Annotated in this window: 57 protein-coding genes, 2 riboswitches and 1 other annotated feature (2 of these 60 cut by a window edge); of the genes, 40 read left to right on the top strand and 17 right to left on the bottom strand. The window is 38.2% G+C overall.

Features of this window, described 5'->3' with window-relative positions; translation table 11 throughout:
- The 7 genes from FN960_RS12810 to minD form a co-directional block, all read left to right on the top strand.
- Positions 1–481 carry the 3' portion of a Maf family protein gene (locus FN960_RS12810; protein ID WP_143849128.1) on the top strand. Its footprint begins 95 nt before the window's first position, so the window shows 481 of its 576 coding nt (coding positions 96–576); the start codon falls outside the window, past its left edge; its stop codon occupies positions 479–481.
- Between the two features lie 61 nt (positions 482–542).
- Complete coding sequence (gene radC / locus FN960_RS12805; RefSeq protein WP_143849127.1) at positions 543–1,226, top strand: RadC family protein; 684 nt, start codon at positions 543–545, stop codon at positions 1,224–1,226.
- 154 nt (positions 1,227–1,380) lie between these two features.
- A complete protein-coding gene (locus FN960_RS12800; RefSeq protein ID WP_143849126.1) occupies positions 1,381–2,421 on the top strand; it encodes a rod shape-determining protein in 1,041 nt (346 codons plus the stop codon).
- A gap of 13 nt (positions 2,422–2,434) precedes the next feature.
- Complete coding sequence (gene mreC, locus FN960_RS12795) at positions 2,435–3,313, top strand: rod shape-determining protein MreC (RefSeq protein WP_143849125.1); 879 nt, start codon at positions 2,435–2,437, stop codon at positions 3,311–3,313.
- Positions 3,314–3,316: 3 nt separating this feature from the next.
- Entirely contained in the window at positions 3,317–3,841 is a 525-nt protein-coding gene (gene mreD, locus FN960_RS12790) for a rod shape-determining protein MreD (RefSeq protein ID WP_143849124.1), read from the top strand.
- 126 nt (positions 3,842–3,967) lie between these two features.
- Positions 3,968–4,660: a septum site-determining protein MinC gene (gene minC / locus FN960_RS12785; protein ID WP_143849123.1), complete on the top strand. Its 693-nt coding sequence runs from the start codon at positions 3,968–3,970 to the stop codon at positions 4,658–4,660.
- Between the two features lie 27 nt (positions 4,661–4,687).
- Positions 4,688–5,482: a septum site-determining protein MinD gene (gene minD / locus FN960_RS12780; protein ID WP_143849122.1), complete on the top strand. Its 795-nt coding sequence runs from the start codon at positions 4,688–4,690 to the stop codon at positions 5,480–5,482.
- A 271-nt stretch (positions 5,483–5,753) separates the two neighbouring features.
- On the opposite strand, the gene FN960_RS12775 is transcribed toward minD, so the two are convergent.
- Together FN960_RS12775 and FN960_RS12770 are read right to left on the bottom strand one after the other, a co-directional pair.
- A complete protein-coding gene (locus FN960_RS12775; protein ID WP_143849121.1) occupies positions 5,754–7,538 on the bottom strand; it encodes an ABC transporter ATP-binding protein in 1,785 nt (594 codons plus the stop codon).
- Positions 7,522–8,430, bottom strand: coding sequence for a helix-turn-helix domain-containing protein (locus FN960_RS12770; RefSeq protein ID WP_185971022.1), 909 nt, complete (start codon positions 8,428–8,430; stop codon positions 7,522–7,524). Before FN960_RS12770 ends, FN960_RS12775 begins: the two co-directional genes overlap by 17 nt.
- Before the next feature lie 371 nt (positions 8,431–8,801).
- On the opposite strand from FN960_RS12770, the gene FN960_RS12765 reads away from it, so the two are divergent.
- The 9 genes from FN960_RS12765 to FN960_RS12725 all read left to right on the top strand — a co-directional run bounded on the left by FN960_RS12765 (position 8,802) and on the right by FN960_RS12725 (position 18,703).
- Positions 8,802–8,936: a gallidermin family lantibiotic gene (locus FN960_RS12765; RefSeq protein WP_306461618.1), complete on the top strand. Its 135-nt coding sequence runs from the start codon at positions 8,802–8,804 to the stop codon at positions 8,934–8,936.
- Between the two features lie 122 nt (positions 8,937–9,058).
- On the top strand, positions 9,059–12,214 hold the full coding sequence (locus FN960_RS12760; RefSeq protein ID WP_143849119.1) for a lantibiotic dehydratase: 3,156 nt from the start codon (positions 9,059–9,061) through the stop codon (positions 12,212–12,214).
- Between the two features lie 13 nt (positions 12,215–12,227).
- Complete coding sequence (locus tag FN960_RS12755; RefSeq protein ID WP_143849118.1) at positions 12,228–13,574, top strand: lanthionine synthetase C family protein; 1,347 nt, start codon at positions 12,228–12,230, stop codon at positions 13,572–13,574.
- 10 nt (positions 13,575–13,584) lie between these two features.
- Complete coding sequence (locus FN960_RS12750) at positions 13,585–14,157, top strand: flavoprotein (protein ID WP_260681996.1); 573 nt, start codon at positions 13,585–13,587, stop codon at positions 14,155–14,157.
- 101 nt (positions 14,158–14,258) lie between these two features.
- Positions 14,259–14,984, top strand: coding sequence for an ABC transporter ATP-binding protein (locus tag FN960_RS12745; RefSeq protein WP_438799884.1), 726 nt, complete (start codon positions 14,259–14,261; stop codon positions 14,982–14,984).
- Entirely contained in the window at positions 14,984–15,808 is an 825-nt protein-coding gene (locus FN960_RS12740) for a DUF2705 family protein (RefSeq protein ID WP_143849116.1), read from the top strand. Before FN960_RS12745 ends, FN960_RS12740 begins: the two co-directional genes overlap by 1 nt.
- Positions 15,809–15,820: 12 nt before the next feature.
- Positions 15,821–16,588: an ABC transporter permease gene (locus FN960_RS12735; RefSeq protein ID WP_143849115.1), complete on the top strand. Its 768-nt coding sequence runs from the start codon at positions 15,821–15,823 to the stop codon at positions 16,586–16,588.
- Between the two features lie 20 nt (positions 16,589–16,608).
- A complete protein-coding gene (locus FN960_RS12730; RefSeq protein ID WP_143849114.1) occupies positions 16,609–17,283 on the top strand; it encodes a response regulator transcription factor in 675 nt (224 codons plus the stop codon).
- Positions 17,276–18,703, top strand: coding sequence for a HAMP domain-containing sensor histidine kinase (locus FN960_RS12725; protein ID WP_143849113.1), 1,428 nt, complete (start codon positions 17,276–17,278; stop codon positions 18,701–18,703). Before FN960_RS12730 ends, FN960_RS12725 begins: the two co-directional genes overlap by 8 nt.
- A gap of 145 nt (positions 18,704–18,848) precedes the next feature.
- Here the strand turns inward: FN960_RS12725 and FN960_RS12720 are convergent, their stop codons facing one another.
- The 7 genes from FN960_RS12720 to FN960_RS12690 all read right to left on the bottom strand — a co-directional run bounded on the left by FN960_RS12720 (position 18,849) and on the right by FN960_RS12690 (position 27,631).
- Entirely contained in the window at positions 18,849–19,520 is a 672-nt protein-coding gene (locus FN960_RS12720) for a 4'-phosphopantetheinyl transferase family protein (RefSeq protein WP_185971021.1), read from the bottom strand.
- 17 nt (positions 19,521–19,537) lie between these two features.
- Entirely contained in the window at positions 19,538–20,746 is a 1,209-nt protein-coding gene (locus FN960_RS12715) for a beta-ketoacyl-[acyl-carrier-protein] synthase family protein (protein WP_143849111.1), read from the bottom strand.
- Positions 20,747–20,773: 27 nt separating this feature from the next.
- The gene (locus FN960_RS12710) at positions 20,774–22,912 is read right to left on the bottom strand and encodes an ABC transporter permease (protein WP_143849110.1); all 2,139 of its coding nucleotides are present in this window, start codon (positions 22,910–22,912) and stop codon (positions 20,774–20,776) included.
- Complete coding sequence (locus tag FN960_RS12705; RefSeq protein ID WP_143849109.1) at positions 22,906–23,595, bottom strand: ABC transporter ATP-binding protein; 690 nt, start codon at positions 23,593–23,595, stop codon at positions 22,906–22,908. Before FN960_RS12705 ends, FN960_RS12710 begins: the two co-directional genes overlap by 7 nt.
- A complete protein-coding gene (locus tag FN960_RS12700; RefSeq protein WP_143849108.1) occupies positions 23,588–24,838 on the bottom strand; it encodes a class I SAM-dependent methyltransferase in 1,251 nt (416 codons plus the stop codon). The genes FN960_RS12705 and FN960_RS12700 overlap by 8 nt, the downstream gene beginning before the upstream one ends.
- Positions 24,839–24,907: 69 nt before the next feature.
- Positions 24,908–26,380 carry an aminotransferase class I/II-fold pyridoxal phosphate-dependent enzyme gene (locus FN960_RS12695; protein ID WP_143849107.1) on the bottom strand — a complete coding sequence of 491 codons (1,473 nt, stop codon included), beginning with the start codon at positions 26,378–26,380 and terminating at the stop codon, positions 24,908–24,910.
- Between the two features lie 15 nt (positions 26,381–26,395).
- Positions 26,396–27,631: a glycosyltransferase gene (locus tag FN960_RS12690; RefSeq protein WP_143849106.1), complete on the bottom strand. Its 1,236-nt coding sequence runs from the start codon at positions 27,629–27,631 to the stop codon at positions 26,396–26,398.
- Positions 27,632–28,022: 391 nt separating this feature from the next.
- Here FN960_RS12690 and FN960_RS12685 point away from each other — a divergent pair, with 391 nt between their 5' ends.
- A complete protein-coding gene (locus tag FN960_RS12685) occupies positions 28,023–28,541 on the top strand; it encodes a type 1 glutamine amidotransferase domain-containing protein (protein WP_143849105.1) in 519 nt (172 codons plus the stop codon).
- A 53-nt stretch (positions 28,542–28,594) separates the two neighbouring features.
- Here the strand turns inward: FN960_RS12685 and FN960_RS12680 are convergent, their stop codons facing one another.
- Positions 28,595–29,041, bottom strand: a complete 447-nt coding sequence (locus FN960_RS12680) for a cyclic pyranopterin monophosphate synthase MoaC (RefSeq protein ID WP_143849104.1) — start codon at positions 29,039–29,041, stop codon at positions 28,595–28,597.
- A 98-nt stretch (positions 29,042–29,139) separates the two neighbouring features.
- Here FN960_RS12680 and FN960_RS12675 point away from each other — a divergent pair, with 98 nt between their 5' ends.
- On the top strand, positions 29,140–29,637 hold the full coding sequence (locus FN960_RS12675; RefSeq protein ID WP_143849103.1) for a MogA/MoaB family molybdenum cofactor biosynthesis protein: 498 nt from the start codon (positions 29,140–29,142) through the stop codon (positions 29,635–29,637).
- Positions 29,638–29,702: 65 nt separating this feature from the next.
- Here FN960_RS12675 and FN960_RS12670 read toward each other — a convergent pair whose 3' ends face one another.
- On the bottom strand, positions 29,703–30,623 hold the full coding sequence (locus FN960_RS12670; RefSeq protein WP_143849102.1) for an aldo/keto reductase: 921 nt from the start codon (positions 30,621–30,623) through the stop codon (positions 29,703–29,705).
- 155 nt (positions 30,624–30,778) lie between these two features.
- Between FN960_RS12670 and FN960_RS12665 the strand changes: the two genes are divergently transcribed.
- The 17 genes from FN960_RS12665 to FN960_RS12585 all read left to right on the top strand — a co-directional run bounded on the left by FN960_RS12665 (position 30,779) and on the right by FN960_RS12585 (position 46,159).
- Positions 30,779–31,564 (top strand): M23 family metallopeptidase, encoded by a 786-nt coding sequence (locus FN960_RS12665; RefSeq protein WP_143849101.1) that lies wholly within the window; start codon positions 30,779–30,781, stop codon positions 31,562–31,564.
- Positions 31,557–32,438, top strand: coding sequence for a M50 family metallopeptidase (locus FN960_RS12660; protein ID WP_143849100.1), 882 nt, complete (start codon positions 31,557–31,559; stop codon positions 32,436–32,438). The genes FN960_RS12665 and FN960_RS12660 overlap by 8 nt, the downstream gene beginning before the upstream one ends.
- 30 nt (positions 32,439–32,468) lie before the next feature.
- Positions 32,469–33,944 (top strand): Rne/Rng family ribonuclease, encoded by a 1,476-nt coding sequence (locus tag FN960_RS12655; protein ID WP_143849099.1) that lies wholly within the window; start codon positions 32,469–32,471, stop codon positions 33,942–33,944.
- Positions 33,945–34,027: 83 nt separating this feature from the next.
- Positions 34,028–34,101: a sequence feature (ribosomal protein L21 leader region), on the top strand.
- 12 nt (positions 34,102–34,113) lie between these two features.
- Entirely contained in the window at positions 34,114–34,422 is a 309-nt protein-coding gene (gene rplU, locus FN960_RS12650) for a 50S ribosomal protein L21 (RefSeq protein ID WP_143849098.1), read from the top strand.
- A 9-nt stretch (positions 34,423–34,431) separates the two neighbouring features.
- The gene (locus FN960_RS12645; protein ID WP_143849097.1) at positions 34,432–34,767 is read left to right on the top strand and encodes a ribosomal-processing cysteine protease Prp; all 336 of its coding nucleotides are present in this window, start codon (positions 34,432–34,434) and stop codon (positions 34,765–34,767) included.
- 6 nt (positions 34,768–34,773) lie between these two features.
- Positions 34,774–35,055: a 50S ribosomal protein L27 gene (gene rpmA, locus FN960_RS12640; RefSeq protein ID WP_143849096.1), complete on the top strand. Its 282-nt coding sequence runs from the start codon at positions 34,774–34,776 to the stop codon at positions 35,053–35,055.
- A 326-nt stretch (positions 35,056–35,381) separates the two neighbouring features.
- On the top strand, positions 35,382–35,663 hold the full coding sequence (locus FN960_RS12635) for an AbrB/MazE/SpoVT family DNA-binding domain-containing protein (RefSeq protein WP_143849095.1): 282 nt from the start codon (positions 35,382–35,384) through the stop codon (positions 35,661–35,663).
- A gap of 94 nt (positions 35,664–35,757) precedes the next feature.
- On the top strand, positions 35,758–36,912 hold the full coding sequence (locus FN960_RS12630; protein WP_143849094.1) for an amidohydrolase: 1,155 nt from the start codon (positions 35,758–35,760) through the stop codon (positions 36,910–36,912).
- Between the two features lie 145 nt (positions 36,913–37,057).
- Complete coding sequence (locus tag FN960_RS12625; RefSeq protein WP_143849093.1) at positions 37,058–37,237, top strand: hypothetical protein; 180 nt, start codon at positions 37,058–37,060, stop codon at positions 37,235–37,237.
- A 67-nt stretch (positions 37,238–37,304) separates the two neighbouring features.
- Positions 37,305–37,949 carry a uracil-DNA glycosylase gene (locus FN960_RS12620; protein WP_143849092.1) on the top strand — a complete coding sequence of 215 codons (645 nt, stop codon included), beginning with the start codon at positions 37,305–37,307 and terminating at the stop codon, positions 37,947–37,949.
- A gap of 71 nt (positions 37,950–38,020) precedes the next feature.
- On the top strand, positions 38,021–39,379 hold the full coding sequence (locus FN960_RS12615) for a YjiH family protein (protein WP_143849091.1): 1,359 nt from the start codon (positions 38,021–38,023) through the stop codon (positions 39,377–39,379).
- 47 nt (positions 39,380–39,426) lie between these two features.
- The gene (locus FN960_RS12610) at positions 39,427–40,707 is read left to right on the top strand and encodes an aspartate aminotransferase family protein (RefSeq protein ID WP_143849179.1); all 1,281 of its coding nucleotides are present in this window, start codon (positions 39,427–39,429) and stop codon (positions 40,705–40,707) included.
- 270 nt (positions 40,708–40,977) lie between these two features.
- Complete coding sequence (locus FN960_RS12605) at positions 40,978–42,174, top strand: sensor histidine kinase (protein WP_143849090.1); 1,197 nt, start codon at positions 40,978–40,980, stop codon at positions 42,172–42,174.
- Positions 42,110–42,739, top strand: coding sequence for a response regulator (locus tag FN960_RS12600; protein WP_143849089.1), 630 nt, complete (start codon positions 42,110–42,112; stop codon positions 42,737–42,739). The genes FN960_RS12605 and FN960_RS12600 overlap by 65 nt, the downstream gene beginning before the upstream one ends.
- A 97-nt stretch (positions 42,740–42,836) precedes the next feature.
- The gene (locus tag FN960_RS12595) at positions 42,837–43,769 is read left to right on the top strand and encodes an ABC transporter ATP-binding protein (RefSeq protein ID WP_143849088.1); all 933 of its coding nucleotides are present in this window, start codon (positions 42,837–42,839) and stop codon (positions 43,767–43,769) included.
- A 15-nt stretch (positions 43,770–43,784) separates the two neighbouring features.
- On the top strand, positions 43,785–45,053 hold the full coding sequence (locus FN960_RS12590) for an ABC transporter permease (protein WP_143849087.1): 1,269 nt from the start codon (positions 43,785–43,787) through the stop codon (positions 45,051–45,053).
- Complete coding sequence (locus FN960_RS12585) at positions 45,050–46,159, top strand: ABC transporter permease (protein ID WP_143849086.1); 1,110 nt, start codon at positions 45,050–45,052, stop codon at positions 46,157–46,159. Before FN960_RS12590 ends, FN960_RS12585 begins: the two co-directional genes overlap by 4 nt.
- A 26-nt stretch (positions 46,160–46,185) precedes the next feature.
- Here FN960_RS12585 and FN960_RS12580 read toward each other — a convergent pair whose 3' ends face one another.
- Complete coding sequence (locus FN960_RS12580; RefSeq protein WP_143849085.1) at positions 46,186–47,322, bottom strand: NAD(P)/FAD-dependent oxidoreductase; 1,137 nt, start codon at positions 47,320–47,322, stop codon at positions 46,186–46,188.
- Between the two features lie 295 nt (positions 47,323–47,617).
- On the opposite strand from FN960_RS12580, the gene FN960_RS12575 reads away from it, so the two are divergent.
- Positions 47,618–48,091: a DinB family protein gene (locus FN960_RS12575; RefSeq protein WP_143849084.1), complete on the top strand. Its 474-nt coding sequence runs from the start codon at positions 47,618–47,620 to the stop codon at positions 48,089–48,091.
- Positions 48,092–48,486: 395 nt separating this feature from the next.
- On the opposite strand, the gene mtnA is transcribed toward FN960_RS12575, so the two are convergent.
- Genes mtnA through FN960_RS12550 form a run of 5 tightly spaced genes read right to left on the bottom strand, consistent with a single transcriptional unit; the run spans position 48,487 to position 54,391 of the window.
- The gene (mtnA, locus tag FN960_RS12570) at positions 48,487–49,554 is read right to left on the bottom strand and encodes an S-methyl-5-thioribose-1-phosphate isomerase (RefSeq protein ID WP_143849083.1); all 1,068 of its coding nucleotides are present in this window, start codon (positions 49,552–49,554) and stop codon (positions 48,487–48,489) included.
- Between the two features lie 11 nt (positions 49,555–49,565).
- Positions 49,566–50,780 (bottom strand): S-methyl-5-thioribose kinase, encoded by a 1,215-nt coding sequence (gene mtnK / locus FN960_RS12565; protein ID WP_143849082.1) that lies wholly within the window; start codon positions 50,778–50,780, stop codon positions 49,566–49,568.
- A gap of 14 nt (positions 50,781–50,794) precedes the next feature.
- Positions 50,795–51,781, bottom strand: a complete 987-nt coding sequence (locus FN960_RS12560) for an ABC transporter permease (protein ID WP_143849081.1) — start codon at positions 51,779–51,781, stop codon at positions 50,795–50,797.
- 1 nt (position 51,782) lies between these two features.
- A complete protein-coding gene (locus tag FN960_RS12555; RefSeq protein WP_143849080.1) occupies positions 51,783–53,279 on the bottom strand; it encodes a sugar ABC transporter ATP-binding protein in 1,497 nt (498 codons plus the stop codon).
- An 8-nt stretch (positions 53,280–53,287) separates the two neighbouring features.
- Positions 53,288–54,391 carry a sugar ABC transporter substrate-binding protein gene (locus FN960_RS12550; protein WP_143849079.1) on the bottom strand — a complete coding sequence of 368 codons (1,104 nt, stop codon included), beginning with the start codon at positions 54,389–54,391 and terminating at the stop codon, positions 53,288–53,290.
- A gap of 74 nt (positions 54,392–54,465) precedes the next feature.
- Positions 54,466–54,614: riboswitch (SAM riboswitch) on the bottom strand.
- Between the two features lie 181 nt (positions 54,615–54,795).
- A riboswitch (SAM riboswitch) is annotated at positions 54,796–54,907 on the top strand.
- 74 nt (positions 54,908–54,981) lie between these two features.
- Here FN960_RS12550 and FN960_RS12545 point away from each other — a divergent pair.
- The 4 genes in view from FN960_RS12545 to FN960_RS12530 are tightly spaced (at most 12 nt apart) and all read left to right on the top strand, a layout consistent with a single transcriptional unit that may run on beyond the window.
- The gene (locus tag FN960_RS12545; RefSeq protein WP_143849078.1) at positions 54,982–56,214 is read left to right on the top strand and encodes a 2,3-diketo-5-methylthiopentyl-1-phosphate enolase; all 1,233 of its coding nucleotides are present in this window, start codon (positions 54,982–54,984) and stop codon (positions 56,212–56,214) included.
- Complete coding sequence (locus FN960_RS12540) at positions 56,211–56,891, top strand: 2-hydroxy-3-keto-5-methylthiopentenyl-1-phosphate phosphatase (RefSeq protein WP_143849077.1); 681 nt, start codon at positions 56,211–56,213, stop codon at positions 56,889–56,891. Before FN960_RS12545 ends, FN960_RS12540 begins: the two co-directional genes overlap by 4 nt.
- Entirely contained in the window at positions 56,891–57,517 is a 627-nt protein-coding gene (locus FN960_RS12535) for a methylthioribulose 1-phosphate dehydratase (RefSeq protein ID WP_143849076.1), read from the top strand. Before FN960_RS12540 ends, FN960_RS12535 begins: the two co-directional genes overlap by 1 nt.
- Positions 57,518–57,529: 12 nt before the next feature.
- On the top strand, positions 57,530–57,671 hold the beginning of the coding sequence (locus FN960_RS12530) for a 1,2-dihydroxy-3-keto-5-methylthiopentene dioxygenase (RefSeq protein ID WP_143849075.1). It continues 395 nt past the right edge of the window; 142 of the gene's 537 nt are visible here — the first part of the coding sequence; it begins with the start codon at positions 57,530–57,532; its stop codon lies off the right edge, out of view.

Here is a 57,671-nt window from a genome sequence, read left to right as displayed (position 1 = left end):
TGAACGATTAGAGCCAGATTGGCGACCAGAGGATGCCGTATTACATTTATCAAGAAAAAAAGCAGAAGCTGTTTTCGCGATGCACCCAGAAGCTGTGGTGATAGGAGCAGACACCATTGTGGTAGTTGATGATGTGATTGTTGGAAAACCTTCAAACCGTCAAGCAGCTGTGACCATGTTGAAGCATTTATCTGGAAGACGTCATCAGGTTCTAACGGGTGTCACTATTATCTCAGCACGTAAAACCACCTCATTTTATAATCAAACAGATGTGCAAATGTATGATCTAAGTGATAAAGAAATTGATCAATATGTAGAATCAGGTGAGCCATTTGATAAAGCAGGATCATACGGCATACAAGGACTTGGTGCGATGTTAGTGAAACAAATACATGGTGATTACTATTCAGTCATGGGCCTTCCTCTAGCTGAAACAGCACGAGCACTACAAACATTCTCCATAACACCTTTACCTTCCTAGAACTTTTTTTAACTCACATGAATTCTCCACCATTTGCGCAAAATAGAAAGGAGATTATAGAATGTCACTCCTCATAAGAGATGTCCCCGTTACTGAAAGACCACGCGAACGCTTACTTCAAAATGGTGCAGCCGTTCTATCGAACCAAGAAATTATCGCTATATTACTTAGGACGGGCACCAAAAAAGATTCTGTCATTGACCTTGCCGGAAAGGTATTAGCTCATTTTGATGGTTTGCCTTTGTTAAAGGAAGCTACCATAGAAGAGCTGTGTGAAATTGGCGGAATTGGTACTGCGAAAGCGGTTGAATTAAGTGCTGCTATGGAGCTTGGTAGACGAATTCATAGTATGCAAACAGCAGAAAAGTATGTGATTCGTTCTCCAGAGGATGTATCTAATCTGGTAATGGAAGAGATGCGCTTCTTGAAGCAGGAACATTTTGTTTGTTTATACTTAAATACAAAGAATCAGCTCCTTTTCAAACATACTGTTTTTATTGGAAGCCTAAATGCCAGCATCGTTCATCCGAGAGAAGTATTTAAAGAAGCACTTAGACGCTCCTCCGCTTCTATTATTTGTTTGCATAATCACCCGAGTGGTGATCCTACGCCAAGTCGAGAGGACATTGATGTGACCAAACGACTATATGAAGCTGGGAGGGTTCTCGGAATCGAACTTTTGGACCATATTATTATAGGAGATCGCACATTTATTAGCTTGAAAGAGCAGGGGCATGTAGGATAAGCTATGCAAGATGAGAAATAAGGCGAAATAGTGAGTGGATACGGAACAAAAGGCTGATATTCTTTCTTGGGGGAAGATAAGGCTATTTTTTTCCTTTATTCTTCGATATAATAAAGGTTATGATTTCGGATCTGTCATGAAGGGAGTTACATAGATGTTTGGTGGATTTTCAAGAGATATTGGAATTGACTTAGGGACAGCAAATACGCTTGTATATACAAAAGGAAAAGGAATCGTATTGAGGGAACCATCCGTGGTTGCTTTACGTACGGATACAAATTCAATTGAAGCAGTTGGTAATGACGCGAAGAACATGATTGGACGCACACCAGGAAATATTGTGGCTATTCGTCCAATGAAGGACGGGGTTATTGCTGATTTTGATACAACGGCAACGATGCTAAAATATTTTATACGTCAGGCGCAAAAAAATCGTTCTTTATTCACACGTAAGCCCTCTGTTATGGTGTGTGTGCCGAGTGGCATTACAGCTGTTGAGAAACGGGCAGTAGAAGACGCAACAAAGCAGGCGGGAGCAAAGGAAGCTTACACGCTTGAAGAGCCTTTCGCTGCAGCTATCGGAGCGGATCTACCTGTGTGGGAACCAACAGGAAGTATGGTCGTGGATATTGGTGGCGGTACAACAGAAGTAGCGATCATTTCTTTAGGTGGTATTGTAACCAGCCAATCTATTCGTGTGGCTGGGGACGAAATGGATGATGCCATCATTCAATATGTGAAAAAGACATATAGTTTGATGATCGGGGAACGCACAGCTGAAACCTTAAAGCTTGAGATTGGGTCTGCTAGTGCTCCTGAGGAAGTAGATGAAATGGATATTCGTGGACGCGACTTAGTGTCGGGACTACCTAAAACGATAACGGTTACGGCTGAAGAGATTTCAAAGGCTCTTTCAGATACGGTTACAACAATTATTGAAGCGGTGAAAAATACATTAGAGCAATCTCCGCCTGAGCTTGCTGCAGATATTATGGATCGTGGGATTGTCCTAACCGGTGGGGGAGCTCTTCTTCGCAATCTTGATCGATTGTTAAGTGATGAAACCAACATGCCAGTTATTGTTGCAGAGGACCCGCTTGATTGTGTAGCGATTGGTACAGGGCGGGCATTGGAGAATTTACATTTATTTCGTTCAAAAGCGGGTATCACGTCTCGTTCTGATCGGAAGTCGTAAGTAGGTGTTTTAAGTGCCATCTTTTTTTTCAAATAAAAAGCTAATTATTTTGCTTGTAAGCATTATTATTTTAGTTGCTTTAATCGGTTATTCAACTGGTGGCAGGGAAAGTGCCTCTGGGCCAGAGAAGATTGTTCGAGACTCCGTAGGTTGGGTTCAGAACCTCTTCTCAACCCCTGCCCACTTTGTAGGTGGGTTTATCGATAATGTGCGTGATATTCGAGATATATATGAAGAAAATCAGTTGCTCAAATCAAGACTTGAGGAATACGCGCAAATAACAGTAGAACGAAACCAACTGGCAAATGAAAATCAAACGCTTCAAGATATGCTTGATCTTCAGGATACGTTAAACGATTACGTGAAGAGACCGGCAACGGTTATCCATCGAAATCCGGATCTCTGGACACAATATGTCGGCATAAATCTTGGGGAAGATCATAATATTTCAGCTGACATGGCGGTGGTTGATTCAAATGGCGGCTTGGTAGGTAAAGTAAAGCGAACAAGCCAATTTACCTCCTATGTACAATTACTTTCAGATAATGACCCTTCCAATCAAGTCTCTGCTCAAATTATGGATGGGGAAGATATTCCGGGTTATGGTTTTATTGAAGGGTATGACGAGGATAGGGATCTACTAATCTTACGGAAAATTGATATAGAAGCCGACATCGAACCAGAACAAGTAGTCACAACTTCCGGCCTAGGAGATGTTTATCCGGCGGGATTAATTTTGGGTGAAATCGAAGAAGTTGAGCTTGATGAGTACGGTCTTTCTCAAACAGCCTATATTAGACCGACTGCAGACTTTTCTTCATTTAGCTACCTCTACGTAGTAGAACGTGGAACTGATGTGATGGATCCAGCACTGCTTGAAGAGGGGGAATAAAAGATGAGCCGTTATTACATCGCAGCTTTACTTTTGTTCCTGCTTGTTTTTGAAGGGACCATTGTCCCGAACGCCGTAACCAGTTTCTTGCAGCTTGACGTGACCATGGTGCCAAGATTTTTAATTGTGCTTATTGTGTTTACGGGAATTTACTTAGGGCGCATGCAAAGCTTTGTTCATGGGTTGATTTTTGGTTTCATTTATGACATTGTCTATACTGAATTCCTAGGTATCTATGCTTTTGGTTTTGCATTTATTGGTTATGCCTTTGCTTTTTCAACAAAACGAATTCAAGACAGCTTGTTGGTAACCATAATCCTAGCCTGTGTTGCGGTCATCTTCTTTGAATATTACCAGTATTCTATTCTACAGATGCTAGGTGTAACAGATTGGTCTGGAATGAAATTTGCTGAGAGGCGACTGCTGCCAACCGTTATTTTTAATGGAGCCTTTGCGATTCTAGCATTGTATCCTGTTCGTAAATTAATGAACCACATGAATCGCCAAGCAGATTTGCGTCGAAGATAATGATGCTTTTGAAAAGAGGACTAATCTACATAGATAGCGAATGTAGTAAATGAACCCACATCATTCGATAGAAAAAGTCAAAAATTGAACTCCGTGTGCAACGAGTGTGTCTGAGGTGAGTATATAGTGACGCAAAAAAAACAACAGCATGTAACCATAAAAGGCACCAAAGATGGGCTGGTTTTTCTATTAGACGATCAATGTGCATTTGAGAGCTTAGTAGAAGAATTGACTGAAAAATTAAATGCCAATTACTATCAGCATAAGGATGGACCTAATGTTCAAGTTAAAGTGGATGTGGGACGCAGGTATCTATCAGAAGAAGCAGAAGAAGAGCTGAAAAAAGTGATTACGGCGGGACGAAGCTTGGCCATTGAATCGGTTGAATCAACGGTCATTTCCCTTGAAGAGGCAAAGAAACGCCAAGAAGAAAGTCAAAGCGTTACACTTGCGCGTATTGTTCGATCTGGACAAGTATTAAAGGTTCGCGGTGATGTCTTGATAATAGGAGATATTAATCCTGGTGGAACCATTATGGCAACCGGGAGCATTCATGTATTAGGTGCTTTAAAAGGGATTGCACATGCTGGCTTCGAAGGAAATCGAAAGGCAGTTATTACAGCTTCTTTAATGGCACCTGTACAGTTACGAATTGCTTCAGAGATTTATAGCTTTGCTGATATTGACCATGAAGATACATTTATGGAAACCGCGTTTTTAAAGGATGCGACCTCAGAAATTGTGCTGGAGCGTGTACAGAAGTTGGTTCATGTGCGACCAGAACTATCAACAAACACGAATCAGCTATCAGAAGAGTAAAGGGATCTGAGAGAAAGGGGAATAAACGTGGGAGAAGCGATTGTTATTACAAGCGGAAAAGGCGGGGTTGGTAAAACAACTACCTCTGCGAATGTTGGAACCGCATTAGCTTTGCAAAATAAAAAAGTATGCCTAGTGGATACAGATATTGGCTTGCGTAACCTTGATGTTGTCATGGGCCTTGAAAATAGAATTATCTATGATTTAGTTGATGTGGTTGAGGGAAGATGTCGTTTAAAGCAGGCATTAATTAAAGATAAGCGCTTTGAGTGTTTATTTCTACTCCCGGCTGCGCAAACAAAGGACAAAACCTCTGTTGAACCGGAACAGATGGAGAAAATTATTGATGAACTAAAACAAGAGTATGATTATGTCATCATTGACTGTCCAGCGGGGATTGAACAAGGCTTTAAGAACGCAATTTCAGGAGCAGACCGAGCGATCGTAGTGACGACCCCAGAGCGTTCAGCTGTTCGTGATGCTGACCGTATTATTGGTTTGCTAGAGAAAGAGGACATTGAAGCGCCACGTCTAGTAGTGAATCGGATTCGCGGTCATATGATGCAAAGCGGCGAGATGATGGACGTTGATGAAATTGCTGCCATTCTAGCGATTGAGTTGATTGGTATTGTGATTGATGATGATGAGGTTATTAAATACTCCAATAAAGGTGAACCGATTGCACTACATACAGGTAGTAAGGCGTCGATTGCTTATCGAAACATTGCAAGACGTATTCTAGGGGAGAATGTTCCCCTTCAATCCTTTGAAGAGCAGAAGGGCGTTTTCGCTAAAATTAAGAAATTTTTTAAAGTACGATAAATAGGTACTTCTCTCAAATACAACTAACTAAAATATAAAAGTGCTTCTTAGAAAGCATGATTTGCACCCCTTCAGAATAGATGTAGATCTACATCTATTCTAAAGGGGTGCTTTTTGCAATTAGCCATTAAATCGAGAAAAACGCTTTATAAAAATAGAAAACGGACCAGGCAGTCATTGTATATGAAAGTTTTAACTGAAAAAAGTTGCTTACAAAATAAAGGATAATTCGTAGACAAAAGAGGATATTAAAAAACTCAACTTACAATGCTTAGTTGCTAAGCTGTGGAGTTTCTTGTTTATACAGTTGATTGGCAACAAGCTCTTGATAAAACTGGTGATGTTGGATTAAGTCATTATGGGTTCCTTCCCCTGTTACCTCTCCATTTTGCACAACAACCAATTTATTTGCATGCTGAACGGTCGATAACCGATGGGCAATGACTAGTGTCGTTCGAGAAAACATCAGTTGGTTTAATGCTTCTTGTACTAATATCTCTGAATGGCTATCCAGGTGGGCCGTAGCTTCATCTAGAAGAAGGATTCGGGGATCTCGTAAAATAGCCCGAGCTATGGCCAATCTTTGGCGTTGACCACCTGAAACTAGAATTCCCCTTTCACCTACTTCTGTTTCTATTCCCTCAGGCAAAGAGTCGATGAAAGAAGTTAAGTTTGCTTTATCTATAGCAACTCGGATTTCTGAATCAGTACTGTGTGTATTAAGTCCATATGTTAGGTTGTAACGAATGCTACCTGACATGAGTGGAGAATCCTGCGCGACATACGCAATATTTAGTCTCCAATCTTGAACATCATAATCATTAACACATTGTTTATCGTATGTAATCTTTCCTTTACTTGGCTGATAAAATCGTTCTATTAATGAAAATAAAGTGGTCTTGCCTGCTCCACTAGGGCCAACAATTGCTGTTAATTCACTAGTATTAGCACTGAAATTTACATTTTCTAAGATGTTGTTGTTGTTTGGATATGAAAAGCTAACATTGTCAAATTGAATTCCACTTGTACAGTTACCGGTTTCAGTTTTCTTTTTAAAAGGAGGACGAGAAGTTAGATCTGCTTCTAATTGTTCATTAAGAATAATATTTATCCTTTCTGTAGCGCCTTTTGCTTTTTGTAATTGCGTAAAAAAGTGACCGATTTGTGAGATTGGTGGCATGATTTGGAACATATAAAAAACAATTGCAACTAATGTGCCCGCTGATAAGATGCCATTAGCCACTTGTACTCCTCCATAGCCAAATACAACTACTAGAACTAATAAAGTAATAGTGGTCATTATTGGCGAAATAATAGCCATTATTTTTCCAGTATCTAATCCGTGTTTCAAAAGTTTGTTAATTCGGTCGTTGCCTTGTATTGTTTCTGCTTCTTCAGCAATTGAAGACTTGACTAACCTGATGTCCGATAATACTCTACCTAAATCTCCTTGGAAAGATGCTGTCTCATCTTGTAATGATTTTGAAACTTTATATGTTTTTTTGCCTAATGGTTTTAGGATAGCGAGGGAAATCGGAACGATAAATAATAACAGAAGGGTGATACTCCAATTCAATGCGAAAAGAATAACAATTGATCCAATTATTTTAAGTGTACTTGACAGGAAAGGAATTAATTGGTCGGTAAAGAAACTTTTAATAACATTTGTGTCGTGAGTAATTCTACTCATTGTTTCGCCAGAACTATTTTGATCATAGAAATATACCGGCAATCGCAAAACTCTATACCAAAGATCTTTGCGTAAATTTGTGACAAGTATCTGACCAATGTAAATCATTATATAAATCGATACGCCAGATAATGCAATTTGAGCGATAAAGGCACATGCAATCAACACGGCTGTGGTACCACTAAAATTAGATTCAACTGTTAAGTCTACAAATGTCATAGTTAATAAAGGCACGGCTAGAGAAAGAGCCGTTTCTATCAAGACTAAAAATAGAGCTAATACTATTAACCATATTGATGGACGGTAAAGATGCATCAAAGAAATAAATTCTTTTAAGCGAATCGGCCGCTCATCTGAAGGATTCATAGGAATTTTCCTTTCCGGAGGACAGTTTATCTAATAATAATTTTTTGAAAGGTGAATCTATAAAGTTAGCAAATAAATGACCATATTGATAATTTATTAGTACATCTTTTTTCGACTTACCTTTTTTTTCTAAACAAAGTCCTTTAAAGTAGAGGAATTGTCCAACATAGGCGGTACAAGCATATGTTTTAGATAACTGTAAACCTTCTTTTATATCATTTAGTGCAGCATCATAATGGTGGTAATGAAGCTCAATCAACACTTTTTGATACAAAATATGTATTTTTAAAGTTTTTTTGTGTAAGTACGTGTTCTTACCTTTAATACCTTCAACGAAAGTTAGGCTTTTTTTAAAGTAATCAATTGTGTTGCTGTATGAAAAGGCTTTTACATGTGAATGAAGAATTCCTAAATATAGATGAAGCTTTGTTTGAATTGAATGCTCAATAGATAAACTGTTCACCAAGCTTTTTAAGTTTGTAAATGCACTTTTAGCATCCTTTTTATTGCACTGAAATTCAGAGAAAATTTGATGGATTAATACATAGTTCCGAAACCAACTAGGTAAAGACACCGACTGTCCATACTTAATAGTTTTAGTAGTAATATTGTACAATTCTTCATATGCTTCAGTTAAAGAGAGCTGTTCAATTATCTCATAAGTTGTCTCAATAAAATCATTATTATAGTGGTTGTTAAGTGATAAGAAGTGTTCAACTGGAACACCTAGCTTAGAAGCAACTGATTCTAATACATTTACGTTAGGGATATATTTACCATTTTCAATTTTGCTAATTGCTGATTGAGAAACGAGTAGAGAACTAATATTCTCTTGTGACATACCTTGTCTTGTTCTTAAACTACGAATTTCTATTCCTATACTATTATTCATTATTTGCATCTCCCTTGTCATAATTTTTTTGAGTGAATTTTCTATAACTGAAGATGATTAAGATAAGGGTAGCTGGAGATTATCAGAAATTAATCAGATTTATTCAATTTATGGAATTTGACTTGTAGAAAAAGGAATATTAAGTAGGATAGATCTCAAAAAACATCAAATTTATACATATTATTTTGATTAATTATTCCAATTATAATAATTAATAAGGAATATTGTGAAAATATAAGTTAATATGTATTTTGAACGGTTATAAACCAAATAATGGCTAGAATTGAGGTTTTAAAAATGAATAAATCTACTTTACATTTGGGTTAGGCCAGTTGTTTCTGGCAAAAAATGAATGAGAGGGAGGAATTATAGTGGAAAAAGATTTTGACCTTGATTTGGAAATCGTACACACGAAGGCAGATGAAGTGCAACCAGACATCACAAGCATAAGTTTCTGTACTCCTGGCTGTGGCAACACTGGTAGCTTTAATAGCTTCTGTTGTTAAGGGCTAATAAAAATTTAAATTACTAATTATAGGATTGCCCCTCTAAAAATCAGTATCTTTTAAGGATACTAATTTATAAAGATGAGATTGGGCAATCCTATTTTTAAATGAAAGGGGAGTAAATGAAAATGGTGAAAAGCGACCAGTTATTATTTGAACCTGTCGATACATTTTTGCTGAGAGCGCCACTTTTGTCGTTATCGCATGACCATCGTAAAGCGTCTAATGTAGATATTATCCCCATATTAAAAGAATACATAAACCGGGCTGAAATAAGGGAGGCAATAGCCGTTGCTAGTCCAAACTTGTTTCAGTCTTTAGACAAAATTTATGGCAGTCCTAACGCCAAAAAGACGAGAAATACAATTTCAAGTTTATTAAAGTTTCTAATAAGAATGTCGAGTCGACCTACCCCGTTTGGTCTGTTTTCAGGAATTACTGTAGGAGAATTAGGTCCAGATACTGTAGGAAAGATAGCTACTATCGATAAACATCAAAAGAGAGCACGACCAGATATGGAGTGGCTGCTTGGATTAGTTTGTAAAATAGAGGGTGAACCACTTATTGCTGATAAGCTTAATGTGTTTTTTAATGACGCTGTATATAAGACAACAGACAGAGTTTACCTTCATTATTTCTCTAACTGTGGGCAATTAAGAAATAACGCCAATCAAGAACGTAAAGACAATATTTCCATAAAAAAAACCAAGGTTGTAGAGTATGTTCAATCGGTATCAAAAGACCCTATTTCTATTTCAGAATTGATGAAACAACTTCACTTAAAATATCCAGGTGCCTCAAATAAAGATATTCAATCACTTATCTGGAATTTATTTAAACAAGAATTTCTGATAAGTGAACTAAGGCCACCGCTTGTCAATTGTTCACCTTTATCCTATGTCATTGAAATCCTTGAGCGTATTCCAGAAGCTAAACAAATAAACTCTATTCTAAAAGAAATTGAATCAGATATAGAAGTCTATAATCAGATGCCCTTAGGAGAGGGACTTAATTTTCTTCATAGATTAACAAAAAAAATGCAAGATATCCAACCAAATAAGCAGCCGTTGCAAGTGGATTTGCGATTAGCTTGTACTGAAAAGATTAGAATGAATCATACTATTGGAGCACATGCTGCCAATGCAGCTGAATGGATGTGGAGACTTTCTAAAAATGAGATTGGGATTGAACATTTAAGAGAGTACCATGTTGAGTTTCTTGAAAAATATGGGGTAAATCGGGAAATTTCTTTACTAGATTTGTTAAGTGATGAAAAGGGATTAGGCGCACCACCAACATATAAATACCCACTCTCAACAAAACCAACAAAGGCATCTCAAGTTCAAAGTACCCATCCCTTATTAATGGAAAAATACATTCAGTGTTTAAGAGAGAATAAGAAAGAAATAAAGTTAACTTCATCAGATCGAGAAAAGTTAATGGATATGGAAACCGATGATATTTTTGCTCCAAACTCTGGCGAATTGTTCATTGAAGTATTAGCGTCATCATCAGAGGAAATTGATAAAGGCAATTATCAGCTTTTAATAGGTAATAATATTGGCTCCCAGGAATTAGGACAAACGTTTGGTCGCTTTACTGATATGATGGAGACCAATGAAAAAATGGATCTGATGAAAGAGCAACAGAAAATAGAGAAAATCTTTACAGACGACGAGACAGAGTATGTCGAATTAAGTTTTTTGCCGCAGAGTGGTCGCTCAAGCAATGTATCCATTACGCAATCGTTCCGGAATTTGCATACTGCCATTGCTACGAATACGAATATTCAGAACGAGAAATTATTAATAGAGGACATAATGGTGGGGGCTACCCTTGGACGGTTCTATCTTAAATCAAAAAAGTCAAATAAACGCCTTGTATTTACATCAAATAATATGTTTAATTATGTGAATGCACCAAATTGTTTCAGATTTATACGAGAGGTATCATTAGAAGACGTAAAGGGTATTCAAGGGATGCATCTAGGAATTCTTCGAGAATTCGCTTTTATTCCTAGAATTACTACTGACAAAGTTATCCTTTCCCCAGCAGTATGGAAATTAAATGACCAAACAGATGGTCTATCAGATTTCTCCGTGCCAATCGACCAATGGGTTGAGACATTTTCTGGATGGATGGAAAAGATGCAAGTACCAGACTGGGTGTTTATGGCTTATGGAGATAATCGTTTGTATATCAATTTAAAAAACCGAAATCATTTGTATGAATTAAGGTCGGAATTAAGACGCAGAGGAAGGGTGCAGTTACAAGAAGTTATTGGTGATTATGCCAATAAACAGTGGTTAAAAAGCCCATTAGGTAACCACAATGCCGAATGTATTATTCCTTTTAAGAAAAAACATCATGTGCCAGCTAAGCCGACAGTAAATATTAACACAGTTGTTGAAACTCCGCTAGAACATAGAGAGAAAGAACCCGGTTCAGACTGGCTTTATGTCAAATTATACGGGCCTGTTTACAAGCAGCCTAAACTTATATTCGAACAAATTCAAATCCTTGTTGAAGAGGTTGAAAATCGTAATGCTATAAAAAGTTGGTTCTTTATTCGTTATCACGATAATGAGCACCACGTGCGTCTAAGATTTTCTGGGGAACCGAAAATGCTGTTATCAGAAGTTATACCTTTATTGCAGAATTGGTATTTAACCCAACGACAAGTTGGAAATTTAAAAAAATTTGTTATTGAACCTTACGAGCGGGAAATCGAACGATATGGTGGACTTTTGCTCATGCCATTAATGGAGAGTTATTTTGAAAAAGATAGTGTGTTGACGGCAAAATTGCTCGAATTAAACAACAAACAAACGTTTAAAGAACCATTAGAATTGGTTGCTTCTATGTATATCATTTATTTTTTAACGATGTATGGTTGGAGTCATAGAAAACAGTTAGAGTGGATTTGTAGATGGGGGGAGGAACAGGAGTATTCCAAAGAGTTTAGACCTTACCGAAATGAAATACTTAAAACATTAGACAAGGATGAGAACTGGAAGACACTTAGAGAACAAAAACCACTCCTCTTTTCGTTATTTACAAAAAACAAAAATATCATACAAGAAATTTCCGATTATGTAACTGAAGAGTCCATAACAACTACAGAGGAAAGACTTATCGGGAGTTTAATTCACATGCATTGTAATCGTTTACTCGGTACAGATCGTGATAGAGAGAAAAAGGCGATGGCGTTTGTACGCCAAATTATCGAAAGTCAAAAGCACTGGGAGCAAACAAAAAGAACAATCATTAAACAATAGGAGGTGATTCAGCATGAATAAAATGAAAATCGATCATTTGCAGAAACAAGAAGCTGCACGCATACTTGTTACATTGTCTGAAAAACTAAAAGATCCACAAAAAGTAGAAAAAATTGTTATGGATAAAAACAATAAAACATCGAATAGCAAAATAAATCCCTGGGATCCTATCTCCTTATCCCACGGTTTTGCAGGGACTATTTTATTCTTTTCTGAAATGCATAAAGTATATCCTGAAGAAAAGTGGGATCATGTAGCACATAATCACATTGTTTATGCAAGTAAGTATTTAAAGGTTGGCGTGGCTTCAATTTCTTTATTTGGCGGAATCACAGGGTTTGCTTTTGCTGTGCTTAATGCATCAGAAAATGGGACAAGGTATCAAAACTTATTGGCTAAATTAGATGAAATTATTCTTAGAGAAGCACAATCTGATATCGAAAACGAAAAAAGTAGGGAAGCTATCGGCACTTTACCATCCTTTTACGATGTTATTCAAGGGTATTCAGGAATAGGACGATATTTGCTTGAAAGAAAGGAAGAAAACCATTTATTTTACAAAGTAATTGAAAAGATTTTGCATCGTTTTATTAAGATTACTGAGCCTGTAATTTGGGAGAATTATGATATTCCCGGTTGGTATGTCTCAAAGGAAGATCAATTTTTGGAGAAAGATAAAAAATTATTTCCATACGGTAACTTTAATTTGGGCCTTGCTCATGGGATTCCTGGTCCGTTAACCTTCTTATCTTTATGCAAGGAAAAAGGAATTGAAGTTCCAGGACAAAGAAAAGCTATAAAAACAATAGGTGATTGGTTAGTCCATCATAATAGAAGTAATCAAATAGGCACGCCGGTTTGGCCATACCGATTAGGAGTAAAAGAAGAAATTTCCAATCAATTTACTGTAACAGATCAAAGAGAGGGTTGGTGTTATGGAAACCCTGGTGTTGGGAGGTCTCTCTATCTAGCAGGGAAAGCGATTAATGATAAGATATATCAAGAAATAGCATTAAACTGTTTTTTTGGTATAAAGGAAAAAACATTCGAAGAACTAGATTTGCAAAGTGCAACTTTTTGTCATGGTAAGTCTGGCCTAATGCAAATACTTATTGGAATGAAAAGAGACTTGAGAATCAATGATTTTGATCAGCTTATAAATAAATTAGGTATCGAAATAATGAAACAATTTAAGATTACCAATCCATTAGGGTTCAAGGATTTTGAGATTGGAAACCGAAAAAAAGAGTTAGATAAAGCTGGATTATTGGAAGGATCAGCAGGTGTCGGATTAGCATTATTGTCAATGGTTCGTAATGACAATGAATGTTTCTGGGAAAGAGCATTTTTAATAAGTTAGAGGTGAAGGTGTGTTAGAAAAGAAAAAAAAGAATATACTAGTGGGAATAACCGGGTCGATCTCAGTTATAAATATGCCATCATATTTAGCTTTTTTTAATCATACTTATGGCAATGTTAAAGTAATCATTACAGAGCAAGCAGATAAGTTGTTTCCCGCCTCTTCCTTATCATTGTTTTGCAATGACATTTTCCAAGACAATCACGAGACGATCCATCCAAGCGAGGTCAGTCATGTAGGGTTAGCTAGATGGTCAGATCTTTTCATAGTTTTACCAGCCACAGCTAATAAAATTGGGCAAGTTGCTAATGGATTAGGGATGGACCTTCTTTCCTCTACTATACTGGCCTCTAAAAGTCCTGTGCTTTTTTGCCCGAATATGAATGAGGCCATGTGGAACAATTTTTATGTTAAAAGAAACTTGGCTTTACTCGAAGAGGGTGGTCACATCATTATTCCTCCTGTAGAAAAAGAAGCATATGAAGTCGCTTCAGGAAGCATTCGAAAAAACTATATTATTCCAGATGTTTATACTATTGTGCAAGAAATGGATAAGATTATCTCTAAAAGAGAAGAAAGCTAGGCCGCATAACATAAGCGTCTAGCTTTTTATTATGAAACGAGTAATCTTGATACTTTTCTGATATTGAAGGTGCATAATTCTGATTAGAAAAAGGAGTGATTATAGTGGATGTAATTATTGAAACAAAAGGTTTGACTAAAAAGGTGAAAGGAAAACCGTTGGTGGATGACATCAATGTTTCAATTGTAAGAGGCGAAATATGTGGTCTTATAGGTCCAAATGGAGCTGGAAAAACAACAATAATGAAACTATTGACTGGATTGCTTGTTCCGACTAGTGGAAAAGTGAAATTGAATAAGTTTGATGTAAATAAACAACGCAAAGAAGCGATGGTTTCTGTAGGGGCCATTATCGAGTCACCTATATTTTTTGAGTTCATGACAGGGCGTGGAATGTTACAAAACCTCGCAAGACTTCATGGATTAAACAAACAGGAGAGACAGGAAAAAGTTGTCGAAGTATTATCTACTGTTGGATTAAATGGTAGGGGTGATGAAAAAATAAGCACATACTCCTTAGGAATGAAACAACGATTGGGTATCGCTCAAGCGTTATTAGGTGATCCTGAAATTATCATTTTGGATGAACCAGCTAATGGACTAGATCCGATGGGTATGAAAGAGTTAAGAGAATTAATTTTGTATTTAAATAAAGAGAAAAATCTTACGTTCTTAATATCGAGCCATTTACTGGATGAATTGCAAAAAATATGTACAACGCTGATTATTATTAAGCAGGGGAATGTTCTTTTTTATGGAAAGCAAGATGAGATTTACGATAAGTCATTGACTAATTTAGAAGATATTTTCATAGGGATGATGTCATAATGAGTTCGTTAATTATTAGTGAATTCGAACGGCTATGGTCGAGGTGGTCTATTAGGTTGTTAGCCTTGGTATTGCCAGGATTAATTCTTGCTTCAGGCATTTACTTTAAAAGAAATAATGAAATGATCTCAAAGGATGCCGTTGATTATGCCACTGCTATGAATTTCCCAATTCTCAGTATATCTGAGCATTTGTTTCTTACGTTTAATATTTTGCTGATTTTTATCTGTGCTTATGTTTTAACAGAAGAATATCAGCAAAAACAGATTAAATTAATATTACTTCGTTCTTATTCAATGACTCAAATCTTTATATCAAAATACGTTGTGATGGCAACCTCATTGTTTTTTTGCTTTTTTATATATTATGTTATTTCTTTTGTTGCGGGGCAAATCATGTTCGAAATGCCTGATAGGTCAATTTTGTTTACGTCTAAGGCGAGTGTCACAAATACAGAGATGTCTCTTTACGTCTTACAGTATTACAGCATGGCTTTTTTAAGTAGTTTAGCTGCGCTTTCTTTGTATTGTTTTGTGGCTATATTGATGCCTTCAGTCAATGCGTTGTTAGGAAGTGGTATTTGTATTCTTTTTTTCTCAATTGTAGCACCGCAAATGTTAGAACAATCGACTGCTTTTACAGAAGGGAGCCATATTTCTTATTTAGTATATTCGTCGATAACAAAGATTCAATATACTGGCATATCTTTATTTCTTTCAGGATGGGAGTTAAGCAGTTGGTTAGTTGTGGTGATATTCTTTTATTTGTTTTTCTTTTTTGCTATAGCATATTTGATTTTTACTCGTAGGAATTATTATGTGTAAAGGAGTCTGGTTATGAGACAATTAGTGATTAGTGAACTTGAGCGACTTTGGCAGATGAAAATGGTTAAAATTCTTTTACTTCTTTTTATAGGCATCTCCATATTTTCTGCTTATTTTTTGACTTGGTTTGATTTGGGAATTTATACTATAGATAGTGAAACTCCATTAAACACAGTTAATTTTCCATGGTTTTTGTTAAGGGAAGTTTCATTTTTTGTTCTACTAGTCATAATGCCTTTACTTTGCATAATTGTATTAAATTCCCCGGTAAAATCAAAAGCATATTATTTAATATTATCCAGACCTTTTAGTCGCTTAGAGTTTTTACTATCAAAATGGGGAACTCTGCTTCTAGCTGCAATTTTTATTACAATCTTTATTTTTATCATTGGTCTTGTATCAGGCAGCCTCTTTTACCAAATTCCAGAGTATGTTACTTTTTATAATGATCAAACTCGCTTTTCTGTTATCGAGGGATATATGTATTCATTCAAACTTTATTTTTCTTTTTTGGGTATCATTATTACTGTAATCGCGCTTTCCAGTGTATTGGCGATACTGGCACCGAACCCAATTATTACTTATTTTTTATTAATGATCTCCTATGTAATTCCAATTTATTTTTCAAGTGAGCTATCATTTTTCTTGTTACCAATCCAGTCCATCTTTATTTCGCTTTCAGAAAGTGGTTTCCCATTACTTTATATGGTATTGCCATTGATTGCTGCAGTAGGCGGGGGGATATCAAGTCTACTATGGTTAAAGCAGGATTTTAAATAAAGCCATTGCGAGGAGATAAAATGGAACATATTTTGATTGTAGATGATGAAGTGCAAATTACGTCTATTGTTGGTGAATTACTATATGAAGAGGGGTATAAGACGACTGTTGCCAATGAAGGAATGACAGCTATAAAGCTTATTAAAGAGCAGAATTATGATTTAATCATTCTTGACGTCATGATGCCTTATGTTAACGGATTAGAGGTATGTAAGAGTGTGAGGGAGTTCACGGATGTCCCCATTTTATTTGTTACTGCTAAAACAAGTGTAAACGATCAAATTAATGGTTTAAACGTTGGGGGAGATGATTATATAAATAAACCTTTTACTCATGAACAGTTACTTGCCCGAATCAAAACTCATTTAAGACGGGAGAGACGTACGCAACAACAAAGCCACGAATTGGTTTATGGAAAAATAAAACTAGATTGCCGGACGAATGAACTCTATTATGAGGATACACCCTTAGTATTAACAAACAAGGAATTCCTAATTATGGAAATGTTGATGAGGAATCCGAGACATATCTTTTCGAAAGACCATTTGTATGAGTCGATTTGGGGGCTTGAAGCCACGGGGCAAGCACACACTGTGACAGAGCACATTCGTAATATTCGGATACGTATTCATAAGGTCGACCCAATGGCGAACCTCATTCATACAGTGTGGGGAGTGGGCTATAAACTTGAATAAAAAAAGAACCTCAATAAAAAAACAAATTCATCTGGCTGTAAGTAAAACCATTTTGTTTAGCCTCTTAGTGACCATTCTAGTTGTATTAATTAGTTGGGCGATTGTTATGAATATCGACGATCGCTATTACGCTAATTATTATGAGAGTGAAGTTCCTCGGATTACGGATCACGTGGAAATTTTAAATAGTGAATTGGTCGAACGTCCAGAATGGGGGCAGGCTCAACTAAAAGAAATTGTTCCATCATCGGGAATGGAGTATCAAGTGTTAGATGAGGATGGTACTTTTTTATATGGAACGTTTACCAAGAGCGTAAATAATGAGGGCGACCATCTATTAAACAAGGTTAATAAATCGTTTTTGGAAGACAAGACTGCTACAACCTTTATCCCTATTATTGAGCCTGAAGGTACTCTTCTAGGTAGTGTCGTCTTACAATACAAACTTGAATCCGATGTGGAGACATTGTTTATTATCTTCATTGTCTTCCTTTTACTTACACCCTTTATCTTTATCATGATTTTCACTTATTATTACGGCAGCAAAATTGGGAAAAGTTATAACGCACGTATTCAAAAATTAATTGTGGCAACAAAACGAGTTAAAATGCAAGATTTAGATTTTGAAATAGAGGACTATGAAAATGATGAAATTTCGAATCTCTCTACTTCTTTTAATATAATGAAAGGGGCGTTACAAGATTCTCTTTATCAGCAATGGAACCTGGAAAAGAAACGTTCAGATTTTATTGCCTCCGTTTCTCATGACATAAAAACGCCTTTGACTATCATGAAAGCGAATGCGCAAATGTTACAGAAAAAGACTAGAGAGGAAGCGAATAAGAAATATATAAAAAATATAATTGGTGAAATGGAGAGAACGGAAAACTTAGTTAAAGAATTTGACACAAGAATAAACGATGAAAATTCTTTTTTTGCAATTGTATCTGAGACAATTGAACCAAAGCATTTTTTTGAAATGGTATTCGCAAAGTATAATGATTTTGTGAGAAATGACGGTCTAACATTTAACACATTTGTTGTTGATTTTAGAGAAGAAATAAATGACATACAAATAGATCCGCAAAAAATAACCCAAGTGATAGATAACCTCATATCAAACAGCATGCGGTTCGTCCCAATCGCTTATGGACAAATTGATTGTTATGCAGAATATCACGATTACTTCATCAAAGTAAGAGTATGCGATAATGGGAAAGGATTTAATGATTCGGATTTACAATATGTATTTAATAAATACTATCAAAACAACAATAATGCTGACCCTCATCAAGGGCTAGGTCTGTATATTGTCAAACAAATTATTGAAAGTCATGGTGGGAATGTACAAGCATGGAATGATCATGGTGCAAGAGTTTCTTTTAAGTTACCTACTGTTCCAAGAAGCAGTCAAAAGTAGGAACAGAATAGTAGTTTTGAAATATGTATATTTAATATAAAAAACATTTAGTTAGTTATAGATCATATGTACTGGCGTGTGATATAGTAAGCGGTCTTCCCCCAAAAATTATATTCACGTTTTAAGGAAGGAACCGATTGGAGTGTCACAAGTTCCTTCTCATATAATCTACATGTCTATAGACGTCAGTAATCTGTAGTACCTTAATGTTAAAACTTTTAAAATCGGTTGTACTTCCTACACACCATTTGTAATCTTTGATAAACCCGTAAAGATAAAAAAATGACTGACGATCAATTATAGTATGATGCTTAATAAAGGGAATATGTGCAAATGGTGTGTTAACCTTATTCTTTATATCTACGAGTTTAATTCCTTTACATTTTACATAGCTTTCCTTAAACGTCCATGCATCAATAAACGCAGTAGATTTAAAATTAGTATTCGGTATAGAACGTAACTTTTTTACTTCATCTTCTGTGAAAAAATAGAGGGCCAACCCAAGGTTACACTCTTTATACTGTTCGATGTCTGCTCCCACTTCTCCTATGGTAGAATAAGCCAACAGAATCCATTCATTACAATTTGAAATATTGAGAAAGCCTTCTGGTAACAAAGGCTTCCCATTTGTATTAAATGAAATTTCTTCAGGAGTATATTGTTTTTTATTAATTGTTAGTACGTATTGTAATAATAAATCACCGTAAATGACTTGGTTTCTTTTTTGTTTATTTGAGATTTTTTTTAAACGATTTATGGCTCTAAGAGATAAAAGCCCTTCGTTTATAATGGCAGTGGTATCCGTTTCTATTTTCATAAGGAAAATCTCCATTATTAATTCTCAAATTTCGATAATAAGAGTGAAGCATTATGGCCACCAAATGCGAAGGAATTATTTAGTATCTTTCCTCCTTGATATGTAGCTATCTTGCCTAATAGAAGGTTAACATCAATTTTTTTATCGACAGCCTCATTCGAGACATTTATAGTAGGAAGTAACTCATTTCGTTTTATCATCATACTACATAGTGCTGTTTCTAATGCACCTGCTGCTCCTAATGCATGACCATGTATTGATTTGGTAGCTGCTACCCAAGGATCATTGTTAAATAAGTTCTTAATAGCCGTTGATTCTGTTAGGTCATTTAATTGTGTTGAGGTTCCATGTGCATTAATATATTCGACTTCATTAGGCGCACATTGCGCATCCATTAAAGCATTCTCCATGCAACGGGTAACACCAGATATATCGGGAGCTAATAATGAATGAGCATCGGTCGAGCTCCCGTATCCTTCAATCTCACAATAAATGCTTGCGTCACGTTCTATAGCATTTTCGAGTTCTTCTAACACAAGAAAGGCAGAACCCTCACTCATTACAAAACCAGATCTTTCATTAGAGAAAGGAATACTTGCTTTTTCTAATGAGCTTGAACTAGATAGTGCTCTTAATTTACGGAAGGCTTCAATGACTTCGGGAATAACACAAGCCTCAGCACCACCAGCTACAATTATTTTTTGATATCCGTTTTGGATTTTTCTATAGGCTTCACCTACAGCTACTGTTCCAGATGCACACGCCAGAGAGTACGCAAGAGTTTCTCCTTTTATACCTAAATCAATGCTAATATTAGCAGATATCATATTTATTAAGTTCCTAGGAATAACGAGCATAGTCATTTCATTTATACCATTCACTGCTGCAGCTCCAAATTCATCAGCTAGAGCATGGATGCCTCCGACAGAGCTACCAATATAAGCAGCCATATCCTTATTGTTTCCTTCATTAATATCTAATTTTGCATCGGCAACAGCTTCTCTTGCTGCAATAACAGCCATTTGTGTACACCTATCCATATATCGCTTTTGCTTAGTCGAAAGGGGTTTATTAAAAATATTATCCACTTCAGCAACGAAATTTGTATTTTCATGTCTCGATGAAACAATTCCACATTCAAGATTCACAACGCTTTCCCACGTACTTTCTCTTGAAATACCATTAGGTGATACAATCCCAATCCCAGTTACTACAACTCTATTCATAATATTATCTCCTTAATTTAATTTTGATTATTTGCTCATTTTTGTCCTTAATCTTAATAGTAAGAAGATAAATATAATTAACATCATTCCGTTACTAGAAAGGATAATCAACATGCTATTAGTCACTTTTACAAAATTAACGAAATCAAACATAATCTGATCAAGGAATATTCTCACAATTTCTCGCGATAATAAATATGAACCCATTATACAAAGGAATGCAATAGGAATACTAAAAGCGAAATGCATTCTCATCAATTCTTTCGTAGAGTATCCCTCTAACTTGAATACTTTAATTGATTTCGTACTGTTTTGATAAGAAAATTCCAAAAGTGAGTATAGAAGAGCCACTTGCAAAATAATGGCTAAGGATAGGATTAGAGTAATTTGCTTATTAATTACATCTAATATATTTTCACCAGAAGTAATGATTTCGCTCCGTGTTAGTGTAGCTTCAATTCCACTATCATTGCGATTATCATATGATTCCGATAAGGCTAAAGCTGGTGTGGAGAACGTTTTCTCACCAAAGATATCTCTATCATCTGAAATTATATAAATAGTGCTAACTGTAGTTACATTGTTCACTTTTGTAATTTCGATATTATATTCCTCTTGATTTGTCATATCTGTTAGAACAATTTCATCACCAATTGATTTATGGTACTTGTCAGAGAAAGCTTGAGTTATAATAACATCTCCATCATCTAAATCTAGATTAAATTTATAGTGCTTAGAATCAGTATTAATAACATATACACTTTGAGTGATACCTGCTTCATCATATAAGTTATAAAGATTAAATTCCTCGCCTTCTATGTCTTCTTCTATGTCTCCATCTAAGAATAAAATTTCTTCAAAGGAGTTTTCTTTCGCTAGGTCATCCACATATTTGGTAACTGAGTCTTTTAATAAGAAGGAGAAATTGATGAGTAAACCCACAAAGAAAATCAGTACAATAAAAAGCACCATTTCTTTTTTGTTCCGGTTTATTCTTTTCAAGCGATATCGATAGCTGAATTGTAAAAATTCGGGCACAAATTTTTCTTTTTGTTTTACTGGCTTCACTTTACTTGTTCTCTTTTTCGACTTTATATAAAACTGATAAACTAATAAAAGATTGATAGATAAAGCAATAGTAAGTGATGCTACTAAACATAGTGCTAGCAAGACATGATTCGTCTCTAAGACTGGGTAATTATAGATTTGACTGTTCATTTGCTTAATTGTATCAATTGAGAAAATACCTATAGTTGCTCCTACTAACCAAGCGACGAGTAATGTTAAGCTTGTTTCTGTAGAATAATGTCTAAAGATCGTCCAATTATCAAACCCTAATTTATTGAATGTATCAAGATTGTTTTTCTCTTTCTTAGATACTTCGAAATGATAAACACTTAAGAGGACGGCTACAATTAAGAAAAGTAGGCAGGTTAATAGTAACGCAAGATCTCTGGGTGCTTCTGCATCACCAATCACCTGTTGGATCCTCGTGTTATTCTTTGAATCCATTATATGAAGGGGATCAATGGCTTTTGAAATGTCTTTAACATCTAAGTTACTTTTATATGCATAATATGAAGTGAAAGTATCACCAAAAATAGCTTGGAACGTTTCTTCGTTAACAAAGGCAACACCGAATACATCAGCATTTGCTTGTAGCACTAAGTCACTGTTCTTCGTTGTAATGTAATCTGGTGATATAGCCGTTCCCACGATTGTAAGCTCTTTGTCATTCAGAACGAATTGGTCATTGATCTCAAAATTATTAGCATTCATGTAGTTATAATCTAATAAAATGTCATATTCTTCTTGAATATCCTCTCCATTTGTCACTTGATATCTATTTATTTCTTGTCTTTCCTGAAATACTCTTATGGTGGTTCCCGCCTCACGCACTTCACCATATCTAATCTGTTCTAAATGTATATCATCGGTTGATTCTAAGTCATCTTCCATTGTCCGAAAGTTTCCATCCTCTACATTGTAGTTACTATTAAAATGTTCTACAGATTGTAGAACACTACTGGTTCCCACAAAGAAACCCAAAAAAATACCCGTTGTTGAAAATACAACAAGAAATATCACCAACAATTTCAACTTATAGAAACCTAGCCTTCTCCATGAGCGTTTCTTTAAGGTCTGCTTAGCATGTTGGCTCACCATTCTAAGTTCTCCACGATCTCAACTCTAGAATTTTGTTCATCCTTTATTTTTTTTCCATCATGTATTGTTACAACACGGCTCGAGATATGTGTGATTTGATCATTGTGAGTGATCAAGACTATGGTCGTTCGGTGACTTTTTTGTAGACGTTGCAATACAGATAAAACTTCTTTTGAGGATTTCCCATCGAGGGCACCAGTCGGTTCATCACAAAATAAGATTTTTGCCTTTTTAGACAAGGCCCTAAGAATTGCTGCTTTTTGTTGTTGACCCCCAGAACACTGCTCTGGAAATAGATGAATCGCTTTACGGATATCCCATTCATCAATTAAACTTTCAATCTCCTCAGAGGTTGGATGCTCTAAATAGATATTCTCATGTAAAGTCAGATCATCAATCAGGTTATACTCTTGAAAAACAAAAGAGATGTCGGATCTTCTAAATGCATTTACTTCTTTTTTGTTTAAGCCGACCATATTTTTTTTGTTCATCACAATCTCACCTGTTGTAATTGTTTCTAACCCAGAAAGGCATTTAAGAAGAGTGGTTTTCCCAGAGCCTGATTTACCTACAATAGTACAAAACTCGCCTTCGGTTATTTCAAGGTCAATTCCTTTTAAGACAATAATTTCATTTTGCTTGTTTGCATTAAACACTTTAGTCATGTTAGTGGCTTTAATCATTTGCACCTCCTGCTTTATGCTTTATCGTAATGAAGTAAGAATAATATGTATCATCTGCTGGAGAAATTTCACTAACTTTGAAGCCACATGAGTGAAGTAATTTAAGAAAAGAATTCCATTCCTCTGCCTGAGCAAAATCAACAAGCATATTATTTAACACAACCTCCGCGCTAAGGATGCTATTACAAATATCATATTTAAAACGTGAGATAGCATTCCAACTATTATTATGTTTAGAAATTAACTCTTGATATACTTCAAAATCTGGGTAGTACTGACATACTATGATTGATCCATCTACTTGTAAAATATCTTTTAATTTGATAAACAGCATTTCTTTTTGTTTATCCGTTAAATAAAACAGCATGTAACTCATATTGATCATGTCAAATTTCTTTTCAAAAGTAAGGTCAGTAATATCTTCGTTATGAATGATCACGTTAGAATACTCCTCGTACTTTTGCTGTAACTTCTCATAAACTTTTGACTGTCTTTCAACTCCAACAATCTTTTTATCAACAGAATCTATATGTGCGTCGATATAATTACCGTTTCCACAACCGATGTCTAAGATCATGTTACATTTCTTTTTAGAAATAAACGCTTTATAATTATCTTTTGTGTAGATATTAAATGCTAATTCACCTAAATCTGTATAAAAATCTTCCGAAAAGCTTGGCTGTACTTGATGGTTAAAGCTCAATTCATTTATCTCCTGAACGTACTTAAGAACTTCTTTTATGTATACAAAATTAGGGCTGTGCATTATTTTTCCAAGCTTGGTATCAGCAGGAGCCATACTAGCTCTTTCTACAAAAATGTAATCATTAAGCAACCTATTTATCAATACGTGGTTTGTTGTTGGTTTGAACTGAATAATTTTATCTTTATCACTCTCATCAATAAGGTATGCTGTGTTTAAGGAGTATGTATTTTTATACTTAGTTATTACTTGTAATTGAATTCCTAGTTTCATAAATGAATCAAAAATCCTATCGTTCTCATTTTTTTTAGTAATTATATGCACACTTTGGAAATATTCATAGGTTTTTCTTAATATAATGAATCGAATAAAATTCTTCACTTTTGAAAATAGAAGTATTTGAAAAAAAGGAGTATTTTTTGTGCCAATGAGTTTTGCTACTTTTACTAATAATCTTATACGTTTTGATTTTTCATAGGGTTTGTAAGGTATATTAGTTGGATGATCATTGTACCTGTTCATTAGTAACTCATACTGCATAGTTGAACCTCCAATAATATTTTTAGACAGGAAGTGATTACCTTCCTGTCTTTATTATTCAATTAGAATTTAGAGTGACACTAATGATGACTCTTCATTACGCACAAGTTTTTTTAATGTCATTAATGTATGGTCTAAATCATCTCGAGTGTGCGAAGCGGATATAAAAAATCTAATACGTGACTCGCTCTCTTTTACCGCAGGGTAAACAATGGGCATAGCATTTATACCGTTATCATAAAGTTTCTCTGAAAGTGTAAGAGCTTCATCTGAATGACCAATAATGAGGGGAACTATAGGAGAATCATAACTCTCTCCAGTATTCATTCCTAACGCAATTAATTCATTAAGAAAATACGTGTGGTTTTCTTTTAATTTTATAAAAAGGTCCTCGCTACTTTCACATATTGTTAAAGATGCTAAAGCAGCTGCTGCATTAGCAGGAGTAATACCAACACTAAAGATAAATCCTGGTGAATTATACCTTAAAAATTTGATGAAATTAGCATTACCGGCGATATATCCGCCACAACTATTAAGGGATTTACTTAATGTCCCCATTAAGATATCAACAGATTTTGGATTCACGTTAAAATAGCTCGTAACTCCTTTACCATTTTTTCCGATCGTCCCTAAAGAATGTGCTTCATCTACCATTAGAATGGCATTATATTTTTCTTTGATGGCAATTAGCTCAGGTAAACGACAAATATCACCATCCATGCTGTAAACACCTTCTACAATTATTAGTACTCTCCGGAATTTAGGTCTCAATTTATCTAATTCACTCTCTAGATGATTCATGTCATTGTGTTTAAATGATTTTCTCTTTGCGTTAGAAAGAATTGCGCCTTGAATGATACTATTATGTGCTAAGGAATCATGGAGAATTAAATCTTCTTGATTAACAATATTACCTATAGTATTCACATTGGTACTATGTCCACCAACTTGAATTAATGCATCGTCTACTCCTAAAAAATCTGAGATTTTTTGTTCAAGTTGTTTATGAATTTTGATCTCCCCACTAAGTAATCTACTTCCAGAGACACTAGTACCATATTTATTAATGGCTTCAGTAACTTTAGTGTTTATTTCTAGTGCACCATTAATGCCTAGATAGTTATATGTTGAAAAATTTATCTTCTCTTCTCCATTAATCATTATTTTGTTTGAGGCAATCCCATCATTCTCTTTAAAATATGGGACACTTTGTTTACTATTGATGTATTCGTTAAATTCTTGAATTTCAATAAAATTTTCTATTATTGACACCGGTTCCTGGCGCTCTTCAACACCCTTTTTTGATTGTATTAAAGAAATAATTGTGTAAACTGTAGTATCTTCTTGTTCAAATATCTTTTCTAAGTTAACTTCTTTAATTTCAGGAAAATCATTTAATAGTAATCTATGGAGATCCATTACCATCATAGAATCAAGACCAAGGTCGTTTACTAATGATTTTTCAATTTCTATTTCATTTCTATCGTATCCTGTGATTTCTGCTAAGTGATCGATAATTGTATTAATTGATTTACTCATAAACACCCTCCATTTTTAATTTTTTGAAAATCTCTTGATAATAAACTTTGCAGCATTTGCTGGGCCGTCAATATCTTTTAATAGTTTTCTCATTTCTGAAGCTTTTTTAAGCATTTTTGGACTTGATCGAGCAACGTTTATTAAGTTATTCATCTTATCCTGAGTTAAATCTCTCTTTTTTAGGGCAATTGCATTACCAAATCTAACACATTGCTCAATATTGATCTGTTGTTCTTGCTGCAACCCAAAACCTAAAAATGGTTTACCAGATAAGCATGCAGTTTGAACTGTGCCTTCTCCTCCATGAATAATAGATAAATCGATATATTCACCTATTTTATGTGCTGGTAAATAATCACAAATAATAATGTTATGTTTAAACGAGAGATTCTCTGTTTCTAACATCTTTTTCATAGGACAGATAATAGTGACCTCAAGCTCCTCGAATATTCTAATAAAATCTGTTAAAACTTTTGAATTTCCTGAGCTCCCCATAGCGAAGTAAATAATTGGATTTTTACGAGGGAGAGATTTTAAAAATGCAGGAACTTTTAAATCAAGCTTTGCGTAAACTGGCCCTATATACTTGTAATGCTCTGGGAGATCAAATATTTTACTTATCTCAGGCATGGTAGTTATTAAATTGAAATCGGCATCTAGCGCATCAATAGTATATTTAGGTAATGAAACGCTCTCTTCTTTTGCTAATCTGGTGAAAGCTTTTGGTTTATAGGTAATAGTTAATGCAACTTTTTTTATGAGTTTCTTGATGAAATCTTGAGGAAGAAAGGGTTTCTTTAGGGATTGAGGTAAATCAAAATGACCTTTTAAGAAAAATGTTCTTGTATATGCTAATGGTTTTACATAAATTAGTGGGGTTTTAGAAGCTCTTGATGAAATAAACATACTTAGTGTTGTTCCAATAACAATAGCAACTGGTTCATACTTCTTGATTATGTTCTTTTCATTTTCAATGCGTTTTTTGAGGTGTTGGTAGTTAAAAGGGGTCCTTATTCCTTTTAACTGGTCGACTTTCATAATTTGATCAATTTCGACTTCGTTTAAATTTGGCTCAAGATGAATAAATAAAAAATTTGATTGATCTATAAGATAACTATATTTTTTTGAGTATCCTATAAAAATACAATTAAAATTTCCTGAGCACTTCTTTGCGACTTCAATTGACCTTGTAGTCTCAGCTAAATTAAACGTTTCCGGTGCAAAAATTAGAGTGCTCTTTATTGATATCATCCTTTCTTTTCAATAATTTCATATATATAGATAGCTTGTTTACAAGTATACACAATATAATTTCTAGTACAAGTTCTTATATATTCTTATTGGAATTATATCTAATTATTTAATTTATCTACCAATTAGTTACTATTTAATTTATTTTCTATCGCATTTTATATGGAATTTAATTCGAAGAAATATTTATTTTTAAATAAAAGGTTTTTTCAAATGTAGGAGAAAGGATATATTAAGCTATATATTCATGTTTAAAAGAATGGTTTTTAGCAACTAGATGGAGAGATAAAGTGCACAGATTCTCCACGTACCTCTCTAATTTAAGATCATGTTTAACAGTTTGTGAGAAGGGTAAATTCTAAATATAAACAGTATTATAGGAGTGATAAAAATGACTAAGCATATTGGAATTTTAGTAACAGATTATTTCGAGGATGTTGAGTATACAGATCCAGTGAAAGCATACAAGGAAGCCGGACACAAAATTACAACGGTGGAGCATAAGAGTGGAAATACAGTAAAAGGAAAGCAAGGAGACGCAACCATTACCATCGACAAGTCGATTGATGAGGTCTCTCCCCAAGACTTTGATGCTCTATTATTACCTGGTGGCTTCTCTCCGGACCTTCTTCGCGGTGACGATAAATTTGTGCAATTTACGAAGGAGTATGCTGATACAGGTAAACCAATTTTTGCCATTTGTCATGGGCCGCAGCTTCTCATCAATGCGGATGTCCTTAAAGGGCGCACGGTGACTGGTTTTAAATCGATCATGAAGGACCTTGAAAATGCCGGTGCAACGGTTAAAGATGAAGAAGTAGTTGTGTGTGGTGGGAATTTAGTAACAAGCCGGACACCAGATGATTTGCCCGCGTTTAATCGAGAGTCCTTACGTATCCTTGCTGTGTAGTTATGAAAAGATGAAAACAAAAAAGCCAGCAGTTTAAGCTGCTGGCTAATTTTTTATGTATCATCGCTTTTTCTTGAAAGGTACGTAGGGCCAATAACCATAGCTTTATCATAATCCTTACATACATCATAAATAGTTAGCGCCGCTGTGGAAGCGGCTGTCATCGCAAGGGTATCAATTGAATTTGCAGTTTTAGCTTTTACAAGAGCTTGAATAACAATTGTTCGCTCATCCCATGAAAATTCTATTTGTAACGTATTAATAGAAGATGAATGACAATAAGGAATCCATAATCCTGCATTTTTCGCTGCGAGGGTACCGGCCACTCTTGCTGTGTAACGTAATTCATCTTCTTGAACCTTCCCCTCTTGAATAAGGGAGTAGATTAATTCACTACATTCGATGGTTGTATTGGCTATAGCTGTTCTTTCACTGCTATTAGAGAAGGAACGGGCTAATGATAAGATATTTAATTTATTGGAGCGCTTGGGCCTGTTCATCCATTCTCCTCCATTTCAGCATCCATTCGAACAGTCTATACATTGTGTAATCATAATAGATAACTAGACATACTGTCAATTATAGGAGGAACAAATAAATGATTCAATCTCATCAAGTAGTAAGATGTATGATTCTAACGGTTTCAGCTACTCGAACGTATGAAAATGATTTAAATGGGGCGACCATGCGTGAACAGCTAGAAGCCCATGGACATGCTGTTACCGAATATCAAGTATGTAAAGATGAATATAGTTCAATTCAACGTTGGCTCAAGGTAGCTGCTGCGCGTGCAGATATTGATGCGGTCCTAATTAGTGGTGGTACGGGTATAGCAATTGAAGACACTACATATGAAGCAGTAAGAGATAGCCTGGATAAAGAAATGCCTGGATTTGGAGAGATTTTTAGATATCTAAGCTTTAGTGAGGATATTGGTACAGCTGCTATAACAAGTCGAGCGATTGCGGGTGTACGTGACGGGAAAGCGATCTTTTCGCTACCGGGAACAAACCGAGCTGTAAAGTTAGGGATGGAACGTATCATAGTCCCGGAGTTAAAGAATGTAGTGGAAGAGATCTTGGAAGGGAATCGGTAGAAAATGAATCTATAGCAAATGTTAGAGCCCCCTATCATCATTGAGATAGGGGGCTCTGTTCATTGTTATGATCGATGCTGCTCATAGATCTCTGCTTTTGTTACGCCCTTCAACCAGCTGATCTCTTCTTTAGAGAGAGATGGGCTTTGAATAGCTTTTGCATTATTACGTATTTGTTCGATGCTACTAGCTCCAGCTATAACAGAGGAGACGGCCGTATGGGAAAGATTATAATGAAAAGCAATATCCACAAGCGAGCGTGAGGTTCCGAAGTGTTCCTTTATTTGCTTGCGCAGTGAATTCAAATCCTCGTAAGAGTAAGCTAGATACCCATCTTCTGAAACGGCCTTACTGGAATCGAGCTCTCGCTCACTTAGGATTCCTTTCGCTACAGGACCTCTGGCGACCACGCTTATGCTGTGTTGATTTAATAAATCAAACCATTCCTCTGGGCGGCGGTCGAGCAAACTATATTGCATCATGATGCTTACGATGGTTGATTTCTCAATGTATTCCTTGATCACATTTGGACGAATAGAGGAGATTCCGTATTCACGGATGACACCCTCTTGCTTTAATTCTTCAAATGCTTCAATCGTTTCGTCAATCGGATCATCTATGGTACCCCCGTGAAGCTGATACAAATCAATGTAATCTGTTTTTAATCTCTGAAGACTATCTTTAACAGCAGATTGGATATGTTTTTTTGATGGGTCCCATTGCCAGCCATCTTTGCCTTTTTCAAAACGGTTCCCAGCTTTGGTTGCAAGGATTAGATCTTTTCGTTTAGATTGAATGGTCTGCCCGATGATCTCTTCATTTTTTCCCCAATCATACAAGTCAGCTGTGTCAATATAGTTTACTCCATGACTTAATGCCTCATCAATAATTGACTTCGCTTTTTCTGCATCCTGACCAAGAGACATCGCTCCTAAGCCAAGCTCACTTACGTATAAATCAGATGAACCTAATTTTCTTTGTTTCATATTCTATTCCTCCTCATTTATTCCTATGTAATGTTCTTCCCTTCTCCGAAAAGCTTCAATCGTAATATGAAAAAATCGATCGTTTTGGACATACTGTTCGCGGACAAGTCATAGAGTTAAGTATGGCTATTTGGGAGGAAAAGGAGTGATAGCGTGTGTCGAAGCAAGACCTCAGGAAAGTAAGAAGGCGCATTGAAGCGCGACGTAAAACAATCCAGGCAAGTAATGAGAAGCAACCGTTTCAGACCACTAAAAGCGTACCTTCTAATTATACAAAAGTAAAAGAAAGTGACTATGACGTTATACCTGAACCAAATCAAAAGTCAAAAAATAGAGTCGGTTCATTCACGCTTCGTATGCTTTTTTGTACGGTTATTTTCCTTGCTTTATTGATTATGTTTCAGACGGATCAGGCTAGACTTGAGCCTGTGAAACAAACTGTTGCACAAAGCTTTGAACAAGAAATTCAATTTGCTGCGATCAGTCATTGGTATGAAACGAACTTTGGGCGCCCGCTCACCTTGCTGCCTAGACAAGCAGATAAAGAGAACGCAAATAATCAACCAGATCCTCCGATTGAGCTCACACCATATGCCGTGCCTGCTTCTGGAACCATTAGAGAAAACTTTGACCAGAATGGCAAAGGTGTATTAATTGAAACGGGTGAAGGGATTGAGGTACACGCAGCTACGGGGGGATTTGTTACGGATGTCACTGAAAAAGAAGATATCGGCACAACCGTGATCCTGCAGCATTATGATGGTACAGAGTCAACGTATGGCATGCTTGATGAGATAACGGTCACGATTTATGATCACATTGAGGCTGGTCAAGAGCTTGGGACTGTGTCAAAGAGTGAAGATGATAAAGGTATTTACTATTTTGCCTTAAAAAAAGGTAAGGAGTACATCAATCCAAATGAAGTGATTACCTTTGAATAAAGTAGTAGAGCTTATATTAAGTATTCGCATTAACCCTTTTTTTTGGGTGGTGCTTGGTATAGGCATAATTACGGGTTTCTTTCGAGAAGCATTGATGTTATTTAGTATAGTGTTTATTCATGAGATTGGACACGCTGCGGCGGCTGCTTATTTTGGGTGGAAGGTTCGCAGAATAGAGCTCTTGCCTTTTGGAGGGGTGGCGGAGATTGAAGATAGTGGGAACAAGCCCATCTTTCAAGAACTGATTGTAGTCATGGCTGGCCCTGTTCAGCATCTTTGGATGATTGCGCTATCCTACATCTTAGTTACTACCCCTATATGGTCTGTTGCTAACCACGAGCTATTCGTCTGGCATAATGTCATCATTCTCTGTTTTAATTTGTTACCTGTTCTCCCGTTAGACGGAGGTAGGCTTGTGCAGTTATGGTTTATGGAACGTTGGTCATTTAGAAGAGCACACCTGGCTTCTTTACGCTCTTCCTTTTCGGCTCTTGCACTTCTTTGCTTAGCTGCTTCATGGCTTCCTTTCCATTTGAATTTGTATATAGTTATCACTTTTTTAATCATTAGTAACTATCTTGAATGGAAGCAACGACATTATCGGTTTATGCGGTTTCTTGCAGGCAGAGAAAAACCGTTTGAGGAAAAGATGCTTGATTCTGTTATTCGAGTTTCACCCACCACACAAATGCGTGAAATGGTGGGGTTACTAAGGCGTGGGCATCAACACTCCTTTGTGGTTGATGAAAGCCAAAAGAAGGTTACAGAGCAACAAGTCCTCGCAGCATTTTTCAAACAGGGAATGACCATTCCTATTCGCGATTTATTTGAGACACCACCACGTATAAATCCCACACATATTAAGGTACAATAGGGGCATATGGACAGACAGGAGTGTCTTTAAGTGGATAAATTAGTTATAAATGCAGCTACAAGAGAGAAAAGAGCTGCAGTGCTAGAGCAACAACAGGTGAAGGAATTAATGGTTGATCAGCCAGATCAACATCGAATTCTTGGGAATATATATAAGGCACGAGTTGAGAAGGTATTACCTGGTATGCAGGCAGCGTTTGTAAATATTGGTAGAGATAAAAATGCCTACCTCCATCGGGATGATGTATTGAGCTATTATTTAAGTGAAGAGCTAGCTGTAGATAAAAAGAATCGAAGTATTTCTCACTATGTTCAGCAAGGTCAAGAACTAGTTGTTCAAGTAATAAAGGAAGAAATAGGTTCAAAGGGTGCCCGTGTGAGTGGGGTGGTAACCGTTCCAGGACATCACCTTGTTTACCTCCCACATAGCGGGTACATTGCCGTTTCAAAACGATTTCAAAAGGAAGAAAATCGTGAGTTATGGAGAGAGCGCGGAAAAGAGTGGGCTACAGGCGGAGAGGGCTTAATTATTCGCACGGCTGCAGAGACCGTGACCCTTGACCATCTTAAGGCCGAGCTTGAGACCTTAAGAGTAAACTGGCAGCAAGCGAGCGATAAAGCAAAGGTAAACCCCGTTCCTTCCGTTTTGCTTAAAGCGCCTGAATTTGTAGAACAAGCTGTTAGAGACTACGCAGCAGAAGGTCTTAAAGAAATTATTATTGATACGGTAAGCTATAAAAAACAGATTGAAGAGCTTTTAAAAATAATGAATAGAGAAGATCTACCTGTCACCGTCTACAGGGGTAACAAAAATATCTTTACAGAGTATGATGTAGACCGACAGCTTGACTTGGCTATGCGTCGACGGATTTGGCTGAAAAGTGGGGCTTTTTTGGTTTTTGATCAAACTGAAGCATTAACCATTATCGATGTGAACAGTGGGAAGTTTACAGGAAAAACTAATCTTGATGACACAGTAATGAAAGTGAATATAGAAGCTGCACAGGAAATCGCACGTCAGCTGAGGCTTAGAGATATTGGCGGAATTGTTTTAATTGATTTCATTGATATCCGTGATGTAAAGAAAAAGGAAGAGCTCATTACCTTGTTTGAAAAGCTATTAAAAGCGGATCGGACACAGACGAAGGTAAAGGGAATGACTAAGCTTGGTTTACTTGAGATGACACGAAAAAAGGCTCGTGAAAGTCTCCGGACAAGCTTGACGGTCAGTTGTCCAGTTTGTAAAGGCACGGGTACGGTTCTCTCGGATCAATCTCTAGCGTTCCAAATTGAACGGAATTTATGGGAGCATCGTGGCCAAGGAGAAGCTGCTGTGGTAGAGCTGTCTGAGAGCACGGAAGTAATATTGTTTGGAGAACGAGATGAGCATAGAAAACGTCTTGAGGAAGCATTAGGGTTTCGAATTTATAGTAAGCGTACCTCGGGCATCCATACTGGAGAATTGATTTACTTTGGGGATGTGGAAGAAGCTGAAAGACTCCTTTAGCTCGCGTGATAAAGGCGAAATGTTATTGACTTCATATTTTTAGCTGTGCTATGATGGATAATGTTAGTGATTTGGTTGCACCCAATGAGCTACAACCGCTCGGAACAGGTTCAAATAGGATGTTTCCTTACCTGAAATGGCGAGTCTGAGTATATGAGGAGGTGCAGATATGTACGCAATTATTGAAACAGGCGGAAAGCAGTTGAAGGTTCAAGCTGGAGACACGATCTACATCGAAAAGCTTTTTGCAGATGTTGATGAAGTTGTAACGTTTGACAAAGTTCTTTTTGTTAGCGGAGACGAAACAAAAGTAGGAGCTCCATTAGTAGAAGGTGCTACTGTTACAGGTAAAGTTGAAAAACACGGCCGTGACAAGAAAATCATCGTTTACAAAATGAAAGCAAAGAAAAACTACCGTCGTAAGCAAGGTCATCGTCAGCCATACACTAAAGTAGTGATCGACGCTATCAACGTGTAAGGTCATGACATGATTGAGGTACGTATAAATCGGCACCCATCAGGTCGCATACAATCTTTTTCCATGTCTGGACATGCAGAATCAGGCCCCTACGGTCACGATCTTGTTTGCGCCGGAGCTTCCGCTGTTTCTATTGGAGCAGTAAACGCTGCTCAGGTGTTATGCCAGGCAGAGCTGCTTGTGGAAACACAGCAAGATGGAGGGTATATAAGCTGTACAGTTCCTGAAGCTTTAAGTGAGTCACAGCACAGAGATGTGCAATTACTGCTTGAAGGCATGGTGCTTTCGCTTAAATCCATAGAAGAAGAATATGATGCATTTATATCTATAACGGACAGGAGGTGACGTTTCATGTTGAAAATGAATCTACAATTTTTCGCATCGAAAAAAGGGGTAGGTAGTACAAAGAACGGTCGTGACTCTCAGTCTAAGCGTCTTGGTACAAAACGTGCGGATGGTCAAGCTGTTACAGGCGGAAGCATCCTAGTTCGCCAACGCGGTACACGTATTTATCCTGGTACGAATGTTGGAAAAGGTGGAGATGATACTCTATTTGCGAAAGTAGACGGCGTTGTGAAATTCGAACGTGTTGGTCGTGATCGTAAACAAGTGAGTGTTTATCCTGCATCTTAATTAGTAAAAGGCTCTGTCACATCGTGACGGAGCCTTTTTTGTGGTAGAAGCATGTATTGTTATGTGAGTCTAAAGACTTATCTGAGGCGGTATTTGCTTGTTATGAATGTATTTATAGCTATTATTATGTAATTTATGTAAGTATACTCCTACCATTAGGCTGATAAGAGAGTATTTGCTTAATACCTCTGTTAAAAGCAGTGGATGTGATATAAAATATAAGGGCATACAATGAGTTTGAATACTCGGTCTGTTTTTCTAGGAACCATACCTCAATTGTAGCAAAGAATGCGGAAAAGATTGAATAGAAGGAGTCGTGATTAAATATGAAATCAACAGGAATTGTACGTAAATTGGACCAGCTCGGAAGAATTGTTATTCCTAAAGAACTAAGAAATATGTTAGAAATCGAAATCAAAACGCCTCTCGCTATTCTAGTGGATGGTGAGCAAATAATTCTTGAAAAATATCAGCCATATCGTGCGTGTATGGTAACGGGTGAAAGCTCTGATGACAATGTATCATTAGCAAATGGTCATATCATTCTTAGCCCAGAAGGCGCAGAAAAAGTTATGAATGAGCTAAAACAATACATGGATAATAAATAGGTAGTTTAGACTGACTTTCATAGGAAGTCAGTCTATCATTTTAAATAATACTTCGTAAGGCGAAAAAAGGCTAAAAGAATGTGAGGTTGCATGAATGAAAGCATATGTGAATGTGAACGCTTGGACGGGAGAACAATACATAGAACGAGCAACAATTTTAGTTGATCATGGAGAAATAAAAGAAGTAGGTACAAACGTAACGATTCCATCTGACGCCACTAGAATCGATTTAAATGGTAAGTTTGTCACTCCTGGTCTCATTGATGTTCATACTCATCTTGGTGTACATACGGAGGGCATAGGAAGTGACGGACATGACTTCAACGAAACCTCTGAGATCTCTACGCCATATATTCGCTCAATTGATGGTCTAAATCCTCAAGATAATGGATTTGCTGAAGCAAGAAAACATGGTGTTACAACTGTTCAAGTACTTCCTGGAAGTGCGAATGTGATAGGCGGAGAGATAACGGCTGTCAAAACGGCTGGCATTATTGCTGATCAAATGGTTATCAAAAGTCCCTCAGGCATGAAGGCAGCACTTGGCGAGAATCCAAAACGAATTCATGGCTCTAAAGGCAGGTCCGCTGTAACAAGAATGGGTGTCGCAGGGACCTTACGCAAGGAACTAATGCGGGCCCAAGATTATAACAAAGCTGTACAAGACGGGGCAATCGCTACAAGAGATCTTGGTTTAGAACAGCTGAGCAAGGTGATCCGTCGCGAGATTCCACTTAGAGTGCACGCTCATCGAGCAGACGATATCGCTACTATTATTCGAGTGAAAAAAGAATTTAATATTGATGTGACCATTGAACATTGTACAGAAGGTCATTTAATCCCTGATTACTTAAAGGATCATCTTGTACCCATTGCTGTTGGTCCAACAATGTCAGCAAAATCTAAGCAAGAAACGGCCAATAAGGCATGGGAAACCATGGTAGAGTTTGAAAAGCGGGGCATTCCGTTTGCCATTACAACGGATCATCCTGTTGTGACCATTGATCATTTGTTAACTACCGTGAAAACGGCTATAAATTATGGAGTAACAGAAGAAACAGCATTAAAAGCGATAACCAGTCAGGCGGCAGCTCATATCGGCTTAGGCGAAAAGGTTGGCTCCATTAAGCCAGGTATGGATGCAGATCTTGTGATATGGAGCGAGCAGCCATTTTCCCTGTTAGCAAAGGTAGAAGAAACAATGATTAGTGGCGAAACCGTGTATCAACGTAGCAGTACAAGTGTTTAAAATTTCAATAAAAGGGAATCATAAAGGAAAGTAATAGGGTATGTATAATGCCTAAATTACTTTCCTTGCTTTTGTTTAAACAATAAATCATGTATACTTAAAGATAGATGGAATGAAGAGTTATCATGCAAGGAGGAGCTTACAGGTGAAACACCTGCATTTTTTAAATAATGCTGAGTCTGCCGAAGTTAAGCGCTTACAAGAAATTGTTGTGAAGTCTAGTGATGAACAACAAAGAAAGCGATCCATCACACAAATCATTCTTATTATTGAACGCGCAAAATTACGCCTACAACAAGAAGAAAATGAGCGCTGCAACGTTTAATATATAATGAATCAAGCTAAAAAACCACCTACTTTGGTGGTTTTTTATGTGGAGGGAGAAGATGTAAGTGGAAGCAGAGATAAAACTGACCAATGATCTTATAGAAATATGCAAGCAAAGAATACAGCCATACGCATGTGAGGGGTTCCTTTTAGGTGGTGGAAATAGTCAGTCAAAGATATTATTTGTTGGCGAAGCCCCAGGTCGCCAAGAGTTAATCGATGGTGTGCCCTTTAGTGGAAAAGCTGGTAAGGTACTGGATCAATACTTTGAATGGCTTGGGATAGCTAAGAGCGAGGTATATATTACAAGTGTTGTAAGGAGCCGACCCTACAAAGATAACAAACAAGTTCTAAATAAACCTATTGAGAGCAGGGGGAACAGAACACCAACCCAGGCAGAAATAAGAGCGCATGCCCCATTATTAGATGCGTTGATTGAAGACATCTCTCCTTCTATCATTGTTACCTTAGGAGGTATTGCGCTAAGAAGGCTGACAAATAATCGAGAATCTCTGATAGATATCCACGGTCGATCTTTTGAAGGGCCAATTCTCCGATTAAAGTCATTAGATAGTAATAGGTATGAATTAACAAAATCATCCTACACCATATTCCCTACCTTTCACCCCGCATCTGTATTTTATAATCAAAGGCTTAAAGCGAATATAGAACAGGATATGCAAACGTTAAAAGAAATGTTGAAAGCGTAGTAGACAAAAAAATGTTGAATATTTATAAATAATCCTGTAATCTTATAAGCTGTATATGAAGGGAGTTTATCATGATTAAGGATACAATACATACTCAACAGAAGCTCGCATTTATTATTCCATCTTTAATAGGAGCTTTACTATTTTTAGTGCCTTTACCTTTAGGGGATAATGGTCAATGGACGGTGGCTATTGCTGTCTTAGCTAGTAATTTACAGACACTTACGGAAGGAATTATCACACCGCTATTAGTAGCTGTCCTTGTATTATCAAGTATTGGGTCCCTTTTCGGAAGCTTTCTAAAGCCATCCTGGATGATGAACCGACCGGTATTAAAAGGTTTATTTGTTATACATCCGCTTTGGCTCATTATTCGTTTTCTTGGAGCCGTATTTGCAGTCATGACCATGATTGAAACTGGACCTATGGTGATTATTGCGGAGGGGACTGGGCAAGAGGTACTTTACATATTATTGCCTGTACTTGCTGTTTGGTCATTTGTGATGGGGATGCTACTTCCTCTTCTCATTGAGTTTGGGTTAATGGAATGGCTAGGGACGATCGCTCAGAAGATCATGCGTCCTTTGTTTAGGCTACCAGGACGAGCTGCTGTTGACTCCATGGCTTCATGGATGGGCAACAACATGGTAAGTATTCTCATTACTATTAATCAATATGAATCCGGTTATTATACTAAAAGAGAATCAGCTATTATTGTGACCAATTTTACAATTACATCTATTGGTTTTAGTTTAATTGTAGCTGCGTTATTAAAAATTGATACATTATTTATTCCATTTTATTTGACTGTACTATTTGCCGTTTTTGTAGCAGCAATCATTTGTCCGCGTATTCCACCGTTATCTCGAATGAGTAATAACTATTATGAAGCTGCTGGCAAACAAATTGAAGAGCAAGCGCCTAAGGATCGTTCAACCTTTAGCTGGGCATTCCAAAAAGCAGTGAGCAAAGCATCAACGGTTCCTTCCGCCAGTAAACTAGTTCAACGTGGTATGTATAATGCTGCCGACATTTGGTTTGGAATGCTCCCGCTTGTAATGGGGATTGGTACCATTGCGTTGATTATTGCTAATTTCACCCCTGTGTTTCAGTGGATCTCATATCCACTTATCCCAGTATTGCAGTGGATGCAAATTCCAGAGGCACATGCTGCTGCGCCAGCCCTACTAATTGGTTTTGCAGATATGTTCCTACCTGCTATATTAGGTTCAAATATTGAAAGTGAGCTCACACGTTTTGTGGTTGGAGCCGTATCTTTAACTCAGTTAATTTATATGTCTGAAATTGGTGTCATGCTGATTCGTTCCAGCATACCAGTAAATATAAGCCAGCTCTTTCTAATGTTTGTGATTCGAACGATTATTACACTTCCAATCGTCGTCATGATTGCTCATCTATTTGTCTTTTAGTAAGGTTTGGTTGTAGGATGTGAAAGAGAGAAAGGAACGTGATGAGTATGTCATCAGATTGGAAGGAATTAAGTGAAAAGATGTCATTAAGACTTGCACCAAGTATGGCCAAGGATCACCCTAACCTACCTGTTGTAAAGGAGGAGGGCTGCTATTATTTTGGAGTAGACGGAAAGAAATATTTAGATTTTACATCTGGTATTGCGGTAACAAATGTCGGACATCGGCATCCAAAGGTTGTTGCTGCGATTAAGGATGCAGCTGATTATTTAACACATGGACCAATTGGTGTGATTCAATTTGAGTCCATTTTAAAGCTGGCTGATGAGCTAGCTGAAATTATGCCTGGTGACCTTGATTGTTTTTTCTTTGGCAATAGTGGAACCGAGGCTATAGAGGGCGCGCTTAAGCTTGCCCGTCATGTAACAGAGAAACCATTTGTCGTTTCCTTTATTGGTGGATTTCATGGAAGAACGCTTGGATCCATGGCAATCAGCACCTCAAAAAGTAAGTATCGTTCTCATCAGCATGTCAGTGGTACGTATCAGCTGCCATATTATCAGGTAGGGGATACAGAAGAAGTGGCCATACAAAAACTGAATGATGCCGCTGCTCAGTTGTTTGCTCATCAAGTACTACCTAATGAGGTGGCTTGTATGATTCTAGAGCCTGTCCTTGGTGAAGGTGGTTATGTCATTCCACCAAAAGCATGGTTGAAGCGTGTGCGTGAAATTTGTGATGAGCATGGCATTTTACTCATTTTTGATGAAGTACAAACGGGCTTTGGGCGCACTGGAGAGTGGTTTGCCGCCCAAACGTTTGACGTTGTGCCAGACATCATGGCGATTGCAAAGGGCATTGCATCTGGAATTCCTTTAAGTGCAACGGTAGCGAATCACAAATTAATGCAACAGTGGCCACTTGGTGCGCATGCAACCACCTTTGGAGGTACTCCAATTGGTTGTGCAGCCGCTCTGGCAACGATTGAGGTCATTAAGGAAGAACAGTTATTAGCGAATACAAAAAAGGTTGGAGCGTACGCTTATCATCAGCTCCAAGCGCTACAAAATAAATATCAACGACTAGGTCAGGTTCGCCAGGTCGGACTCATGATTGGTATTGAAATTGTTGATCCGACAACCAAAAAGCCAGACGGAAAAGCGGCAATGGAGATCCTTGACCTAGCACTAGCTGAAGGAGTCCTGTTTTATTTCAGCGGCAAACAAGGAGAGGTTATCCGTATGATCCCTCCACTAACTGTAACAGAAGAACAAATTGACGAAGGACTAACTAAGTTAGAAAAAGCTCTTCAGGCTTATGATGTGTAAGAACGGATTTGGCAGAGTCTTTAGTTGAAGAAGCTAACTTACCAGTTAATATGTGAAGATGTTTGGGCTTGTTGACAAGGTCACTTTAAGTGAACTCGTCGACAAGCTTCTTTTTTATGTAGTTTTACTATAGGAAAACACTTTAGAAGCAGTTAACTAACGGAGCGAATGATGTCTCCATAAAAAGTGCAGATGTCTTTTTTGTTCTATCCAACATCCCTCTTTTGTGCTACTAATAAAAGGAGTACATAAAAAGAGAGGAAGACCATCATGCAATCGTATTGGATCTGGTTTGCTTTCCTATTTCTATCGTGGCTCCTTGGGCTAGCATTCCAAGGCTTTAGTTCTATAAGCATTGTACAATGGTTAGGCAGTGCCCTATTTTGGTTGTTGTTTTTCTGTGCGCCGCTTGTTAGAAGGCATCATTTCCAATTAACAATTCTTTTGATTGGCTGTGTAGTAGCTATTTTAATCATTTTTGGACCATTGGGTTCGACTGTATACAATCCTTATTCTTTTTTCCTTATCTTTTTCATTGCAGGAAAAGCAGCGGTACGACTACCCCAAACGTATTTATGGATGGTATTACTAGTTTCAGGGGGGGCTGCTCTATTAGTTGCAGCTGTTTTGGTGAATGCGCCACCTTTAGTCGGTGTTGCTTGTTTTTATGGCGCAATCGCATTAGCACTTATAAGCTATCGTCAACTATTTGAAAAAACAGTACTTTTAGAAGAACATCATTCTGCTCTTCTGACGGAATACCGAAGAGTGAAAAGAAATGAAGCAAGTGGACAGGTGGCAGCAAGGCATGAAGAACGAACTCGAATTGCTGAGGAGCTTCACGATTCTTTAGGACATAAGCTAACCTCATTAATGATGCAATTAGAAGTCATGAGACTACAAGTGAATTCAAAAACAGATGAGAAAACGCTCCAACAACTCAAAAAACTGGCTGAGGATAGTCTTGCTGAAACGCGAAAAGCAGTCACGGTTATGCATGAGGCAGACACCCAAGGAATACCTGCAGTGATTGATTTAATTCGCAAGCTTGAAGCAGAAACACATGTTAGGGTCTCATTTCATACGGAGGAAGGAGTGCTTACACTTAAAATGGAGAGTGAGCAGTCTATTGCCTTGTATCGTGCGATTCAGGAGGGAATGACAAATGCATTAAAGCATGGCAGCAAACGCCACGTGGAGATTCGTTTAAATTCTCCTTCTGGTAAGCTATTGCGCTTTGAATTAATAAATGAAGTGAAAAAAGAATTAGCTATCCAAGCAGGCTTCGGCTTACAATCCATGCAAAAGCGTTTAGAGAAGGCAGGAGGCAGCCTAAAATACATGCAAACTGGATCAAGCTTTTATTTGCAAGGGTTGATACCACTAGAAGGAGGTGTAAGCCATGATTCGAATCTTACTCGCAGAGGATCAGGCGATGGTGCGTCAAGGACTGAAGATGATGATTGAAACGGATAAGGAACTTAAAGTGGTGGCTGAGGCGAAAAATGGAAAGCAAGCACTTGAGCTATGTGAACAATATCATATAGATCTCATCGTCATGGACATACGCATGCCAGAAATGGATGGATTAGAGGCAACAAGAATGATTCGTCACCGTTGGCCGGAGCGTAAGCTGTTAATATTAACAACCTTTAATAATGATCAGTATGCTATTGATGCACTTAGGTATGGTGCAAATGGTTACATGCTCAAAGGGGCGGACGCTGAACAGCTTAACAGGTCCATACATAGCTGCTTTCACGGTGGTATGTCTTTAGAGGACCAGGTAGCGGCAAGGGTTGTTCCCCAATTACTTAAACCGGTACCGGCTAAGCTAGACCAATCCTTTACACCTAGAGAATTAGATATTATAAAGCTTGTTGGCATCGGCAAAAGCAATCGTGAAATTGCGTCAGAGCTTATGCTTTCTGTTGGAACAATCAAAAATCACATTAGTCAAATTCTTGAGAAAGCAGAGCTTAGAGATCGCACTCAGCTAGCTATTTATGCGATTCGTCAGGAATTAGTATGACAAAGGTCATGGTATTTAGTGATTTTAATGCCAAAAGACAGTGCAGCTGCGCTGTCTCTTTTTTTATACTTATGATGAAGAGGAGGAGGGAACATAGATGCTTGAGACAACTGAGCTTGAAAAAAGATATAAAGGAAAAGCAGTAGTAGATAAAGTCAACTTGTATTTAAACGAAGGTGAATCGATTGGGTTGTTAGGTCCAAATGGAGCAGGAAAATCAACAACAATTTCTATGATTTCATCCTTACTTAAACCGACTTCTGGTGAGGTGCACCTTTACGGAAAAAGTATGATAAAGAACCCTAGTGATCTAAGAAAAATGATTGGCGTTGTGCCGCAGGATATTGCTCTATATGAGGATTTATCTGCTTTTGAAAATCTCCAGTTTTTTGGTCGCTTATATCAATTAGGTGGTATCGAGTTAAAAGAAAAAATTGAAGAGACATTACAGATCGTTGGATTAACTGATCGAAAAAAAGAGCTAGTCAAAACGTTTTCTGGTGGAATGAAAAGAAGGATAAATATTGCTGCAGCATTGCTACATAATCCTAAACTGGTCATCATGGATGAACCAACCGTAGGAATTGATCCTCAGTCTCGTAATCATATTTTAGAAACGGTCCGCCTACTTAATCAGGAAAAGGGGATGGCGGTTTTATATACCAGTCATTACATGGAGGAAGTTGAACAGCTGTGTGATCGTATGTACATCATGGATCATGGCAAGGTTATTGCTTCAGGTACAAAAACAGAGCTTCAGCAGATTCTCTCAGAGGAAGATAAAATATTGATCCAGCTAAATGCTCCATGTAAAGAGCTTGTACATGAATTAAAGCAGCTGGAAAGTGTAAAAGAATTGGAAGAAGAAGAAAACCAAATTAAATTAATCACACAAAGAAACAGCGGTATTCTCATGCAGTCAGTTATAGCTGCGGAAAGACTTAATGTGCAAATTGTTGATATTCGCGTAAATAGCCCTAGTTTAGAGGATGTATTTCTTCATTTAACTGGTCGAACACTCAGAGACTAGGAGGGAGGAAACAATATGAAAACCTTTTTTAAAAAAGACTTCCTTGTTTACTGGCGTGATCGAAAGGAAATCCTTATATCTCTTTGTGCTCCACTTCTTTTAATCCTTGTCCTTGGCTTTGCCTTACCAGACTGGGTAGAGTCGTCATCAAACACACTTCAAATTGAAGTTGCGCTTGTTAAAGAAGATAGTCCTGAGGAGGGATTAACAACTTTTCTAGAAGACACGCCTCAAGAACTAGAGGAGGATCACAAAGCCGAGCTTAGTGAAGGAGCAAGGAACCTCATTCCAGAGCTGACTTTGCAGGCTTTGTTTTCAGAGGAAGAGCTGCAATCATTTGTGCAGATTCATGAAGTAAGCTCTGAGGAAGCAGATTCAATGCTCGCAGAGGGTGAGGTGGAAGCCATTATTACACTACCAACGGGGTATACTGCTACTGCTTTAGATAGAGTATTGCTAGATAGGGGAGATGGCGCTTCGATTCAACTAGTAGCCGAAGAGTCATCATTGATGGTCGATATAGTAGAAGACATCCTGCAGCAATTTATGGATGAAGTAAACAAACAAACGACCTTACATCAAATATTAAGTAGTGAGGCTCAAGCGCTATCAGGATATAGCCCTGAAATTGGAGGAGTAGAACAGATTAATGGTGTGGAAATGGTCTCAGCCTTTCAGTACTTTACAATGGCTTTAAGTATTCTCTTTGCCTTATTTATCGCTATTACTACAGCAACAAAAGCAAGGACAGAAAAACGAGAGCAGGTATTTCATCGTATTTTGATTACAGGAGCTCATCCCAGAGATTATGTTTTAGGAAAAGCAGCATCGACCTTTTGTATGTCCATGCTACAGTTAGTCATTGTTATTACTGTGTCTACCATTGGCTTTCAGCTTTTTCCTGGTGCTAATGTAACATTCTTTCTTGGTATTATCTTAATCATTACTGTGTTCTCTTGTTTTATTGCTTCCCTTGCTTCGTTATTCACAGCCGCACTATTCCGTTTTGATAATGATGAGGCAGTGATAGGCTTAGCTACACTTCTCATTGTGTTATTTGGAACATTTGGAGGCAGCTTTATTCCCATCTACGTTCTTCCTGAATGGCTGCAACAAGTGGGGTGGTGGACACCAAATGGCTTAACACTTTCGATTTTTATTAGCTGGATTCAAACAGGTTCAATATCAGCAATCTGGATGTCGTTATTAAGCTTGCTTTTGATGACTCTAGTTGTTTTGTGTATGAGTCTTTGGATGTTTCCGAAAAGGAGGAGAGCAGAATGAATCCAATTTTTCTTGCGCAATGGATGAAAGAGAAACGTTCTCCTATTATCATCATTGTTTTTATGAGCTTGAGCATACTCGTTCCAGTTCTACTTGGCTCTGCGTTCTCATCTGATTCAGCAATGACGATTGATGTTTTTAGTGATGTAGAATTGAGCGCAGAGGGTACTGAAGAATGGCTAGATCAGCTCAACCAAACGGAGGCTTATGTATTTGAGCTCCTTGATGAGCAGGAAGCACGAAACAAGGTGTCAAATGGTCAAAGGGAGCTAGCAATCCAGCTATTTTCAGATGATTATCGGATTGTCGCTTCCGTTGATCATACAAATCTTCAAGCCATTGAACAATATGTAAACAAGGTGTTTATGAATGAACTCCAGCTACGTTATCTGACCAATGAGCTCGGTCATCCAGACTCCATTAGAGACGACATTCGTGAAGGCATGGAGGATGCACCAATAGAGCTTCAGACTTCATCTATAGATGGCACTGCTTTAGAATCGTATGATATGGGTCAACAATTGGCTATTGGTTTTACTTTGTTTATGGTCATGTTTACGATTGGGTTCAAAATCAATGCCATTGCAGATGAGAAAACGTCCGGCTTATGGAATCGGGTCATTCTTTCACCACTTGGAAAAACAAAAATGTATGCAGGGCATCTATCCTACAGTACCATTTTAGGAGTTGTTCAAATTGTTACTGTGTTTTTATGTTTTCTTTTCCTATTTGATTTAAATGTAGCAGAGTCGCCTTTAAAGTTGCTCACGTTAGTTGTGTTATACACACTATCTATGGTGGCGCTTGCAATGCTTTTTACGAGCATATTAAAAACACCAGAACAATTTAATATGGTGTTTCCTTCCGTCATTCCAGTTATTCCTTTAATCAGCGGGATCTATATGCCTCCAGGTACGATCACAAACTCATTCATCTTATGGATTGCTGAGCTTTTCCCATTGGCTCATGCTATGGAAGCCATTATGAGTGTTCTCTTATACGATGCAAGCTGGAATGATCTGATGTCATCGATTGCCAAGCTACTTCTTCTCTCAACGTTGTACATGGGTATTGGTATCAACCTCATGGAGAGAGGAAAAGCATAGGGAAATAGGACGCTTCCTATCATCTGTTACGGATGTGTGGAAGCGTCCTTTTTCATTGCATGCGATAAGCTATACAAAGACAAATCAATTTCAGTTTCCAGATCTATCGCCATCTTTGCAAGCTCTGAACCGAGATAAGGTCCCATCGTTAAGCCGGTGGCGCCAAGTCCATTGGCAACTAGAATATGCTCATAACCGGGTAAGCGACCGATAACTGGTAGAAAGTTCGGAGTAAAGGGCCTAAAGCCGACTTTTACATTTTGCACGGAGGCGTCGGCTAGACCAGGTGCATGATGCAAGGCTTTGCTTAATAGCTCCAGTGAACCAGAAGCGGTCACACGCTGATCAAATCCGACATTGTCCTCATGGGTCGCCCCCGCTACAATGCGTCCTTCTTCAAAAGCAAGTAAATATTGATCTCCCTGTGGTATGACAACCGGCCAATGATCCGTTTGTTGCTCAGGAAGCTCTAGGTGAAGAATTTGAGCCTTTTGTGCCTGAACATTAAATTTAATGTTCAAGGAAGCTAATACGTTGTCTGCCCAAGCTCCCGCAGTCACAACGATGGAATCAGCGTGATAAGCGGCATCATTCACTCGAATGACCACCTTCTGATCCTTATCCAAAACCAACACAGCATCGCCACTCACCATTTCTGCACCATGTCGAGTAGCCGATCGAAGTAGGGCGTCCTTTAAGGCAGCACCATCAACACGAGCAGCACCACTAATATGCACACCTTCAATTTTTTCGCTTATTGGTGGGAATAATTCTTGAACTTCTTGAGCCGATAATCGTGTAATTTTACCGATTTCGGGGGCATCTAGCTTTCGCTTCTCTGCTCTTTTAACAAGCTCGTCTAATTTTTTGGGATCTGTATGTAAACTTAGGGCACCCACGCGTTTATAGCCTGTTTCATGCTCTCCTTCAGCTTCGAGCTCTTTAATCAAAGAAGGGTAGTAGGCAGCGCCTGCTTTAACCAGAGCATACCATGCTTTATTTCTACGCTGAGAGATCCACGGGCAAATAATACCTGCGGCCGCTTGAGTTGCTTGGCCAGGGTCTGCGCGGTCAATAATAGTAACAGCCTCCCCAGCACGTGCCAGATGATAGGCTGCTGAAGCGCCAAGAATTCCCGCACCGATAATGACATGTTTTTTCATAAAACGTAACTCCTTTATAGATAACGTAAAAAAGATGAGACAGGCTCATCTTGTGTGTTAATTTTCTATCTTACATAGTTCATTCCCGGTAAATAATTGTACGTTTGATAATCCATTATATCATAAAAATAATAGCTAAACTAAATGGACAGAAGCGCTAGCATCCTGCTAATACGGTAGGCGTTCCTCAATTTTGAGTGCGGTGACAGAAACAAAATCCTTATCTCAGCTATTGGTAGCTCTTTTTGTTATAATCGTCATGTACATCATTTTTCATAGTAAGGGAGCGAGAACTATGTTCAGAACAAAAGAGGATTTTCTCAAAGAATGGGCAGATGAAAAAGACTTGACGTTACAAGCACTTGAATCAGTTACTGATGATAGATTAAACCAGTCAATTGAAGAGGGGCACAGTACATTGGGCTGGCTTGGTTGGCACTTAACAAAAACCATTCCTATGTTTGCGTCTGTAGTTGGCATTCAAGCTGAACATCCACCTAAGGATAGACCTTCACAAGCTTCAGATATCGCCGCTACGTATCAGGAGCAAAGTTTATCTTTATTAAACAAAATTGAAACATCATGGACGGATGAAGACTTCACAAAAAAAGTAGATCTTTTTGGTGCTCCAACGTATAAAGGAGAAGTATTACGGAAGCTAGTTAGTCATCAGGTGCACCACCGTGGCCAAATGACTGTATTACTTCGTCAAGCAAAACTTACTGTACCAGCTATGTATGGTCCAACAAAGGAGCAACAGCAAGTATAAAGGGCGGGGCGGTTTGAATAATGACATGTGGCAGATGCATAACAACATGCGGGGCGACCTAAAGACATGCGGCAGACGCATAACAACATGCGGGAAGCTCTAACGACATGCGGCGGACTCATAACGACATACGGGACGCTCTAATGAAATGCGGCGGACTCATAACGACATGCGGGAAGCACTAATGAAATGCGGCGGTCTCATAACGACATGCGGGACGCTCTAACGACATGCGGCGGACTCATAACGATAAGCGGTACGTTCTTCCCCCATGTAGTGGTTCTCCAAGATGATCATAATCATAAGAAGCGAGTGGCAATTGACTGCCACTCGCTTCCTCTGCTTTTATCCATTTTGAAAAAATCTTGACTGGAGTAAGCAATCTTGAGTTTGTCTCAGAAAGTGCTTTTAGACAGTCTTTTCAGATCGTTTGGATCAAAAATTCCTTTTTCAGTAACAATGGCTGTAATCAATGAATGATCTGTAACATCAAAGGCAGGATTATAGGTTTTTACGCCAGCAGGTGCCATGGGCTCTTGATACCATTGGCTTGTTATTTCTTCAGATGCGCGTTCCTCAATAACGATGTCATGACCATCTTTACATGTAAAATCTATCGTGGAAGTAGGGGCGCATACATAAAATGGAATTTGATAATGCTTAGCAAGGATAGCTACACCAGAGGTCCCGATTTTGTTGGCGGTGTCTCCATTGGCGGCAACGCGGTCACAGCCTACAAGGACTGCTTGAATTTTTCCCTCACTCATCACAATCGAAGCCATATTATCACAAATCAAGGTGACATCAATGCCTGCTTCAGATAGCTCCCAAGCCGTCAGCCGTGCCCCTTGTAGCAGTGGGCGGGTTTCGTCAGCAAATACTTTAAACTGATAGCCTTGCTCTTGACCAAGGTAAATAGGAGCAAGAGCTGTTCCGTATTTTGCTGTGGCAATAGTGCCAGCGTTACAATGTGTGAGTAGGCCCATGCCTGGTTCGAGTAACGTCAGCGCATGTTCACCAATCGCCTCACAAATTTGTTCATCCTCGATGCGGATTTGTTCAGCTTCTTCTTTAAGCCCGTTTATAATCGCATCGATAGAGAAGCCCGATTCATGATCTGTGAGAAAGCGTTTCTCCATTCGATCTAATGCCCAAAATAAATTTACAGCCGTAGGGCGAGAAGTAGCTAAATAAGCTTTAGTTTCTAAAAAAGAATCACGGAGCTGCTCGATTGTATCAGCAACACTCTGCTTCGCGCCAAGATATACACCGTATGCCGCAGCAATTCCAATTGCAGGAGCCCCACGCACCTGCAACTGGACGATAGCCTCCCAGACCTCTGATACCTCTTTAAGTGACAAATACACTTTTTGATTAGGGAGCTGGGTTTGATCTAAAATAATCAGGCTATCTTCAACATCGTCAAGACGAACAGACTGGATAATATCAACGATTTGCTTCATAAGTACACTCCTTAAGTATGCTCTTGAAGAACCCGGGTGAAGTCCTCTCCATGAAAAAAGTCATGGCGATTCAAAATAAATACTTTGGCTGCTTTTAAGCACGCTATTTCAGCCGCGGCACGTTTATCGGGATCAGCAATGTCAGTTAAATCCTGTACGGGTGCAAGTCCGATGACCCTGCGACTCAGTTCAAGTCCGCACACTGCAGCTGTGTCCGCAAGAAGCTCCTCTAAGTAATGCTCAAGGAATCCAGGGTATTCAGCCACACGCTCCGTTACATGGTCAAAAAAAGCATACGTAAATTTTTCTTTAAATTGATTAATGATGTCTTGAATGGTTGTTAAGATGTAACCAGTAAAACGCTCACGTTCAATCGGATCATAAATCGTCTGCTCACCATTCACATACGCAAAAATAAGGTTGGCAATGATGTTCCCAATATCGTAGCCTGCGGGTCCATAAAATGCAAACTCAGCATCAATTACCTTTGTCTGATCCTCGGTCACAAAGATTGAGCCCGTATGAAAGTCTCCATGGATAAGTGACTGAGCTTTTGTGAGAAACTGAAACTTAAGCTTCGCCGTTTCTAATTTTAACGTTTCATCACTCCAAATTTCTTCTCGAACAAAAGGCAGCGTTCCCTCAAACACCTCATTACGAGGGCAATCATAAAAAGGTTCTGTGTATACAAGATCCTCGGTAATCTCGCAAAGCTCGGGATTGATAAAGGCTTTAACTTGATCCTTTTTCTCTTTGTGACCAAGCACAAGATCCGAAGTTAACAGAAGAGTATTAACTAAAAAACTAGAGACATGATCCGCAAGCTGTGGAAAAGTTTGATGCGTCAAAAAAGCCTTACGTAAAATCGTATAGTTAGACAGGTCCTGCATAGCTGTGCAGTTCATAATCGGATCGTAATGATAAACCTCCGGAACAAATTCAGGTACAAGCTCACCTTGTATTTTTAAGATATCATGCTCAATACGATTACGGTCAGGGGAAACTTTAAACTCATCAGAGATTCGTGCCACTGGACCAGCCTGTTTAATAATGAGGGAGTCTCCGCTTTTGCTATCTACCAAACGAAAAACGTAGTTTAAGTTTCCGTCTCCAATCTCTTTACATGAAAGCTCAGCATCCTCTGAAAAGAAGGTCAGGTGATCCTTTGCATAGATTATTGCATCCGTTTCCGTCATTGTAAAATATGATTCAGTAAATGTTGTCATTTGAAGTCCTCCGTTCATTTGAATTTATAATAAGTAATAGCAAGTGCTAAGGCGAGCACGGATCCTTTTACAATATCCATTGCATAATAAGGAACACTCATCATCACAAGTCCGTTTGCAAGAATTCCGATTAATACAGCCCCAACAAAGGTTCCAATGGCATTTGGTTTACCTGCACCAAAAACAGCAAAGCCGATAAAAGCGGCAGCAACGGCATCCATTAAATAGGGGCCACCAGCTTGAATTTCAGCGGTCATTACTCGAGAGGCAAGCACTATTCCACCAAGTGATGCAAAAAAGGCGGATAGAAGGTAGGCAAGGATTTTATATTTGTTCACGGCAATCCCGGATAATCTAGCAGCTTCTTCATTACCTCCAATGATATAAAGGCAGCGCCCGTGCTTGGTATACGTCAAAAAGATATGAACTACAACGACACACACAATCATAATGATAATTATGTAAGGGACCTGACCGAATTTTGCGAAAAGAGAACTGATTGTTCCTTCTGCGTAACTTCCATCTGATAGAATCATATTTTCAGAGATGGTTGCGCCTTTTGTATAGGTAAGTGCAACCCCTTGAATGATAAACATCATTGCTAACGTTAACAGCAAATCAGGAATGCGAACCTTTACAATCATAAACGAATTAAGTGCCCCAACTACAAGGGCAGCCGCGACGGCCGCTGCAAGTGCTATAAACGTTGGCTGGCCATACCAGACAAACATTGAAATCACAACAGCATTAGAGAGAGAGGCAACGGAACCAACAGATAAATCAAAGCCTCCAACAGACAATGAAATAGTAATGCCAATGGCAATGATCGTGACAATAGAAATAGATCTGAGGATTGTGATCACATTACTTGGCTGTAGAAACGATGGATTAGTAGCTGAAAATCCGATAATTAATAGAACAATAAGAATAATCGTTCCGTACTTATATAAGAAACGAAACAAATCAAACGATGTTGTCTGTTTTACTTCAAGCTCTGCCATTCTAGTTGCCTCCTGTGGAGAGATACAGTAATTCTTCTTCATTTGTGTCTTTGGTGATCAATTCCTTCACAATCTGTCCATCATAAAGAACGTAGGTACGATCCGTCATGCCGATAATATCTGCTAATTCACAGGAAGCATAAATGACTGATTTTCCTCGTTTGGCAAGGACTGATATTAGTTCAAATATATCTTTACGGGCACCAACATCTACGCCTTTAGTAGGTTCATCAAAAATATACACATCCGCATCGGCAACCAGCCATTTACCTATGGCAACCTTTTGTTGATTCCCACCTGATAAATGCGCCACCAATGTTTCCATACGAGGTGTTTTTATATCCAAGACATCAACCATTTCTGTGGCAGCTTTTTTCTGCTTTTTAACATTGATAAAGCCAAAATGATTACTAAATTTTTTTAGATTCACTGTTGCTAGATTTATTAGGACTGATTCACCAACAAGAATGCCTTCCTTCCGTCTTTCTTCTGGTACAAGGGCAAGTCCATGTTTAACGGCTTCAGAGGGCGATGTTAAGGTGATGTGTTCCCCATCTAATAAGAGGGAGCCAGAAGTAGCTTTAGAGGCTCCAAATAATAACTTACAAAGCTCCGTTTTACCGGCTCCAACTAGTCCTGCTAAGCCAATAATTTCTCCCTTTTTCACATGAAGAGATACATTCTCTATATCCAGACCATCTGAAAGCTCACGAGCCTCAAGAAAAATTTCTTTCACATTAGGAATTCGATCAACAAATTGATTTTGTAATGGTTCACCCAGCATATCTTCAACTACTTGCTCAATAGAGGTCCGAGAGATGGGCTGTGAAGAAACCATACATCCATTCCTCATTACAGTGATCAAGTCACATATTTCAAATAACTCAGGTAAGCGATGAGAAATAAAGATGACCGCTACATTTTTTTTCAGTAAGTCTCGCACGATACGAAAGAGCTGTTTGGTTTCAGAAAGGCTTAATGGTGCCGTTGGTTCATCTAAAATTAAGATCTTACAATCAGTCAATACCGCTCTTGTAATCAATATCATTTGTTTTTCTGCGAGTGATAAATCACTGACCAAAGTGTTAGGAGCAATCTTTATTTCTAAAGCCTGCAAACTATCTGAAGCTTGTTTACGAATCTGTTTCCACTTAATAAAAGGTGCAACGTTATTGTTTGCACCAAATGTGTGCAAGTGGAGATTCTCTGCAACCGTCAAGTTAGGTACTAAACCAGCATCAACCTCCTGCTGAACCATTTGGATCCCGTGTTTTTGTGCATCTTTAGGTGATTGAATTGAGACGTTTTGTCCATTGATGGATATGCTGCCTGTATAACTAGGTTCAGAGCCAGAAAGAACCTTCATTAACGTTGATTTGCCTGCACCATTTGCTCCAATAAGAGCATGTGTAGTTCCGCCACTCACCGACAATGAGACCTGATCAAGTGCCTGAACACCTGGATACGAAACGGATATATCATTCATACGTAATTCCATGTCATCACCTATTTGTTATGATCTTTTAGCACGGTCATCCAATCTTCCTCAAAAGCATCCGACTCGCCCCACCCTGGAATCACATCAGCTAATGAAACCATATTTACTTCGGCATTTGCTTCTATTAATTGATCTCTAGATATAAGAGATGCTTCTAAGTCATAAAACTGAGGTGTTTCCTCACCTGCTAATTTTTTTGCTAATAGTCTTAAATTAATTTCTCCAATTAGTTTCGGGTCAACGGCAGCTGTGTAGTCCCATGTGCTATTTTCCTGTTGCATGATTTGCAGGTCAGCATTCGAAACATCGATTCCGTAAATAGAAATCTCATCACGCCCAGCTTCTTCTAATGCACGAGCGGCTCCAATAGCAAAGGCATCCCACGTCGCAAATATGGCATCAATTTCACCTTCAGGATATTTATTAAGTAAAGCAGCTACTGCATTTTGTGTTTGAGTGGATGTATCCTCAGCAGCAACACCAAAGCGTTCAAGCTCATTAATTTCAGAATTCTCTGCTAGGACTTCTTGATAAACGGTATCTCGTCTGACCATTGGTGGAAAGCCGTCCACCCAAAGATAAAGAATATTTGCTTCCCCATTTACATCCTCAACAAGTTGATCCAGTGCAAGGCTAGCTAACTCCTCATCATCCTGTGAGGTGAGAGTTACACCTTCAATTGACTCTAATTCTGGATTAGAATCAAATGTGACAACTTCAATTCCTTGATCTACGGCCCGTTGTACTGCTTCTATAGTAGCGGCATCATCACCGTGAGAAAGAATTAAACCGTCATAATTTGCGTCAATCGCTTGTGAAATCGCATCGTGGTAACTTGCTGTGTCTCCATTAGCGGTAAATACGTCGACATCAAACCCTAATGCTTCTCCTTCTTGTTGAACACCAGCCAAATATTGTGCCGTATGATCGTCTCCACCTATTTTTCGAATGACCTTTACTTTGGCTCCTTCTCCCTGTGCAAATCTTTCAGGAACACCATCTAAGTCTATGTCTGCTTGAGCTTCATTTGCCTCACTGTCCCCGCATCCTGCTAGTAATAATAAGGCTATTGCTGTAATTCCTAATGATTGAACCCCGTAATACTTTGCCATACACAATCTCTCCCCTTTATCCATATAAAAAAGCCTCTTTCATGAAAGAAAGAGGCGGAATGCTGTGGTCCGTCCTCTTATCTTTCAGTTCGGATATAGAATCCGATACTGTTGGATGTAGCACCGTGCCTTAAAACCTTTAAGGTTTTCACCAGAATTCTGATGAGTAGGTCGGTTGCCGGGCTTCACAGGGCCAATTCCCTCAGCCAGCTCTCGATAAGAGTGTTTCATTTAGTTGTTGTATACTCGTATTCTGTTTTTCCCAATATGAGTAGTTGGTTAAAATAATACGAAGGTTTGTCTTAGATGTCAATACATTCTGATAAATAGATTTTTTCTAATTGACAGAATAGATGCTCGCTGTCATAATCCTTAGTATATTTATAGACTTTACATATTATTTACTCTTATGAAGAGCTGGTGGAGGGACGATCCCAATGAAACCCGGCAACCTGTTTTGGCTTTTGGGTCAATTCAAGGTGCTAATTCTCACAAGGTTACCTTGGTAGATAAGAGGACATGAAACTGGCACACCGTCCTCTTCAAATAGAAGTGGACTTTTTGTTTTAGTAGGAAGGAGGATACATGAAGTGAGTATTGTGACAGCTACATATCGAGTATACGACCCCAAAAAAGACTTGCACAAAAAAGCTGAATCCATTGCATTAGGTCTAACCATTGGCTCATGGACACATTTACCGACACTTGAAAAAAAACAACTAGAAAAACATAAAGGCGAGGTAGTAGAAGTAGTGGAAGAAAAAGCGTCGGATGAAGCTACACGTGTATTTGGAGAAGAGCGAACAACGGGTTTAATAAAAATTGCTTATCCGCAAGCTAATTTTTCTGCAGATATTCCTGCGATATTAACAACCATTTTTGGGAAGCTTTCTTTGGACGGGGAAATTAAGCTAGTTGATGTTGATTTCGAACCGACTTTAGAAGCAGCTTTTCCTGGACCACAAGTTGGAATAGAGAGCATACGTAGTCATCTTAGTGTTTATGATCGTCCTTTAGTTATGAGTATTTTTAAAGGAATGATCGGTAAGGACTTATCTGAGTTTAAACAGCAATTACTCGATCAACTAATAGGTGGAGTAGACATCGTAAAGGATGACGAGATCCTTTTTGATAACCCTCTTACCCCATTTACCGATCGTGTGAAAACAGGGGCCGACGTTTTAACAAAGGTGTATGAACAAACGGGGGAGCGAAAGCTATACGCCGTTAATTTAACCGGTCGGACCTTTGAATTAAAAGAGAAGGCCAAACACGCGGTTGAGCTAGGAGCTAGTGCGTTATTATTTAATGTATTTGCCTATGGTTTAGATGTGCTTCAGGCGTTAGCAGAGGATCCAGAGATAAACGTGCCTATCATGGCTCACCCTGCTGTTTCAGGTGCTTTAACAGCATCACCGTATTACGGCATTTCTAATAAGGTCCTACTAGGTAAGCTTTTACGCTTAGCAGGTGCAGATCTCGTTTTATTTCCATCCCCATATGGAAGCGTAGCAATGGAAAAGTCAGAGACATTAGACATTGCGGATGCACTTAGGGAAAAACGCTCCATCAACACAGCGTTTCCCGTACCGTCGGCTGGTATTCATCCAGGTTTAACACCATGGTTAATAGAAGATTTCGGCATTGACTCGGTCATTAATGCAGGCGGAGGTATTCATGGTCACCCAGGAGGCGCAAAAGCAGGGGCAAAAGCTTTCCGTGATGCGGTATCAGGTGTCTTAGCATCAAAAACACTAGCTGAGGCTGCAGCGGAATCACCAGAACTAGCCACAGCGCTTGAATTGTGGGGGAGTCCCAAATGATTGCTATTGCAGAAAAACAGCCAATCATCTTTTGTGACTTTGATGGCACGATCACAACCAAGGATAATATCATTGCCATTATGAAATATATCAACCCCCCCGGATGGGAAGCAATTAAAGATGACATCCTTGCAGAACGTATTTCAATACGATCTGGTGTAGGTCGACTTTTTGATTTAATATCAGTTGATAGGAAACAAGAGATTGTCAGCTTTGTGCTCGAACAGGCAGAGATACGGGACGGATTTTCTTCGTTTCTAGCCTATGTACGAGAGAAGGAAATAACATTAAAAATTGTAAGTGGAGGCATAGATTTTTTTGTGCATCCGGTGTTAGAACCCTTTCAGCTAGCAGATGAGGTGTATTGTAATGGCAGTGACTTCAGCGGTTCAACAATTGAGATCACCTGGCCGCATAGCTGCGACAACCATTGTACAAATGATTGTGGCTGCTGTAAGCCGACGATTCTCAGACAATACTCGGATGATGACTTTTACAAAATTGTTATCGGGGATTCAATTACAGACCTTCAGGCTGCCAAGCAAGCAGACGAAGTCTTTGCATGCGGCTCCTTTCTATTAGAGAAGTGTCGTGAACTTGGACTTACGCATACTTCTTTTAACAGCTTTCATCAAGTGATAGAAAAACTGGAGTCACAGCTGGAGGTGAACGCATAGTGAGTGCACTACAAGCTACCTATCAAGATAAATGGGACGAATTAGCTGATATTAAGGATGAGCTGGCAGCAAGAGATTGGTTCCCAGGAACAAGCGGAAATCTATCCATTAAGGTGAGTGAAAATCCTTTACGCTTTCTTGTTACGGCAAGTGGAAAGGATAAACGCAAGCGCACAGCGGAAGATTTTCTTCTAGTAAATGAACACAGTCAATCGATTGAGAGCACTAGCTTAAAACCTTCAGCGGAGACGGTGTTGCATCAACGAATCTATGAAAACACAAATGCAGGCTGCTCTCTACATGTTCATACCCTAAGCAACAATGTCATTTCTGAATTGTATGGAGACCAAGGAGAGATTACATTTCAAGATCAAGAGTTAATTAAGGCGTTTAATATATGGGAAGAAAACGGTTCGATCACTGTTCCGATCGTTCGTAATTATGCAGAATTGCCAAGGCTTGCAGAGGCAGTAGCCGAGCAAATACGACCAGGGATTTATGGGGTACTCATACGAAATCATGGGATTACTGCTTGGGGTCGAAATGGGTTTGAGGCGAAAAAGCATTTGGAAGCATTTGAATTTTTGTTTGCGTATCATTTGAAATTAAAACAATTTACTGTATGAGGAGGAAGTATTATGGCAGTGATTCAAATCCGCAACACCGGGGAAACCATTAGTGGCGAGACAGAGGTTAGACAATTTTTAGAAAGCCAAGAGGTGCTTTATGAGTATTGGGATCCAACTAAGCTTCCGGAAAGCTTGCAAAATGTATGCCATT

Source organism: Alkalicoccobacillus porphyridii (assembly GCF_007293315.1).
GTDB classification, from domain to species: domain Bacteria; phylum Bacillota; class Bacilli; order Bacillales; family Bacillaceae_D; genus Alkalicoccobacillus; species Alkalicoccobacillus porphyridii.
This window is presented reverse-complemented; position numbering and strand designations above follow the sequence as displayed.

Coding starts and splice junctions, on each gene's coding strand:
- FN960_RS12720 (WP_185971021.1), bottom strand. CDS start 19,520: ATGAAAATAGAAACGGATACCACTGCCATTATAAACGAAGGGCTTTTA.
- FN960_RS12735 (WP_143849115.1), top strand. CDS start 15,821: ATGAGACAATTAGTGATTAGTGAACTTGAGCGACTTTGGCAGATGAAA.
- FN960_RS12760 (WP_143849119.1), top strand. CDS start 9,059: ATGAAAATGGTGAAAAGCGACCAGTTATTATTTGAACCTGTCGATACA.
- FN960_RS12595 (WP_143849088.1), top strand. CDS start 42,837: ATGCTTGAGACAACTGAGCTTGAAAAAAGATATAAAGGAAAAGCAGTA.
- FN960_RS12560 (WP_143849081.1), bottom strand. CDS start 51,781: ATGGCAGAGCTTGAAGTAAAACAGACAACATCGTTTGATTTGTTTCGT.
- FN960_RS12605 (WP_143849090.1), top strand. CDS start 40,978: ATGCAATCGTATTGGATCTGGTTTGCTTTCCTATTTCTATCGTGGCTC.
- FN960_RS12610 (WP_143849179.1), top strand. CDS start 39,427: ATGTCATCAGATTGGAAGGAATTAAGTGAAAAGATGTCATTAAGACTT.
- FN960_RS12775 (WP_143849121.1), bottom strand. CDS start 7,538: ATGAATCCTTCAGATGAGCGGCCGATTCGCTTAAAAGAATTTATTTCT.
- FN960_RS12740 (WP_143849116.1), top strand. CDS start 14,984: ATGAGTTCGTTAATTATTAGTGAATTCGAACGGCTATGGTCGAGGTGG.
- FN960_RS12705 (WP_143849109.1), bottom strand. CDS start 23,595: ATGATTAAAGCCACTAACATGACTAAAGTGTTTAATGCAAACAAGCAA.
- mtnA (WP_143849083.1), bottom strand. CDS start 49,554: ATGAAGCAAATCGTTGATATTATCCAGTCTGTTCGTCTTGACGATGTT.
- FN960_RS12635 (WP_143849095.1), top strand. CDS start 35,382: ATGAAATCAACAGGAATTGTACGTAAATTGGACCAGCTCGGAAGAATT.
- FN960_RS12695 (WP_143849107.1), bottom strand. CDS start 26,380: ATGAGTAAATCAATTAATACAATTATCGATCACTTAGCAGAAATCACA.
- FN960_RS12800 (WP_143849126.1), top strand. CDS start 1,381: ATGTTTGGTGGATTTTCAAGAGATATTGGAATTGACTTAGGGACAGCA.
- FN960_RS12575 (WP_143849084.1), top strand. CDS start 47,618: ATGTTCAGAACAAAAGAGGATTTTCTCAAAGAATGGGCAGATGAAAAA.
- FN960_RS12540 (WP_143849077.1), top strand. CDS start 56,211: ATGATTGCTATTGCAGAAAAACAGCCAATCATCTTTTGTGACTTTGAT.
- FN960_RS12700 (WP_143849108.1), bottom strand. CDS start 24,838: ATGCAGTATGAGTTACTAATGAACAGGTACAATGATCATCCAACTAAT.
- FN960_RS12675 (WP_143849103.1), top strand. CDS start 29,140: ATGATTCAATCTCATCAAGTAGTAAGATGTATGATTCTAACGGTTTCA.
- FN960_RS12715 (WP_143849111.1), bottom strand. CDS start 20,746: ATGAATAGAGTTGTAGTAACTGGGATTGGGATTGTATCACCTAATGGT.
- FN960_RS12680 (WP_143849104.1), bottom strand. CDS start 29,041: ATGAACAGGCCCAAGCGCTCCAATAAATTAAATATCTTATCATTAGCC.
- FN960_RS12670 (WP_143849102.1), bottom strand. CDS start 30,623: ATGAAACAAAGAAAATTAGGTTCATCTGATTTATACGTAAGTGAGCTT.
- FN960_RS12710 (WP_143849110.1), bottom strand. CDS start 22,912: ATGGTGAGCCAACATGCTAAGCAGACCTTAAAGAAACGCTCATGGAGA.
- FN960_RS12590 (WP_143849087.1), top strand. CDS start 43,785: ATGAAAACCTTTTTTAAAAAAGACTTCCTTGTTTACTGGCGTGATCGA.
- FN960_RS12550 (WP_143849079.1), bottom strand. CDS start 54,391: ATGGCAAAGTATTACGGGGTTCAATCATTAGGAATTACAGCAATAGCC.
- mtnK (WP_143849082.1), bottom strand. CDS start 50,780: ATGACAACATTTACTGAATCATATTTTACAATGACGGAAACGGATGCA.
- FN960_RS12580 (WP_143849085.1), bottom strand. CDS start 47,322: ATGAAAAAACATGTCATTATCGGTGCGGGAATTCTTGGCGCTTCAGCA.
- rpmA (WP_143849096.1), top strand. CDS start 34,774: ATGTTGAAAATGAATCTACAATTTTTCGCATCGAAAAAAGGGGTAGGT.
- FN960_RS12600 (WP_143849089.1), top strand. CDS start 42,110: ATGATTCGAATCTTACTCGCAGAGGATCAGGCGATGGTGCGTCAAGGA.
- FN960_RS12770 (WP_185971022.1), bottom strand. CDS start 8,430: ATGAATAATAGTATAGGAATAGAAATTCGTAGTTTAAGAACAAGACAA.
- FN960_RS12585 (WP_143849086.1), top strand. CDS start 45,050: ATGAATCCAATTTTTCTTGCGCAATGGATGAAAGAGAAACGTTCTCCT.
- radC (WP_143849127.1), top strand. CDS start 543: ATGTCACTCCTCATAAGAGATGTCCCCGTTACTGAAAGACCACGCGAA.
- FN960_RS12630 (WP_143849094.1), top strand. CDS start 35,758: ATGAAAGCATATGTGAATGTGAACGCTTGGACGGGAGAACAATACATA.
- FN960_RS12615 (WP_143849091.1), top strand. CDS start 38,021: ATGATTAAGGATACAATACATACTCAACAGAAGCTCGCATTTATTATT.
- FN960_RS12685 (WP_143849105.1), top strand. CDS start 28,023: ATGACTAAGCATATTGGAATTTTAGTAACAGATTATTTCGAGGATGTT.
- FN960_RS12690 (WP_143849106.1), bottom strand. CDS start 27,631: ATGATATCAATAAAGAGCACTCTAATTTTTGCACCGGAAACGTTTAAT.
- FN960_RS12730 (WP_143849114.1), top strand. CDS start 16,609: ATGGAACATATTTTGATTGTAGATGATGAAGTGCAAATTACGTCTATT.
- mreD (WP_143849124.1), top strand. CDS start 3,317: ATGAGCCGTTATTACATCGCAGCTTTACTTTTGTTCCTGCTTGTTTTT.
- FN960_RS12555 (WP_143849080.1), bottom strand. CDS start 53,279: ATGGAATTACGTATGAATGATATATCCGTTTCGTATCCAGGTGTTCAG.
- FN960_RS12645 (WP_143849097.1), top strand. CDS start 34,432: ATGATTGAGGTACGTATAAATCGGCACCCATCAGGTCGCATACAATCT.
- rplU (WP_143849098.1), top strand. CDS start 34,114: ATGTACGCAATTATTGAAACAGGCGGAAAGCAGTTGAAGGTTCAAGCT.
- FN960_RS12755 (WP_143849118.1), top strand. CDS start 12,228: ATGAATAAAATGAAAATCGATCATTTGCAGAAACAAGAAGCTGCACGC.